A 44,051-nucleotide genomic window follows, 5' to 3' on the forward strand; every position below is an offset into this window, starting at 1 on the left:
TCTCCAAGGACCACAAGACCAACGACGACAACATCCGCGACCGCCTCGCGCGCCAGCGCAAGGGCGACCACGACGACGTCAAGGACGGCTCCGGCTCCGGTGCGGGGGGCAAGAACCCGGGCGGTGGAGGCGGCGGAACGCCCCCGGGCGGTGGAGGCGGCCACAACAACGGGGCCGGCGGGAACAATCCCGGCGGCAAACCGATCAGCCCCCAGCCGCCCTGGCACGGCCAGACCGGACAGGGCATGAAGAACCACCGCAGGGACGCGCTGGACGTCAGTCACCTCAGCGAGGACGAACAGCGCAGGGCACTCGTCGACGAGGCCGGGAAGCTCGCCGACGACGCCAAGAACCAGCCGCCCAGCAATCCGTACCCGGAGGGCAAGCACCGGCTGAAGACGGCGTGTGCCGGGACCCTGCTGCACGACGGCACCCTGACCGCGCATTCGAGCAGCTCCACCACCGGCGACTCCACGATGTCCACCCATCCGGCTCTCAAACAGATCCTGGACCGGGTGGAGGCGGACATGAAGGCGGCCGACCAGAATCCGGGCAACGGTCACGGAAAATGCGCGGAAGTCGCTCTCATATCCGACCGATTGCACCACATGGATCCGAACGGGACCGGCATCGTCACACCGGAGGACGTACGGAAAGCCATGGAAGGGTCCCGCGTCCATTCGGTTCAGATCGGCAACATGCGCCCCGGGGACGATCAGTTGCTGCACGGGGAGTACAAACCGCCCTGCCGGTCCTGTGAGAGAATGCTGCCCCTCGCCGGCGTCATTGCGCACCACTGAGAGAGAGCCTTCGAATGCCGAGAATGACAACGGAGGAAGTCGAGGCCGTCCTGACCGAGGCGGGCTGGACGCGGGGGCGTGACATCGGTGCGCAGCTGCCCGAGCTCCTGAGCTTCGTGACCGACCGTTTCGCCGAGGAAGGCCATCCGGTCGAACCGTTCCGGGCTGCCCAGGACTTCGTCCGGGAATTCGGTGGACTGCGCCTGGTGATTCCGGGAACGCCGCCGGACGCCGTCGGATTCACGCCGCACTGGATCTACGAGGAGAGCGGCGAGGACGTCGCCGAACTCGCCCGGAACGTGGGGAAGAAGCTTTTCCCCGTGGGCTACGAGACGTTCGACGGAGCGATGGTCCTCATCGACGAGACCGGACGCTTCTTCCTCATGCACCACACCGGTCCCTATTTCCTGGGAGCGAACACGTACGAGGCCATCAGCTGTCTGCTGCGCGGCCCCCAGCAGGAAGCGCGGGACTACTTTGTCTGACACCGTGCCGGGAACGGCCTCCTCCCTTCTCGTCCAGGGCACGATCACCAGCCAGACCAACCTGACCGGCGACGGCGAGCCCCAGCTCCACCCCGCCGTCCAGGAGTTCTTCGACGGGCTCGCACCGAGCCTGCGCGAGCCGTTCCTCGGATACTGCGCCGAATCCGCCCTCGTCTCGGACCGGTTGTACGCGGTCGACGCCCAGCGCGCGGACAGGGGGACCACGAGCCTCGCCGAGGCACCGTCGCACTTCGCGGGCGCGGCCCTCGTCTCCCGCAAGGTGCGCCCCCACGGAGACCCCGAGCACGGTACGCCCGCCGCCCTCTGCCGGTCCTGCGCGGCCCTGGCCGACGCGCTCGGCATCACCGTCCTCCAGGATTCCTGACGCGGGGGCCACGATGACGACCGAGCCCGCGACGACCGACCCCGTACGCGGGGGCGAGGACGGCACGTCCCTGACCCTGGCCGGCTGGCACCCCGGACGGGACGCCGGTGACGCCGCCATGATCGCCGTCCTCAGGACGGCGGGCCTGGGGCCCTGGTCCCTGTTTCCCGCCGCCGAGCGCGCCGTCCGGGAGTTCCACGGCCTCCGCCCGGCGCCGGCGGCCCACGGCGGCCGCGAGGTGGCGGCGACCGGCTGCGTCGTCGACCCGCAGGAGGCCCGGTACTCCGGCCCGCCCCTGCACCGGCTCGCCGAGACGCTCGGCACCCGGCTCTTCCCCCTCGGCCGCACCGACGCGGACGCGCCGATGGCCGTGGACGAGGAGGGACGACTGTTCTCCCTCGGCGCCGGAGGCGCCTGGCTCCACGGGCAGACCGTGAGGGACGGGCTCCTCGCGCTGACCGAAGGGCTGCGGCCCGTACGCCTCCGGGGACGGGAATGGCGGTGGCCGCTGCGGGCGGCGGCGGCCGACCTGGCCGCCGGCGTCAGGGCGGCGCTCGTCGCCGTCTACGTCCTGCATACCCACGGGGTGTTCGACGCCCGCGCCCTCCGCCTGCGGGCCACCACGCTCCGAGGGATCGGCGTGACCGTCCTGGACCGGGAGTTCCCCCTGCGCCCCGGGTCCCTGGAGGACAACGCACCGGCCCTGGTCGAGGCGATGGAGGCGGAACTGTCCGCCCTGGCGCAGACGGCCTCCTCCTGCGAGCTGTTCCTGTCCGTACCGGCTCCGCCCCCCACACCGGCGCCGCTGGCGGGCCTCGACTGCGGTGTCGTGCTCGGTGGTCCGGCCGGCTTCACCCTCACCCTGGCAGCGGGCCCGGGCGCCTCGATCGGCCGACCGTCGACCCTCGTGAACGCCTCCGTCGCCGCCTTCGACGCCTGGGCCGCCACTTCCTGAGAGGGACGGAGCCGCACGCTCCGGCCACCAGAGGGTGTCCGGAAAACAGCGCAGCCCGCCCGGACGCCGCGAGCCGGGCGGGCCTTTCCGGACACGCCCCAGGGCAGCGCCCCCGCCCGCCGGGCCCAGGGGAGCGCCCTCGCCCGCCGGGCCCAGGGGAGCGCCCTCGTCCTTCGGGCCCAGGGCAGCGCCCTCGTCCTTCGGGTCTAGGGCAGCGCGCCCGCCCGCCGGGCCGCCACCACCGCCTCCAGGCGGGTGTGCGCGCCCAGCTTGCGCATCGCCGAGCGCAGGTAGCCCTTCACCGTCTCCGGGCGCAGGCCCAGGCGCTCCGCCGCCGTCGCGTTCGTCGCGCCGGAGGCGACCGCCGCGAGGACGTCCGTCTCGCGGGGCGTGAGCGCCACACCCGGCACCGGCGCGGGGGAGGCGGCGGCCGTCTCCAGACGGCCGCACACCGCGAGGAGGCGCGCCCGCAGCTCCGGGTCCAGGACCTTCGGGGCGAGCTCGCGCAGCTCCCCGTACGCCTGGCGGACCTCCTCCCAGGACGGTCCGGGCGCCGGGGGCGCGAGCAGCTGCCGCACCTTGTCCCGTACCGCGAGGGCCTGCTCGACGTCACGGGCCGCCGCCATCGCCGTGTCGAAGACCCGCTCGCCGATCGGGAAGGACTCGCGCAGCGCCCCGTACAGCACGCCGCGCACCTTGCGCCGCACGACGACGGGGACGGCGATCACCGCGCGCAGCCCCTCCGCCGAGACCGGGACGTCGTACTCGTGCGTGATGTGTCGCGACGCCGGGTAGTCCGTGACCGCGCACGGGCGCGACAGCGCCAGGCACTTCCCGCCGAGCCCGGAGCCGGCCGAGATCGCCAGGCCGTGCAGCGCGGGCGTGACGGCTCCGCTCAGCTCGGCGATCCGCATCGTGCGGCCCTCCTGGAGCAGTCCGCCGAAGACGACGGGCAGCCCGCTGGCGCGCCTCAGCCGCAGCAGCGCCGTACGCAACTCCACCGCTTCCACCATCTCGGGCACGGAACCACTCCTTCACCCCCGAACGGGGGTAGTGAGACCTGGGTCACTGATTACACGATGTCCGGGACCGGTCCCGCAACGAGGAGGACACATGACGGCAGCGAGCGCGACCAGTGCGACGGAGGGGTTCCGGGCGGCCCGGGACTTCCTGCTCCGGCATCGCGACGACTACGAGACGGCCTACGAGGGCTTCGCCTGGCCCCGGCCCGACCGTTTCAACTGGGCGCTCGAGTGGTTCGACGTCATCGCCGAGGGGAACGACCGGACCGCCCTGCACATCGTCGAGGAGGACGGCTCCGAGACGAAGGTGTCCTTCGCGGAGATGTCCGCCCGCTCGAACCGGGTCGCGAACTGGCTGCGCGCCCAGGGCGTGCGCGCCGGCGACCGGATCATCGTGATGCTCGGCAACCAGGCCGAGCTGTGGGAGACCGTGCTCGCCGCGATGAAGCTGCGGGCCGTCCTCATCCCCGCCACCCCGCTCCTCGGCGCCGCCGACCTGCGCGACCGCGTCGACCGGGGCCGCGCCCGGCACGTGATCGTGCGGGCCGAGGACACGGCCAAGTTCGACGACGTGCCCGGCGACTACACCCGGATCGCGGTCGGCGGCGACGGCGTGAGCTGGCTCGGGTACGAGCACGCGGCCCACGAGTCCGCCGACTTCGAGCCGGACGGCGTCACCCTCGCGGACGACACGCTGATGCTGTACTTCACCTCCGGCACCACCGCCCGCCCCAAGCTCGTCGAGCACACCCACACCTCGTACCCGGTCGGGCACCTCTCGACCATGTACTGGATCGGCCTCAAGCCCGGCGACGTGCACCTCAACATCTCCTCGCCGGGCTGGGCCAAGCACGCCTGGTCCAACCTCTTCGCCCCGTGGAACGCCGAGGCGACGGTCTTCATCCACAACTACACGCGCTTCGACCCGGAGCGCCTGATGGGCGAGATGGAGCGCAACGGCGTCACCAGTTTCTGCGCGCCGCCGACGGTCTGGCGGATGCTCATCCAGGCCGACCTCGGGCGGCTGAAGACCCCGCCCCGCGAGGTCGTCGCCGCCGGCGAACCGCTCAACCCCGAGGTCATCGAGTCCGTCCGGCGCGCCTGGGGCGTCACCATCCGCGACGGCTTCGGCCAGACCGAGACCGCCGTCCAGGTCTCCAACAGTCCCGGCCAGCGTCTCAAGGAGGGCTCCATGGGGCGGCCGAGCCCCGGCTTCCGGGTCACCCTCGTCGATCCGGTGACCGGCCGCCCGGACGTCGAGGAGGGCGAGATCTGCCTCGACCTGTCGGCCCGCCCGGTGGGCCTGATGACCGGCTACCACGGGGACCCGGAGCGTACGGCCCAGGCGATGGCCGACGGCTACTACCGCACCGGCGACATCGGCTCCCGCGACGAGGACGGCTACGTCTTCTACGTCGGCCGGTCGGACGACGTCTTCAAGGCCTCCGACTACAAGATCAGCCCCTTCGAGCTGGAGAGCGCGCTCCTGGAGCACGAGGCCGTCGCGGAGGCCGCCGTCGTCCCCGCCCCCGACCCGGTGCGGCTCGCCGTGCCGAAGGCGTACGTCGTCCTCGCCGCCGGCTGGGAGCCGGACGAGGAGACGGCGAAGGCGCTCTTCGCCCACTCGCGCGCGGTCCTCGCCCCGTACAAGCGGGTCCGGCGCATCGAGTTCGCCGACCTGCCCAAGACCGTCTCCGGCAAGATCCGGCGCGTGGAACTGCGCCGGCTCACCGCCGAGGGCGGCGGCAAGGAGTACCTGGAAGGGGACCTCGGATGACCGGCGGGCCGCAGGGCGCCACGAGCCCCACGGAACTCTCCTACGCGCACGGCGTGTCGACCACCGCGCTCCTCGGCGACACGATCGGCGCCAACCTCGACCGGGCCGTCGCCGCCTGGCCCGACCGGGAGGCCCTCGTCGACGTGCCCACCGGACGCCGCTGGACGTACGCGCGGTTCGGCGCCGACGTCGACCGGCTGGCCGGTTCGCTGCTCGGCAGCGGGGTCCGCAAGGGCGACCGGGTCGGCATCTGGGCGGTGAACTGCGCCGAGTGGGTCCTCGTCCAGTACGCCACCGCCCGTATCGGCGCCGTCATGGTCAACATCAACCCCGCCTACCGCGCCCACGAGCTGGCGTACGTCCTGAAGCAGGCCGGGATCTCCCTCCTCTTCGCCACACTCGCCCACAAGACGAGCGACTACCGGGCCATGGTCGAGCAAGTCCGCGGCGACTGCCCGGAGTTGCGCGAGGCCGTCTACTTCGGCGACCCGAGCTGGGACACCCTGCTCGCCCGCACGCCCGGGGAGCTGCGCCCCGAACCGCTCTCCTGCGACGATCCCGTCAACATCCAGTACACCTCGGGGACGACGGGCTTCCCGAAGGGCGCCACGCTCTCCCACCACAACATCCTCAACAACGGCTACTTCGTGGGCGAGATGATCGCCTACAGCGAGCAGGACCGCGTCTGCGTCCCGGTGCCCTTCTACCACTGCTTCGGCATGGTGATGGGAAACCTCGCGGCCACCTCGCACGGCGCCTGCATCGTGATCCCCGCCGCCTCCTTCGACCCGGCCGCCACCCTGCGGGCGGTGCAGGAGGAGCGCTGCACCTCGCTGTACGGCGTGCCGACGATGTTCATCGCGGAGCTCAACCTGCCGGACTTCGCGACCTACGACCTCGCGTCGCTCCGGACCGGGATCATGGCCGGTTCGCCGTGCCCGGTGGAGGTGATGAAGCGGGTCGTCGCCGAGATGAACATGACGGAGGTGTCCATCTGTTACGGCATGACCGAGACCTCGCCCGTCTCCACGCAGACCCGCCGCGACGACGACCTGGAACGCCGTACCGGCACCGTCGGCCGGGTCATGCCCCACGTCGAGGTGAAGGTCGTCGACCCGGCCACCGGCCTGACCGTGCCGCGCGGGACGGCCGGGGAGCTGTGCACCCGCGGCTACGGCGTGATGCTCGGTTACCGGGACGAGCCCGCGAAGACCGCGGAGGCGATCGACGCCGGCCGCTGGATGCACACCGGCGACCTGGCCGTGATGCGGGACGACGGCTACGTGCAGATCGTCGGCCGCATCAAGGACATGATCATCCGGGGCGGCGAGAACGTGTACCCGCGCGAGATCGAGGAGTTCCTGTACGGGCACGCCAAGATCGCCGACGTCCAGGTCGTCGGCGTCCCCGACGAGCGCTACGGCGAGGAGATCCTGGCCTGCGTCATCCCCCGCGACCCCGCCGACCCGCCGACCCTGGAGGACGTCACGGCCTTCTGCCGGGACCGCCTCGCCCACTACAAGATCCCGCGCAGGGTCGAGATCCTCACCGAGTTCCCGATGACGGTCAGCGGCAAGGTGCGCAAGGTGGAGCTGAGGCAGCGGTACGGCTCCGCCTGAGACCGGCCGTCCGCCGTCAGCCGACCTCCCGGCGCATGCAGACCCGGGGCCAGGCGGACAGGCCGTGGGCCGCCTCGGCGCGGCTGATGGCGAGCAGGCCCTCCGTGAGCGCCGGGTCGGACTCGGCCAGCGGCCGGAAGCCGAGCCGCGCGTAGTACGGAGCGTTCCACGGGACCTCGGTGAACGTCGTCAGGGTCAGGGCCGTCAGGCCCTGCTCCCCGGCGGCCGCCGCCAGGTGCTCGATCAGCGCCCGGCCGACGCCCCGGCGGGCGGCGTCCGGGTGCACCGACACCTGCTCGATGTGGGCCGAGCCGTCGACGGTGTCGGTGAGCAGGTACGCGACCGGGCGGTCGGCGGCGTCCACCGCGACCCAGGCCCGGCCCCCGCGGCGGTACGTCTCCAGGACGTCCAGGGGCAGGGGGTCGTCGTCGGCGATCGCCGCCATGCCGAGGGAACGGAACGGCTCGCCCGCCGCCCGTTCGATGTCCTGGAGCAGCGGGAGTTCGGCCGGAGCGGCCGCTCTGATGCGCATAGGACAGTATGGCGCGGCGTCACGAAGGAGGCCCGCCCTCACCGGGATCGCGCTCCCGACGCGGCTTGTTCCCGCTTCCGCCGTCGGCCGGCTCCGGGCTCGTGCCCTGGTTCAAGGGCCGGCCCGTCGGGCCCGCGTGCGGGGTCCGGTCGGGCGGGTCCGCGCGCGGGATCCGGTCCGGGGTCCGGTCGGTCGGCCTCGCGTGCGGGGTCTGGTTCGAGGGCTCGGCGGCTTGGTTGTCGTACGGGGTCCGGTCCGGGCGCTCTTCGGCCTGGAGCGCGTAGGGGTCGGCGGCCGGGCGTTCGTCGGCGGGGTGGTCCAGGAGGCCGCCCTCGCGGGAGAAGCGGGGCAGGAACAGCGCGAGCGCCGGATCGCCGTACAGGGCGACGTACAGCTGGACGAGGCGCCCGTCGGTGACCTCGCTCCGGCGGGCCGGCAGCGGGTACCGCTCGCGCAGGCCGTCGAGCAGCCGCCCCGCCGCCCGGGTGGTGGGCGGCAGCCGCAGCAGCCCCGCCGCCGCGAGGACCGCGGGCACCCCGGCCGCGACCGCCGCCGCGATGTCGGCACCGGAGGACCCCGCCGCGACCAGCCCCGCCGCCGCGCCCGCCACCACCGTCAGCGGTACGCACCCCAGCAGCACCCGGGCCGCCCACAGCCGGGCGAGCGGCCGGAGCAGCCCCGACCCGCGGAGCTGGGCGCGCAGGGCGTCCACGCCCCGCCGCGTCTCGGGACGCGCGACGAGGGCCCGCAGGGCGAACGCCCGGTGCAGCGCCCCGTGCACGGCGAGCTGCACGGGGTCGCTGGTCCGGCCGGGGCCGCCGTTGGCCCGAATCGTATGTTTGCGGCCCGCCGCGACCGCCCCCCGCTGGTGCAGCGCCACGAGCGCGACGGTCACCGCCGCCCGCCGACCGCCCCGCAGCAGCGCGAGCGCCTGCGGCGGCGGCACCTCGTCCCCGTCCGCCGCCCCGCTTTCCCGGCTGCGGGTTCGCAACAGCGCGGCGGCGAGCAGGAGTTCCCCCCACGCGGCACCGATGAACCACCACATCCCCGTCGTCATGACACCCACCCCCAGAGGGAGTTGTGCCCGGCGGAACATGATCGTCACGCGTGAATGGCCGGTTTCGGATGCCGAGGTGTCGTGTGTGCGGCGCCGGCGCGGGTGCGCGGCGGCGCGGCTCCCGGCCTCAGGCTCCGCCCGCCGCCAGTTCGTCGGCCGCGTGGTTCACCGGTTGCGGGGTCCCGGTCAGATCGAGGACGAACAGGGGGAGACCCACCTCGGCGGCGCGCGAGCGGGCCTCCGGGGTGTAGCCGGCGAGCGAGAAGAACACGCTCACCGCCGAGGCGCTCAGCCCGTTGAGCCAGAGGCACTCGACCGCCCGCAGCCCGGTCTGCCGGGTGCTCGGGTCGACCTGGGCGACGAGCCCCGGCGCCCGCAGGTCCACCCCGGAGGCCGGGCGCTCCTCGGGCTGCACGACGTCGCGGAAGCCCAGCCACCGCAGGTACCCGGCCGCGGCGGCGACCGCGTCCCGCGCGGTCCGGATCGTCACCGGCCGGAACGCGCCCCGCACGGGGGCCGGGCGCGGTGCCGTGGGCGGCAGCGGAATGTGCGCGGGATACCGCTCGGCGAACGAGCGGTGCGCACCGACCCGGGGCGGCACCCCCGCCGCGCTCTGCGGTGGCACCCCGGCCGCGCTCTGCGTCGCCGCGCCCGGCCCGGCCGCCGCGATCCCCGTCTCCGACTCGTCCGTACCGCCGCCGCCCCGTGCGCCGGGACCTCTGCCGAACCACTCGGAGCCGGGCTCGGCCGGCCGCGACCGCGCCGAGGCGGAGGGGTCGGGGCCCGCGCCGCTGCCGTCGGCGCCGAGCCCGAACCCGCCGGGTCCCGTTCCGCCGGACCCCGTCGTCCCGCCTTCGCTCCCGCGGCCGTGCGCCGGTTCCGGCAAGGACTCGACGTGCCCGCCGCCGCTCGCGGGGGCCTCGACGCCGGGGGCTCCCGGTGCCGCGCCGCCGTCCCGCGGGGCGGTTTCCCGGGCCGTGGGGGAGGGCCCGGCGCCGTCCGCGGTGCCGGCGTGCCCTGCCCCGCGGCCCGGGGAGGCATCGGGCGCGGACGCGGTTTCCGGCGCGGAGTCGGGGGCCGGTGGCGGGGCGGGCTCGGTCACCGGGCGGACCGGGACGCGGAGGACCGTGCCGCAGGAGCAGCCGAGCTCGGGGTGGGGCCAGTCGTCCTCGCGGCCGCAGGAGCCGCAGCGGACGGTGACCCATTCGTCCGTCCAGTTCCGGTGCGTGATCGGCTCCGCCGTGGCGCCGGCCGTCACCGGCGGTGCCACGGGGCTGCCGCACGCACAGGGGAAGACCGGCGCCGCGTACGCCTGCGTGCGCAGGCACTCCGGGCAGCGCACCGGTACGGAATCGCCCACAACCCAACCCCCTGTCGTTCCGCCCCATCGTCCACCCTTCCGCCACCCGGAGGGAGGGTGTTCGGCCACTTCCGTGATCCCGCCGACCGGACTTCTCTTGACGGCCCTCCGGGGGCCCACCTACATTGCTTCCGTATAGCAGAACAGTATTTCCGCATTACGGAAACAGGCCGCGATGAGCTTCCGAGTCACACCGCGTGCCCGTCTCCGACCGGCCGAAGCAGGAGCACTCCCATGCCTCGTATGACCGCCGCCGCAGCGGCCGTTGAGATCCTCAAGCGCGAAGGCGTCACCCAGGCGTTCGGCGTCCCCGGCGCGGCGATCAACCCCTTCTACCGCGAGCTCAAGAACGTGGGCGGGGTCGGTCACACGCTCGCCCGCCACGTCGAGGGCGCGTCCCACATGGCCGAGGGCTACACCCGCGCCAAGGCCGGCAACATCGGCGTCTGCATCGGCACCTCCGGCCCCGCCGGCACCGACATGATCACCGGCCTGTACTCGGCGATCGCGGACTCCATCCCGATCCTCTGCATCACCGGCCAGGCCCCGGTCTCGAAGCTCCACAAGGAGGACTTCCAGGCCGTCGACATCGCCACGATCGCCAAGCCGGTCACCAAGGCCGCCACGACCGTCCTGGAGGCCGCGCAGGTCCCCGGCGTCTTCCAGCAGGCCTTCCACCTGATGCGCTCCGGCCGTCCCGGCCCGGTCCTCATCGACCTGCCGATCGACGTCCAGCTGACCGAGATCGAGTTCGACCCGGAGACCTACGAGCCGCTGCCGGTCTACAAGCCGCGGGCCACCCGCGCGCAGGCCGCCAAGGCGCTCAGCTTCCTCCTGGAGTCCGAGCGCCCGCTGATCGTCGCCGGCGGCGGCATCGTCAACGCCGACGCCACCGACCTGCTCGTCGAGTTCGCCGAGCTCACCGGCATCCCGGTCATCTCCACCCTGATGGGCTGGGGCACCATCCCGGACGACCACGAGCTCGCCGCCGGCATGGTCGGCGTCCAGACCGCGCACCGCTACGGCAACGCGACCTTCCTGGAGTCGGACTTCGTCCTCGGCATCGGCAACCGCTGGGCCAACCGCCACACGGGCTACAACCTGGAGGCGTACACCAAGGGCCGGAAGTTCGTCCACGTCGACATCGAGCCCACCCAGCTCGGCAAGATCTTCGCCCCCGACTACGGCATCGCCTCCGACGCCAAGGCCGCGCTGGAGCTCTTCATCGAGATCGCCAAGGAGCTGAAGGCCGAGGGCAAGCTCCCCGACTTCTCCGCCTGGGCCGCCTCCGCGCAGGAGCGCAAGGCCACCCTCCAGCGCCGCACGCACTTCGAGAACATCCCGATGAAGCCGCAGCGCGTCTACGAGGAGATGAACAGGGCGTTCGGCCCGGAGACCCGGTACGTCACCACCATCGGCCTCTCCCAGATCGCCGCCGCGCAGTTCCTGCACGTCTACAAGCCGCGCCACTGGATCAACTGCGGCCAGGCCGGCCCGCTCGGCTGGACCATCCCGGCCGCCATCGGCGCCGCCACCGCCGACCCGGAGACCCCGGTCGTCGCGCTCTCCGGCGACTACGACTTCCAGTTCATGATCGAGGAGCTGGCGGTCGCCGCCCAGCACAAGGTCCCCTACGTCCACGTCCTCGTGAACAACGCCTACCTCGGCCTGATCCGTCAGGCGCAGGGCGGCCTCGGCATCAACTTCGAGGTCAACCTCGAGTTCGAGAACATCAACACCCCCGAGATCGGCGTCTACGGCGTCGACCACGTCAAGGTCGCCGAGGGCCTGGGGGTCAAGGCCATCCGCGTCACCGACCCGGACAAGCTGGGCGAGGCGCTGGAGGAGGCCAAGAAGCTGGCCGTCGAGCACCAGGTCCCGGTCGTCGTCGAGGCCATCCTGGAGCGCATCACCAACATCGCGATGAGCAAGACGGTCGACATGAGCGACGTCACCGAGTTCGAGGAGCTCGCGACCGAGCCCGGCCACGCCCCGACCGCGATCAAGGCCCTCCAGGTCTGATCCCCGGAGCCGTGACCCGGCCCCCGCCCCGAGGAGCACCGGGGCGGGGGCCGTCCCGCGTTCAGCCTCCCGCGACCGGGCCCGGACCGGCCGCCCGGCCCGGCCCCCGAGGCCGAGCCGGGCCCCTCCTCCCGCCCGCCGCCCGTACGAGCACCGCGCCCGCCTCCGTCCACTCGTACAGCACCGACCTGCCCGCCCGTCCCCGCCGTACGAGCCCGGCCTCCCGCAGGACCTTCAGATGCCGGCCCACCGAACCGAGGCCCTGCCCGGTCAGCGCGACCAACTGACTGGTGGACTTCGGCTCCTGGAGGCGTACGAGGACCCCGGCCCGGGCCGTTCCGAGCAGCGCGCCGAGCGCTTCCGGGGCCACGGGACCCGCGCCGTCCGCGAGGACGCCCGCGCACGCGTACACGACCGCGAACCGCTCCGTGCCCTCCCAGGACACCCAGCCCGTGCTCGGGGTGACCGGCACGAAGAGCAGCCGGCCCCCGTCGACCGAACGCGGGGGATACGCCCGGGCGTTGACCTGGAGGCGCCCGTCGCCGAGCCAGCGCAGCCTCCCCGGGCTGAGTTCGTCGAGGGCCGCCGCCCAGCCGCCCCGGCCCAACCGGGCGGTCCGCGCCACCACATCGGCCTCGATGATCATCCGGCGGCGCGGCCAGTCGGGCAGGACCGTCTCCCGCCACACCCAGGTCAGGACCTCCGCCATCCGCCGCGGCAGGTCTCCCGCCGACCTCAGCGGCTCCGGTACGAGGCCGCCCACCGCGACCTCCAACTGGGGCACGGCGTCGCCCGGTTCGGCGTCGCGGACCGCCGCGACCTCCTCCTCGAAGGACCGCTCGCGCTCACCCGTGGGCGTCGGCGTCAGGAAGTCGGCGTTCCAGGTGGGCCCGAGGGCGGCCCGCACCAGGAGCGCGTCCAGGGGCTCGGCGGCGAGGCGCTCCCGGTACGCCGGCAGGTGCGCCGCCAGCCAGGCCCGCTCGCCCGGGTGGGCGCCCGCGGCCGCGTCCAGCGTCTTGAGCGCCGCCACCGCCTCGGCGAGCGGAGAGACGACGAACCTGCTCCCCGCCAGGGAATCCGTGCCTATCTGCCACCAGCCCACGCCGCCGCCCCGCCCTCCGCCTCCGCACCCACCCGACGTTTCGCCCCTCCGCGAAACGATATCGACGCGGCGGGCCCACCCCGAGACTGCCCGCATGCCCCGCTACCGCACCCTCTTCCGCACCCCCGAATTCACCCCGCTCTTCCTCGCCGGCGCGGCGCAGACGGCCGCGCAGACCGTCGCGGGACTCGGGCTCGCCACGCTCGTCTTCCGTGCGACCGGCTCGCCGTTGCTGTCCGCCCTCGCGCTCTTCGGGCCCTCGCTCGCCCAGCTCGTCGGCGCGACCACCCTGCTCTCCGCCGCCGACCGGCTGCCGCCACGCGCCGCGCTCTCCGGCGTCGCCCTGTTCTTCGCCCTGGCCACGGGCGTCCTGGCGATCCCCGGGCTGCCCGCGTGGGCGGTCTGCGCGGTCCTGCTCGCCGAGGGTCTCGCGGCGTCGCTGGGCGGAGGCGTGCGCCACGGGCTCCTGACCGAGATCCTCCCGCGCGAGGAGTACCTGCTCGGGCGGTCGGTGACGAACATGGCCGCCGGCGTCTGCCAGATCGGCGGCTTCGCCGCCGGCGGCCTCCTCGTCGCCCTGCTCTCGCCGCGCGGCGCGGTCCTCGCCGGCGCGGGGACGTACCTCGCGGCCGCCGTCGTCGCCCGCCTCGGCCTCGGGGCACGCCCGCCCCGGGCGGACGGCCGGGCCTCGGTCGCCGAGACCCGGCGGAGCAACGCGCTGCTGTGGTCCTCACCCGCCCGCCGCCGGACCTACCTCGCCCTCTGGGTGCCGAACGGGCTGGTCGTCGGCTGCGAGTCGCTGTTCGTGCCGTACGCCCCCGAGCGCGCCGGACTGCTCTTCGCGTGCGGCGCGCTCGGGATGCTGGCCGGGGACACCGCCGTCGGCCGCTTCGTACCGGCGCGGCTGCGGGCCCGGATCCGCTTCCCGCTCCAGGCGCTGCTCGCCGCCCCGTTCCTGCTCTTCGCCCTCGATCCGGGGCCGCCGCTCGCGGTCGCCGCCGTGACCGTGTCGGCGGTCGGTTACGGGGCGAGCCTGCTGCACCAGGAACGGCTGATGGAGCTGGTGCCCGAGGAGCTGAGCGGTCACGCCCTCGGGCTGCACAGCTCGGGGATGCTCGCCCTCCAGGGGGTGAGCGCCGCGCTGGCCGGCACCCTGGCCCAGTGCACGTCACCGCGCACGGCGATGGTGGTCCTCGCCGCCGCCTCGCTCGCCGTGACGTCCGGCCTGGCCCGGGCCGAGCGCGGGGCGGGGGCTACCGGGGCGCCGTCGAGCGCAGCACGACCGTCTCCTCGCAGGGGCCGTCGGCGAACAGCTTGAGCGCCTCCACCTCGTCCTTGTCGGCGGACAGGCCCCAGCGCAGTTTGGTGGCCACCCACTCGCCGACGTAACGGCAGTACCGTCCGGAGTCCGACGGCACCCACTCGGCCGGGTCGCGGCCCGCCTTGTCCCGCCGGCTGCGGGCCGTGACGGCGACGAGGGTCGCGGCCGCGCCCTGGTCGTTGGCGTACTGCTCGCGCCGCGCCGCGGTCCATCCGGACGCCCCCGACTCCCAGGCCTCCCGCAGCGGGACGAGGTGGTCGACGCGGAGCGCGGCCGGGTCGGTGACGTTCTGGCCGTCGTAGTACGAGGTCCAGCGGCCGCCGGTGAGGGCGCAGTCCGCCCCTGCCCGCGGCGCGTCGACGGCTTCCGCGAGCAGCACCTCGGAGCGGGTGTCGCAGTCGTCCGCGGGGTCCAGGCCCTCGTTCCAGTGGCGGAACGCGGACTCCTTGTACCCGTCCGGGTCCTCGGACGCCTCGCTGAGCGCGGCGAGCGCGTCGGGCAGCAGGACCACGTTCGCGGAGAGGGCGGGGGAGGGGGCGGCCAGGGGGGAAAGGATCAGCGCGAGCGGGGCGAGGCCCCGCACCAGATTCTTGATCATGCACGAGTGGATAACCCCGGCACCGGGGCGCCGCGGACCCGGCTCGCGGTGCGCTCGTCCGAGCGGGTGCGGATCTTCACCGCAGAAACGATGCGCTGCGGCGCCGCGGACGCGGCGGAGCGCGGAACCAGGGACCGTGGAACGGAGAAGAGCGCGGAACCAGGGACCGTAAAACGGAGAAGAGCGCGGAACCAGGGACCGTAAACCTGGTTCCGCGCTCTCCGCCTGGTGACCGCCCGACGGCACGAGGCTGGCGCGACAGGACGTTCGCGCCGCCGGGCGGTGGCTTGGGATGCACCTGCTGTGGGGTGCACCTGTCGTGGGGTGCGCCCGGCCCCCGAGGGGGCGGGGTGGGGCGTTGGGACCGCGGCGGTGCCGACGGGCGCGCCGGCCGGTCCCTTCTTTCAGGTCAAGAAGGGGGCCTGGCGCCCTTACCACCGCACTGGCTCGACGCCGCCGCGGTCCTCACGCTTGTCCGGTCCGCCGGCCACCCCTCATCCGGGCCGGCGATCCGGACCGCGTACGGCACTGACCTCCCGTCAGGTGCCGTACGCAGTATGGGTGTTCTTCGGGATCAGTCCTCGCGCAGGGCGCGGACGGCCTCGGCCACGCGCTTGCCGTAGTCCGCGTCGGCGGCGGCGAAGTGCGCGAGGTTCTTCTCGATGACGTCCTCGCGGGACACCTGGGACAGACCGCCGGCGATGTTGGCGACCAGACGGCCCTTCTCGTCCTCGGACATCAGGCGGTACAGCTCGCCGGCCTGGAAGAAGTCGTCGTCCTTGACGTGGGCGGGCGCCTCGTGGGTGCCGGTCCAGCCGTGGATCGCGAGCGGCGCGGAGAGCGCGGCGTCGGTCTGGGCCGGGCCCTGGTACGAGTTGGGCTCGTAGTTCTTGTCGTGGCGCGAACCGTTGCGGGTGGCCATGAAGCCGTCCCGGCCGTAGTTCTGGGCGGTGGTCGCCTTGGGGGCGTTCACCGGCAGCAGGGTGTGGTTCACGCCGAGACGGTAGCGGTGGGCGTCCGCGTAGGCGAAGAGGCGGCCCTGGAGCATCTTGTCCGGCGAGGGGCCGATGCCCGGGACGAAGTTGTTCGGGGAGAACGCGGCCTGCTCGACCTCGGCGAAGACGTTCTCCGGGTTGCGGTCGAGGACCAGGCGGCCCACCCGCTGGAGCGGGTAGTCGCCGTGCGGCCACACCTTGGTGAGGTCGAAGGGGTTGAAGCGGTACTCCGCGGCCTCGGCGGCCGGCATGACCTGGACGTACAGGGTCCACGAGGGGTTCACACCGCGCTCGATGGCCTGGAGCAGGTCGGTCTGGTGCGAGTTCGCGTCCTTGCCGACGAGCTCGGCGGCCTGGTCGGCGGAGAGGCTGCGGATGCCCTGGTTCGTCTTGAAGTGGTACTTGACGAAGAAGGCCTCGCCCGCCTCGTTGGTCCACTGGTAGGTGTGGGAGCCGTAGCCGTTCATGTGGCGGTAGGAGGCCGGGATGCCGCGGTCGCCCATGAGCCAGGTGATCTGGTGGGTCGCCTCGGGGGAGTGCGCCCAGAAGTCCCAGACGTTGTCCGGCTCCTGCTTGCCCGTGAAGGGGTCGCGCTTCTGGGAGTGGATGAAGTCGGGGAACTTGATCGGGTCCTTGATGAAGAACACCGGGGTGTTGTTGCCGACGAGGTCGTAGTTGCCCTCTTCGGTGTAGAACTTCAGCGCGAAGCCGCGGGGGTCGCGGACCGCGTCGGCGCCGCCGAGCGAGTCGGCCACGGTGGAGAAGCGGATGAACGTCTCGGTCTTCTTGCCGACCTCGGAGAGGAACGCGGCCTTCGTGAAGCCGGTGACGTCGTCGGTCACCTCGAAGAAGCCGTACGCGCCGGAGCCGCGGGCGTGCACCACGCGCTCCGGGATCCGCTCACGGTTGAAGCGCGCGAGCTTCTCCAGCAGGTGCTGGTCCTGCAGGAGGATCGGGCCACCGACGCCGGCGGTGGCGGAGTTCTGGTTGTCGGCGACGGGGGCGCCGGACTCGGTCGTAAGCACGCGCTTCGACATCGTGACCTTCCGTACGGGAGCTCTGCTGACGGTTCGAGGAGCGTAGGTTCGGCTCGAACGCAACGTCAACAGTTTGTTGAAAAGGAGGTGTGGTGTTCCGGTCGGCGGCGACGCCTTGGGCGCGACAGGACAGGTGTCAGCGCCGCCGCCGACCGGAAATCAGGGGCCCCGGTACGGGGCGGGTGGGTCAGACCTGGCTGCCGGAGAGGCGCTCGACGGCGCGCAGCAGGGCCGAGTGGTCCAGGCCGCCGTCGCCCTGCGCACGCAGGGAGGCGACGAGCTGGGCGACGACGGCGCCGACCGGGAGGGCCGCACCGACGTTGCGGGCGGCGTCGGTGACGATGCCCATGTCCTTGTGGTGCAGGTCGATCCGGAAGCCGGGCTTGAAGTCCCGGTTCAGGAAGTTGTCCTTCTTGCGGGTCAGCACGGTCGAGCCGGCCAGACCGCCGTTGAGGACGTCCAGGGCGGCCTGGAGGTTCACGCCGGACTTCTCGAGGAAGACGACGGCCTCGGCGCACGCCTGGATGTTGACCGCGACGATCAGCTGGTTGGCGGCCTTCACCGTCTGGCCGGAGCCGTGCGGGCCGCAGAGCACGATGGTCTTGCCGAGGGCCTCCAGGATCGGGAGGGCCTCGTCGAAGTCGGCCTGCTCGCCGCCGACCATGATCGAGAGCACGGCCTCGATCGCGCCGGCCTCGCCGCCGGACACCGGGGCGTCGATGACGCGGATGCCCTTCTCGGCGGCGTTCCTGGCGAGGTCCACCGAGGTCTGCGGGGTGATCGACGACATGTCGACGATCAGCGCGCCCCGCTTCGCGTTCTCCAGGATGCCCTCGGGGCCGTAGGAGATGGCCTCGACCTGCGGGGAGGCGGGCACCATCGTGATGATGACGTCGGCGTCCTTGACGGCCTCGGCGATCGACGCGGCGGAGGTGCCGCCGGCCTTGGCCAGCCGGTCCAGCTTGTCCTGCTCCAGCGTGAAGCCGGTGACCGGGTAGCCGGCCTTCAGGAGGTTCTCGGACATGGGGGAGCCCATGATGCCGAGACCGATCCACGCGATCTTGGGGAGGTTGCTCATGAGGGTGCCTCTCAAAACAAGGTGATACGGGGAGGGGGCCTGCGTCAGCGAGCCGGGCGGGCCTCGGCGGGCAGCCACTCGAAGGACGCGGCGGCGTCGGCGGCCTTGTACTCCAGGCCGACCCAGCCGTCGTAACCGGCCTTCCTCAGCTCGTCGAGGAGCTGCTCGAGCGGCAGGTCGCCGGTGCCCGGCGCGCCGCGGCCCGGGTTGTCCGCGATCTGGACGTGACCGGTCTTGGCCGCGTACTCCGCGATGACCCGGCCGACGTCCTCGCCGTTCATCGACAGGTGGTAGATGTCGAGGAGGAACTTGGCGTTGCCGAGGCCGGTGGCCGCGTTGACCTTGTCGACGACCTCGATCGCGGAGGGGGCGCTCACCAGCGGGTAGAGCGGCGACTCCGGCTTGTTGAGGGTCTCGACGAGGAGGATCGCGCCGATCCGGTCGGCCGCGCGGGCGGCCAGGACCAGGTTCTCCAGGGCGAGGGTGTCCTGGATCTGCGGGTCGACGCCCTCGACGCGGTTGCCGTAGAGCGCGTTCAGCGCCTTGCAGCCCACCGAGGCGGCGAAGTCGGCGGCCACCTCGATGTTGGCGCGGAAGCGGTCCGACTCCTCCCCGGGTACGGAGAGGGCTCCGCGGTCCGGGCCGGGGAGCTGCCCGGCGTAGAAGTTCAGGCCCACCAGCTGGGTGCCGGCGTCCTCGAGGGCTTTCTTGAGGGCGTCGAGCTCGCTCTGCTCGGGGGTGGCGGTGTCGATCCAGGGCCACCACAGCTCGACCGCGGTGAAGCCCGCCGCGGCGGCGGCCGCGGGGCGCTCCAGGAGCGGGAGTTCCGTGAAGAGGATCGACAGGTTCACATCGAAGCGCTGGTCCGTGTATCCCATGAGGGGCGGCGCTCCTTCCGTATTGCGGAAGTAAGTTTCTGTCTGACGGAATGTTGCAAGGGGGTTGCCGCACTTGTCAAGAGGTCCCCGCAGGTCCGGGGCTGCCGTCGGCCGGATCGGGGCCGTAGTTTGGGGCCATGGTGCGTTTGAGAGTGGAGTTCACGACCGAGCCGTTCGACCTCGACGAGGCGCCGGCGCATGCGGTCGTGGCCCGTGAGGTCATCCAGTCGGCCGAACTGGACGCGGTCGACGTCGGCCCCTTCGGCAACACGGCGGAAGGCGGCGCCGACGCGGTGCTCACCGCGGTCGACTCGCTGCTGCGCAAGTCGCTCGCGGCCGGTGCCACCCGCGTCTCGCTCCAGGTCAACGTGATCGGCGAGGGGGAGAAGTGAGCGAGCACCCCTTGGTGGCGGCGGTGAAGCCCCTGGTGGACGCCATGGGTGCCGAGCTGCTCGGCCCCGCGCAGGCGGAGGCCGACGACGTCGTCCTGTCCTGGGAGGGCGAGGACGTCCTCGCCGTACGGCTGCCGCAGCTGTCCGACTCCCTCGACCACATCCTCGCGGCGATGGAGCGGCGGCACGGGATGCCACTGGCCGAACTCGACCGCAAGGCCAAGCAGGAGGTCGTCCGCCTCCTGGAGGCACGAGGCGCCTTCTCCGTACGCCATGGGGTGGAGACGGTGGCCGGGGCACTGGGTGTCAGCCGGTTCACCGTGTACAACTACCTCAACAGGGAGACCGCCCTGAACAGGGAAAAGGCCGCCAAGAACGACTAGTTGATCATCTCTGGCCACAAGCCGTCGTCCGGATGTCGGGACGGCGGCTTTTGTGTGGCCGAGTTTTCAACAAAGTGTTGACGTTGTGTTGCGGAGGGCGTTAGCTATCCGCAGCCCGTCCGACGCACAGCGAAAAACAGCCACGGAGGCTTCCCGTGACTTCAGGAACGACACCGGGCCTCGCCCGGTTCAACACCTCGGCGGACAGCGAGGCCGTCGCCGCGCTCCACGAGGTGTGCTCCAGTTCGGCGTGGGGGAGCAAGCTCCTCGCCCAGCGCCCGTACGCCACCGCCGAAGCCCTCTTCCTCGCCAGCGACGCCGCCATGGCCGAGCTGACCGCCGAGGACCTGGCCGACGCGATGGCGGGCCACCCGCCGATCGGTCGTCCGAAGGAAGGGGACCCGACCTCCTCCCGCGAGCAGAGCGGGATGGCCGGCGCCTCCGCGGAGCTCAAGGCCGAGATGCTCGAACTCAACCTGGCCTACCAGGACAAGTTCGGTCATGTCTTCCTCATCTGCGCCACCGGCAGGACCGGCGAGCAGATGCGCGACGCGGTCCGCGAGCGGATCGGAAACTCGCCCGAGCGGGAGCGGGAGATCGTCCGCACCGAACTGGGCAAGATCAACCGCATCCGGCTGACCCGTCTCGTGGAGTCCCCCGAGACCCCCGAGACCCCCGAGACCTCCGAGGAAGAGAGCTCCGCATGAGCACCGACACCACCGCCTCGGTGTCCACGCACATCCTGGACACCAGCATCGGCCGCCCGGCCGAGGGCGTGGCCATCACGCTCGCGGCCCGCAGCGGCTCCGACGCGGAATGGGTCGCGCTCGGCGGCTCCGCCACCGACGCGGACGGGCGCTGCAAGGACCTGCCGGCGCTGCCGGAAGAAACCACCCACGTACGTCTCGACTTCGAGACCGAGACGTACTTCGCCAAGAAGCAAGCCGAGGCGCAGCAGGACGCCCCCCGCGTAAGGGACAGCGGTGCGTTCTTCCCGGAGGTGGCGATCACGTTCGCCGTCAAGCCGGGCGAGCACTACCACGTACCGCTGCTGCTCAACCCGTTCGGCTACTCCGTTTACCGAGGGAGCTAGCAGACATGCCCACGATTCTCGGCCAGAACCAGTACGGCAAAGCAGAGAACCGCGTCGTCAAGATCACGCGGGACGGCGCCACCCACCACATCAAGGACCTGAACGTCTCCGTCGCCCTCTCCGGCGACCTCGACGACGTCCACCTCACCGGCTCGAACGCCCACTGCCTCCCCACCGACACGACGAAGAACACCGTCTTCGCGTTCGCCAAGGAACACGGCATCGAGTCCGCCGAGCAGTTCGGCATCCACCTCGCCCGCCACTTCGTGACGAGCCAGGAGCCGATCAAGAAGGCGCGCATCCGGATCGAGGAGTACGCCTGGGAGCGCATCGCCCCCTCCGACGCCAACTCCAAGTTCATCGGCGCCGACGAGGTCAACCACTCCTTCGCCCGCAAGGGCCAGGAGACCCGCGTCACCCAGATCACCTACGACGGCGAGAAGTGGGAGGTCATCTCCGGCCTCAAGGACCTCGTCGTCATGAACTCCACCAACTCGGAGTTCTGGGGATACATCAAGGACCGGTACACCACCCTCCAGGAGGCGTACGACCGCATCCTGGCCACGCAGGTCTCGGCCCGCTGGCGGTTCAACTGGACCGACGACGACCAGCGCATGCCCAACTGGGAGCGGTCCTACGAGCAGACCAGGAAGCACATGCTCGAGGCCTTCTCGGAGACGTACTCGTACTCCCTCCAGCAGACGCTCTACCAGATGGCCACCCGCATCATCAACCACCGCTCGGAGATCGACGAGGTCCGCTTCTCGCTCCCGAACAAGCACCACTTCCTGGTCGACCTCGAGCCCTTCGGCCTCAAGAACGACAACGAGGTCTACTACGCCGCCGACCGCATGTACGGCCTCATCGAGGCCACCGTCCTCCGCGACGGAGCCACGGCGCTGATCCCGGTCGACATGACCAACCTCTAAGCGGCATCTGAGTGACGGCCCCGCCCGCCCGCAGTCGGGCGGGGCCCGCACCAGACCGGAGGGAACCTCCATGGCACAGCCTGCAATGGGGCCGGCATCCGCCGAAGGCCCGTGTTCCACCCCGCCGGACACCACCCACCAGGTCCATCCGGTGGACGAAAAGCTCCCCGTCTCGCGGCTCGTTCCCGCGGCACTCCAGCACATCGCCGCCATGTACGCGGGCGTCGTCACCCCTCCGCTGATCATCGGCCAGGCCGTCGGCCTCGACGCCGCCGGAATGACCCGGCTCATCGCGGCGAGCCTGCTCATCGCCGGCTGCGCCACCATCCTGCAGACCCTCGGCATCCGGCACCTCGCCGGCAACCGGCTCCCGTTCGTCAACGCCGCCTCCTCCGCCGGCATCGCCCCGATGCTCGCCATCGCCGAGACCAGCGCCCCGGGACACCGACTTCCCGCCATCTACGGCGCGGTGATGGTCGCCGGCGTCTTCTGCCTCGCCGTCGGACCCTTCTTCGGCAAACTCCTGCGCTTCTTCCCGCCCCTCGTCACCGGCGTCGTCATCACCCTCATCGGGGTCACCCTGATGCCCGTGCCCGTCGGCTGGGCCCAGGGCGGCGACAAGACCGCCGCCGACTTCGGCGCCATGAGGCACCTGGCCCTCGCCGGATTCACCCTCGTCGTCATCCTGCTCTTCCAGCGCTTCGGCAAGGGCTTCGTCAAGCAGATCGCCCTCCTGCTCGGCCTCCTCATCGGCACCCTCGCGGCCGTCCCCTTCGGCATGGCGGACTTCGGAGCCCTGCGCGAGGCACCCGTCGCGGCCCTGCCCGCGCCCTTCGCCTTCGGCGCCCCCGAGTTCCAGCCCGCCGCGATCCTCTCGCTCTGCATCGTGATGCTGGTCCTCATGACCGAGTCCAGTGCCGGCATGCTCGCCCTCGGCGAGATCTGCGAGCGCCGCAGCGACGGGAAGACCATCACCCGCGGCCTGCGCACCGACGGCATTGCCACCCTGCTCGGCCCCGTCTTCGGCGGCTTCCCCACCTCGGCCTTCGCCCAGAACGTCGGCGTCGTCTCGCTGACCAGGGTCCGCTCCCGGTACGTCGTCGCCGTCGCGGGCGGCGCCCTGATCGTCCTCGGCGCCTTCCCGGTCCTCGGCGCGGTCGTCTCGACGGTCCCGATGCCCGTCCTCGGCGGCGCCGGCATCGTCCTCTTCGGCTCGATCGCCGTCAGCGGCATCCGCACCCTGTCGGAAGCCGGACTCGACGACAGCTCCAACATCATCCTGGTGGCCGTCGCGCTCGGAGCGGGCATCATCCCGCTCGCCGCTCCCACCTTCTACGCCGGCTTCCCGGCCTGGGCGCAGACCGTGCTCGGCTCCGGCATCAGCGCGGGCGCGCTCGTCGCCGTCCTGCTCAACCTGTTCTTCCACCATCTCGGCACCCGGAGCCGTCACACCGCTCCGGCACTCAAATCCTCCTAGGGTCCTGCCGTGCCCGAACCATCCCCGAGGAATGAAGGAAGCACCGCCATGGCAGCACCTTCGGCAGCCCAGCGCATCGTCATCGAGAACGCGGCGATCGCGACCGTCGACGCGAACGACACCGAGTACGCCTCCGGCCACCTCGTCGTCGCCGACAACAGGATCGAGTCCATCGGCGCCGGCAAGGCGCCCGACGGCCTGGAGAACGTGGTCCGCCGGATCGACGCCACCGGCCATCTGGTGACGCCCGGTCTGGTCAACACCCACCACCACTTCTACCAGTGGATCACCCGGGGTCTGGCCACCGACCACAACCTCTTCAACTGGCTGGTCGCGCTCTACCCGACCTGGTCGCGCATCGACGAGTCGATGGTCCGCGTCGCCGCCCAGGGCTCCCTGGCGATGATGGCCCGCGGTGGTGTCACCACCGCCATGGACCACCACTACGTCTACCCCAAGAACTCCGGCGACCTGTCCGGCGCCATCATCGGCGCCGCCTCCGACATGGGCGTCCGCTTCACCCTCGCCCGCGGCTCGATGGACATGAGCGAGAAGGACGGCTTCCTGCCGCCGGACTTCGCGGTCGAGACCACCGAGGGCGCGCTCGCCGCGACCGAGGAGACGGTGAAGAAGTTCCACGACGCCTCCTTCGACGCGATGACGCAGGTCGCCGTCGCCCCCTGCTCCCCGTTCTCCATCTCGACCCAGCTGCTCAAGCAGGGTGCCGAGCTGGCCCGCCGGCTCGGGGTGCGGATGCACACCCACGGCTCGGAGACCGTGGAGGAGGAGAAGTTCTGCCACGAGCTCTTCGGCATGGGGCCGACGGACTACTTCGAGTCCACCGGCTTCCTCGGCGAGGACGTGTGGATGGCGCACTGCGTCCACATGAACGACTCCGACATCGCCGCCTTCGCCCGCACCGGCACCGGCGTGGCGCACTGTCCCTCCTCCAACGCGCGCCTCGCCGCCGGCATCGCCCGCGTACCGGACATGCTCAAGGCGGGCGTACCCGTCGGCCTCGGCGTCGACGGCACCGCCTCCAACGAGTCCGGCGAGCTCCACACCGAGCTGCGCAACGCCCTCCTCATCAACCGTCTCGGCGCCCACCGCGAGGCCGCGCTCAACGCCCGCCAGGCCCTCCGCCTCGGCACCTACGGCGGCGCGCAGGTCCTCGGCCGCGCCGACAACATCGGCTCCCTCGAAGCCGGCAAGCTCGCCGACTTCGTCCTCTGGAAGATCGACGGCCTCGGCCACTCCTCGATCGCCGACCCGGTCACCGCCGTCGTCTTCGGCGCGGCGGCCCCCGTCACCGCCTCCTTCGTCAACGGCAAGCAGATCGTCGAGAACAACCGACTGCTGTTCGCCGACGAGGAGCAGATCGCGCGCGACGCGCGCGCGGAGGCCCAGCGCCTGGCCCGCATCACGGCCCAGGGCTGACCCTCCCCACGGAGTCCGACCGGGGGGGACGGCCCTCGGTCGGTCGCCGCGGACCCGAGCGGGGTCCGCGGCAGCCTGACCGGGGGTGCCGTACGAAGAAGACGTACGGCACCCCCGGGACGGTGAAGCGTGCCCGCACCCCCACCGGGCCCCGTCCTCCCGCCGCACCCCCTCCGCGGCACACCTGCCCCACCCGCCCCACCCGCCCCACCCGCACCTCCCCGCAACGAGCCGCACCTCCTGCACCTCGCACCGCATCGCACCACCTCCCTGAACCCCGCGTCACCGCCGACGTGTAACCGACCGGAGGAACCGCCGTGGCCGCCAAGCCCCAGGTTCGCAATGCACCAGACGCAGGCTCCGCCCCCGAAGACCGTGAGAAGCATCCGGTCGACGAGACGCTGCCCCCACTCAAGATGCTCACCAGCGGCCTCCAGCACGTCGCCGCCATGTACGCGGGCGTCGTCGCCCCGCCCCTGATCGTCGGAGCGGCCGTCGGCCTCTCCGGCACCGAACTCACCTTCCTCACCGGCGCCAGCCTCTTCACCGCCGGCCTCGCCACCTTCCTCCAGACCCTCGGCGTCTGGAAGATCGGCGCCCGGCTGCCGTTCGTCAACGGCGTCACCTTCGCCGGCGTCGCACCGATGCTCGCGATCGTCGACACCACCGAGAACAAGGCCGACGCGCTCCCCGTCATCTTCGGCGCGATCATCGTCGCCGGACTCCTCGGCTTCCTCGCCGCACCGTGGTTCTCCCGGCTCGTGCGCTTCTTCCCGCCGGTCGTCACCGGCACCGTGATCACCCTGATCGGCGTCTCCCTCCTCCCCGTCGCGTTCGGCTGGGCCCAGGGGCCCAACCCGAAGGCCGAGGACTACGGTTCGACGACCTACCTCTCCCTCGCCGGCATCACGCTCGTCGTGGTCCTGCTGCTGCGCCGCTTCACCCGCGGCTTCGTCAAGCAGATCGCCGTCCTGGTCGGCCTCGTCATCGGCACCCTGATCGCCATACCCTTCGGCGTCACCGACTTCAGCCCCGTCACCGAGGCGGACATCGTCGGCTTCCCGTCCCCCTTCCACTTCGGCGCCCCGCAGTTCGCGCTCGCCGCGATCATCTCCATGTGCGTGGTCATGCTGGTCTCCATGACCGAGTCCACCGCCGACATGCTGGCCCTCGGCGAGATCGTCGACCGGCCCGCCGACGAGAAGACCATCGCGGCCGGACTGCGCGCCGACACCCTCGGCTCCGCGATCAGCCCCCTGTTCAACGGCTTCATGTGCAGCGCCTTCGCCCAGAACATCGGCCTGGTCGCCATGACCCGGATCCGCAGCCGCTTCGTCGTCGCCTGCGGCGGCGGCTTCCTCGTCCTGATGGGCCTCTCCCCGGTCGCCGCCTCGCTGATCTCGGTCGTCCCCAGGCCCGTCCTCGGCGGCGCGGGCGTCGTCCTCTTCGGCTCGGTCGCCGCCAGCGGCATCCAGACCCTGGTCAAGGCGGGCCTGGAGAAGGACAACAACGTGCTGATCGTGGCCGTCTCCCTGGCCGTCGGCATCATCCCGATCACCAAGCCGGACTTCTACCACGCCTTCCCCGAGACCGCCCAGATCATCCTGGACTCCGGCATCTCCACGGGCTGCGTCGCGGCCGTCCTGCTCAACGTGGTCTTCAACCACCTCGGCCGCCGACGTGACGACGACGACGTCACCGCCCCCATGGAGCCGGGCGAGGAGATCTCCGGCCACCACACCGTGAAGGCGGCGCACGTCCACTGAACCCGCCGCTCACCCCACCGCCCGCCCCGGTCCCCGCGCACGCCGCGGGGCCCGGGGCCGTGGTGCTCGTCAACCCCAACACCTCCACCACCACGACCGCGACGATGACCGCCATCGCCCGCCGCACCCTCGCCACCGCCCACCTCACCCCCGCCGTCCGCACGTGCCCCCACCCCTCCCCGGCCGCGCGCGCCCACCCCGGCTCCGCCCCCGCCCTGCCGGCCGGCGCCTGCCCGGGCTCCACCCCCGCCTGCCCGGGCTCCACCCCCGCCTGCCCGGGCTCCGCCCCCGCCCTGCCGGCCCGCGCCCTTTCCGTGCGCGGCGTCACCGTCTCCCGTGGTCCCGGCATGCTCACCGACCCGGCCGCGCTGCGGGCCGCGGCCCCCGAGGTCCTCGCGGAGGGACTGCGGGCCGTGGCCGAGGGCGGCTGCGCCGCGCTCCTCGTCGCCGCGTTCGGCGACCCGGGGGTCGACGAGCTCCGTGCGGCGACCGAGGTACCCGTGGTGGGTCTGGGAGAGGCGGCACTGGCCGAAGCGGCGGCGGGCGGCGCCCCGTTCGGCATCGCCACCACCACCCCGCTCCTCGCCGACGCCATCAACGCGCGGGTGGTGGCTCTCGGCCTCGCGGACCGGTACACGGGCCTCCGGCTCACCGCCGGCGCCCCCGAACGCCTCTCCGCGGACCCGGCCCTCCTCCTCGACCGGCTCGAACGGGCCGTCCGCGCCTGCGTCGAACGCGACGGCGCCCGGGCCGTCGTCATCGGCGGCGGCCCACTCGGCGAGGCCGCCGAGGAACTCCGCACCCGCTGCGCGATCCCGGTCGTCGCCCCGATCCCGGCGGCGATCCGCGCGATCACCCGCACGCTGACGGCCTGAGAACCGGGCCTCCCCCTCACCGCTCCACCGCGATGCGGCGACGGCACTCGTGGGCCAGTGCGGGGTACACGGCGGCGATCGCCTCGTACAGCCGCCGCCGGAGCAACCGCTCGGCCTCGCCGCGGCCCGTCGCGCCGTACAGGCCGTCGAGCAGGGCTTCGTACCGCGAGAGGGCGTGCCGCAGATAGCTCACCTGCCACCGCACCATGGATCCGGCGGGGGCTCCCGGCGGAGCCTCGGGCGAGGGCGAGGGCGAGGGCGAGGGCGAGGGCGAGGGCGTGGGTGAGGGCGAAGCCGGAAGCAAGGTCGAGGTCGAGGGCGAAGGCGGAAGCGAGGTCGAGGGCGTGGGTGTGGGCGAATGGCGTGCGGCCGGACTCCGGCCGGTGAGGAGGTGCCGGTGGCGGACGGCACGCCGCTCCAGTTCGGGGCCGGGGAGCCTGGGCACCTCGATCGGTTCCGTGCGGATCGCGGTGAGGACGGCGGCCCGTCGCCGCTGGGCGTGCGCGGCGGCGGCAGCGGAACGCGCGGATGACCACCCCGAGGTCTCGGTGAACTCGGGGGTCCGCTCGACGGTCTCCACCCGGGCCAGGAGGTAGAGCCGGACGGGCGTGAGGGACCAGCGGCGAGGGTCGCGCCCCTGCATGTCGGGAGTGCCGAGCAGGTCCCGCACCATCGTGTCGGTCCAGCCGCGCCGGCGTACCCCGGCGAAGGTCACATAGGTCGAACGGTCCGTCATGATTCCCCCCAGTTTTGATTACGGAGCGTTACCATCACAGTGAAGCGCACCCCACTGACAACGCCCTCCGGCGCAGGCCTTGCGGGGGTGTCGCCGATTGTGCGATATAGGTCTGGACCTTTTCGACGGACGGAGGCCGGCCCGTGCAACGCCCGCTCGCCGCAGCCCTGTTGGCAGCCCTCGGATTCGCCCTGACGCTCGCGCTCACCGCCTGCTCCGCCACCGCCGCACCCCGGGCGAAGGACACCCGGGCCCCCACCGTCCCCGTCGGCGTCACCGCGACCGCGGGCAGCGCGAGCACCGTCCACGTCATGTGGAGCGCGGCCGGTGACGACCGGGCGGTGACCGGCTACGCGGTCTACCGCGAGGGCCGCAAGGTCAGGGACCTCCCGGCGACCACCCTCATGACCGACGTCGTCGGCCTCGCCCCCGCCACCCGCCACACCTTCACCGTCCGCGCCCGCGACGCCGCCGGCAACGTCTCACCCCCGAGCGCCCCCGTCACCGCGACCACCCTCCCGGCCGCCGCCGAGGACCGCACACCCCCGAGCGCCCCCACCGCCCTCCGTGCCACCCCCGACGGCAGCCGCGCCGCCACCCTCCGCTGGGCCCCCGCCCGCGACGACACCCGGGTCACCGCGTACGACGTCTACCAGGCCGACACCCGCATCCACACCGTCCCCGGCACGGCCACCACCGCCCGTCTCACCGGCCTGCGCCCCGGCACCGCCTACGCGTTCACCGTCCGCGCCCGCGACGCCGCCGAGAACTCCTCCCCGGACAGCACCCCGGCCGACCTCACCACCGCGCCCGCCCCCGGCGCGCCCCCGAACACCGCCCCCGGGCACCTCACCGCCACGGCCGCCAAGGGCGAGATCACCGTCACCTGGACGCCGCCGGACACCGGCGCCCCCGTCACCCACCACGAACTCCACCTCGACGGCCGCTTCGCCACCACCATCGTCTGGGGCACCACACCACCTCCCGGCCGCGCCACCTACACCTTCCCCGTCCCCGACCCCCCGGGCACCCGTTACACCCTCACCCTCCGCGCCCGACTCCCCGACGGCACCTGGGGCGACTTCTCGGCACCGCGAACGGTCGTCGTGCGCTGACGAGGAACGCCGGACCCCAACTCCACTGAGTTTGGCCGAAATCGCACCCTTTCGCGCTCAACCGCCGCCCCCCACCCTGCGATCAGGAGAGGGGACTGGTTGCTGGGGGGCGCCGATGACCGAGCCGATCTACGTACCCGCGCTGCCCGCCCGGCGGAGCGCGCTCGCCGCGTACGGCGGACTGACACCCGACGTCCGCGCGGCCCTCGTACCGCTCTGGACCATCCCGCCCCGCCACGGCCCCGAACGGACCCCCGGCCGAGTACCGAGCCACCCCACAGCCGACACCGACACCGACCCCGGCACTGACAGCGAAGCCGAAGCCGAAGTCGGCGCCAAGGCCAAGGCCAAGGCCAAGGCCACCCACCCCGACGCCCTCGCCGGTCACATGCGCCGAGCCCTGGCCCGGATAGCGCAGGCCCAGCGCGGCCGCCCCGCATGGGTCGACACCTGCCACGTGGAGAGCGGGCTCCGCGCCTTCGAGGCGGGCCCGCCGCCGCTGCGGCCGGTGACCGGCGCCGAGCGCCCCGCGTGGCAGCAGGTGGCCGGCGCCGAAGCGGCGGCCGCGGGCGGCAGCGGGCTCGGCGTCCGGGTACGCGCGGTGCATACGGCGGCCGACGAGCGGTGGGCGGAAGGCGTCGGCCGCCTCCTGGACCGGATCGCGTTCGCGCGCTGCCCCCTGGACCTCCTCGTTGACCTGGGCCGGGTGGTCGACGGCGCCGACCACCCGGCCCTCCACCGGGCGCTCCGCGCCCTGGAACTCCTCGTGCCGCTCCATCCCTGGCGGTCCGTCGTCGTACTCGCCGGCTCCTTCCCCCGGACCCACCCCGAGGGGTACGGAGCCCCCCTCACCGAGACCGGACGGGCCGACCGGGACCTTCGCGATCTGCTGCGTCACGCCATCGGCGGCCGTGGCCCCCAGCCGCTGTACGGGGACTACGGAGCGCACGATCCGGCGAGCGCCGACCGGGTCTCGGACACGGGGGACGACCCCTTCCGCGGAGCGCTGCGCTACACGACCGCCCGCACCTTCCTCGTGGGCGGGATACGCGCCGACGGACCCGACCACCACCTCGCCGTCCGCGCGCACGCCCGCGAGATCGTCGGCACCACCGACTTCAGGGGAGCGGCGTACAGCCTCGGCGACCGCTGGCTCCAGGCCTGCGCCGACGGCAGGGGCCTCGCGGGCACGGGCCACCCGGACGCCTGGATCTGCGCCGGCCACCTCCAGCACCTGACCCACGTGGCCCGCGAACTCCGCCGGAACCCCTGACCGCGCCCGCCGACACACCTGGTCGAGGCGGCTTGCCGCCCGGAAGGACCGGCCCGGAACTACCCTGGGAAGCGTGGCCGAGACCGTACTCACCAACACCGGACTCGACAGGTTCCTCGAACTCCTCGACGGAACACCCGAGCGCCGGGATCCCGTTTTCACGCGCGCCGCCGAGGCGGTGCTGGGTCTTCTCTCCCTCCGGGGGGCCGACCGTGGCACGGGAGTGCCCGAGCCGACGCCCGGACTCGTGCGGCAGCTGCTGATGGAGGACCTGCCGACGTTCGTGTACGCGCCGCCGGGCGAACTCGCGGCGTATCCGGCGGTCCTGGGGGCGCTCGCGGCGCGGTTCGACGGCGGGCGCGGAGAACGGATCGCGACCGTGGTCGCCGAGACGGGGCCCGACTTCGAGCGGGCCATGAACGACCCCGGAAACCTGACCTGGCACCGCTGGTACGCCTCGCTGCTGCGCAGCTGCGGCGCCGACCTCGCGGATCCCGAGGACGTGCGGCGCAGGCTCGCCGCCCTGGACGGGGCGCCGCTGCCCGACGGGGTGCACCGGGCGGACCTCATGGGGCGGACGGCGCTGGCGGACGTCCTGCTGGCGGAGGCGCTCACCAGGGCTTACGTGCGGGACGCCGAGGCGCCGCCGCCCACGGGCCCGCTGCTCACCGACCACGACGTCGCCACGGGCATCGGGCAGGTGGCGGCCGCGCTCCAGGACCGGTGGACCGCCGCCGGGCTGGCCGAGCAGCTCGCCGGACCGTACGCGCGGTTCGCGCCGGGACCCGACGCCTTCCCCCACCTCGTGCTGGCCGACGCGCTCCTGGACGAGCACCTGGACTACTACGGAGACTCCGCCACGCCCGTCCCCCCGCCGCCCGCACTGGAGGCCGGGGCGGGCCCCGGCGCCGTCGAGGCGGACGCCGACGTGCTCATCGCCGCCGTCGAGGAGCTCGCGGAGGAGGAGTTCGAGCCCTACGGCGGCGAGGCCCCGCACCTGCTGTACGCGGTCTACCAGCGCGGCTGCTCCGCGGAGTCCGTCGCCCGCAAGGCCGCCGAGTACGAGGACTGGGCCGTCGACCCGGCGCTGGAGGACCTGCCCGTGGCGGTGCCCGCGGAGGCGCCGGCGGAGTACGCGACCCCGCCCCTGCCGGAGCTCGTACGGCTCCTCGGCACGGCGGAGCTGGACGAGGCCGACCGCGCCCGGCTCGAAGGACCCGCCGGGGAGTTGGCGGCGGCCGTGGACCGGCTGGCCGCCACGGGCCTGGTGTTCCGCAGCGGTGACGCCTTCGGCCTGACCCCGCGGGGCGCGGGCGTCGTGCGGTACCTGCTCCGGGTGCGCGGGGTCGTCGCGCCCGACGCCGCCCAGGCCGCCGCGTGGAGCGCGCCGGTCATGGTCGCCGCCGCCGCGGGCTGGCCCGCGTGCGTCGCCGCGCGCGTGCTCGCCGACTGGCTCCACGCGCGCGGGGACACCGTCGAGGCCTGGTCCGCCCTGCTCGCCGCCCTCGGCACCGTCCACGCCGGCACGGCCGAGGCGGCCGCCGTCCGGGGCCTCTTCGCCGCCCTGGACACCGCCGCGGCCCCCGCCGACGCCCTGCGCGGAGCCCTCCGCGACCCGGTCGTCGGCGCGTACGCCCTCCAGGCCCTCCGCGACCGGGACGAGCCCGCGGACCCCATCCAGGTGCGGACCTCCGCGCGCGCCCTCCACGTGCTCGACGCGCTGCCCGGCAAGAAGGGGCCCCTGGAGGTCCGCCGTACCGCCTTCGACGAGGCGGCGGCCGCCTGGCCCGGCGGCTCCGCCGCCCTCGTCCAGGCGATGACGGCGGCGGACCGCCACGAGACCCGGCGAGTCCTCGCCCCGCTGGGCATCACCGTGACCTGACCCCCGCGCGGGCGGGGTCCGCCCGCGCGGGGTGCGACCGAACGGGGTGCGACCGAACGGGGTCCGCAGGCCCACCCCGGTCGGCCTCAGCCCGTCGTGAGGTACATCCCCGAGGCTCCCGCTCCGGCGGTGTTCCGGCAGCTCCGGTTCCCCGTCGGGACGGCCTGGATGAGCGCGAGGCAGCGGCCGAGGGCCTGCTGGCCGTACGCGTTGGGGTGCATGGACTCCTGCACGAGCCCCTGGGTGCTCTGGCTGTCGATCCAGCGCGCCCACTCGCTGGTGGTGGCGGACGCGGGCACCGTGGAGGTCACCTGCTTGCTGGCCTTCGCGCAGACCTCACGCCCCTGCAGCACGTCGCGCAGATCCATGAACTGCACGCCCTTCGCGGTGGCGACGCCCTTCAGCCGGTTGGCGAGCTGGGGGACGAGGGAGTCGCGCGCCCAGTCGGAGTCGGCGTTCCAGAAGGGGCAGCCGCCGGTGTTGGTACGCGTCCAGCCGCTCTCGCCGTACCGGTTGTCGGCGGCGCGGGGGATGGGCGACGGGTACGACTGGAGGACGATCCGGTAGTCGGAGGCGGCGTACCCGGCGGCGGTCATGACCGCCCGGATCTCGTCGACGGACTTGCCGACGGCGGCCATCACTCCGTCGATCTTCGCGTCGACCTCGGCCTGCTGGTCGTCGTGGCAGTACGAGTACCAGACGATGTAGTCGGTCGCGCAGGTGGTGATGATGTCGGCGAAGCCGAGGTCGTTGCCGCCGATGGAGAGCGCGATCAGCTCCACGTCGTTCGCGGCGGCCACCGCCGCGAGCTGGTCGGCCTGCGGGGCCTCGCCCTTGTAGGCCTGGCCGCCCTGGGAGGCGCGGATGACGTTCTGCGTGGTCGCGCCGGAGCAGGCGAGGTTGATCAGGGAGCTCGCGATGGGTCCGGCGCTCCTCACCTCGGAGACGTCCGAGCGGTGGCAGCCGCCGGCGGTGGACCCGTACACCCGGGACGGGTCGTATCCGCTCCCGGTCCAGGCCCGGTCGGTGCCGTTGCGGCTGCCGGAGTTGGTGAGGCTGTTGCCGAGCCACCGGCCGGCCTCTCCGGAGATGTAGCTGTCGCCCATGGCGACGACGGCGGTGGGGCCGCTGCCGTTGGAGGCGTGGGCGGACGGGGCGGCGACGGAGGCGAGCCCGGCGGCGGTACACAGTGCCAGGAGTGCGCGCAGCGCACGGTGGGGCGACGAAGGCATGGCTGTGCTCCTGCGGTACGCAGTGACGTGGGGGACAGCCGCCGGCGCCGGTGGCATGGCGGAATCTGACACGTCCCGGCTTGTTACCGCTAGGTAGCTGCATATCTCGGTTCCGTCACGTCCCCTGTGCCCCACCAGGCCCCACGCCGAGGCCCCGCCCCCGGAGCTGTGCGTTCACCGGGGACGGGGCCTGTGCGGAGGGCAGGAGTCAGCCGGTCAGCTGCTCGTACGCGGGAAGGGTGAGGAAGTCGGCGTAGTCGGCGTCGAGGGAGACGTGGAGGAGGAGGTCGTGGGCCTGCTGCCACTTGCCGGCCGCGAAGGCCTCCTCGCCGATCTCGGCGCGGATGGCGTCGAGCTCCTGGGCGGCGACCTTGCGGGCCAGCTCCGGGGTGGCCTTCTCGCCGTTCTCGAAGACGACGCCGGCGTTGATCCACTGCCAGATCTGGGAGCGGGAGATCTCCGCGGTGGCCGCGTCCTCCATGAGGTTGAAGATGGCGACGGCGCCGAGGCCGCGGAGCCAGGCCTCGATGTAGCGGGTGCCGACCTGGACGGCGCTGACGAGGCCGTCGTAGGTGGGCTTGGCGTCGAGGGAGTCGATGGCGATGAGGTCGCCGGGGGCGACGGAGACGTCCTCGCGGAGGCGGTCCTTCTGGTTCGGCTTGTCGCCGAGGACGGCGTCGAAGGAGGCCATGGCGATCGGCACGAGGTCGGGGTGGGCGACCCAGGAGCCGTCGAAGCCGTCGCCGGCCTCGCGGTCCTTGTCGGCCTTGACCTTCTCGAAGGCGACCTTGTTGACCTCGGCGTCCTTGCGGGACGGGATGAAGGCCGCCATGCCGCCGATCGCGTGCGCGCCCCGCTTGTGGCAGGTGCGGACGAGGAGTTCGGTGTAGGCGCGCATGAACGGAGCCGTCATCGTGACCGCGTTGCGGTCCGGCAGGACGAACCTGGCGCCGCCGTCACGGAAGTTCTTGACGATGGAGAAGAGGTAGTCCCAGCGGCCCGCGTTGAGGCCGGCGGCGTGGTCGCGGAGCTCGTAGAGGATCTCCTCCATCTCGTACGCGGCCGTGATGGTCTCGATGAGGACCGTGGCGCGGACGGTGCCCTGCGGGATGCCGACGTAGTCCTGGGCGAAGACGAAGACGTCGTTCCAGAGGCGGGCCTCCAGGTGCGACTCCGTCTTCGGGAGGTAGAAGTACGGGCCCTTGCCGAGGTCGATCAGGCGCTGGGCGTTGTGGAAGAAGTAGAGGCCGAAGTCGACGAGCGCGCCGGGCACCGGGCGTCCGTCGAAGGTGAGGTGGCGCTCTTCCAGGTGCCAGCCGCGGGGGCGCATGACGACCGTGGCGAGCTGGTCGGCGGGCTTGAGGGCGTACGACTTGCCGGAGCGGGGGTCGGTGAAGTCGATGTTCCGCGTGTAGGCGTCGATCAGGTTGACCTGGCCGAGGACCACGTTCTCCCAGGTCGGCGCGGAGGCGTCCTCGAAGTCGGCGAGCCAGACCCGCGCGCCGGAGTTGAGCGCGTTGATCGTCATCTTGCGGTCGGTCGGGCCCGTGATCTCGACGCGGCGGTCGTTCAGGGCCGCGGGGGCCGGCGCGACCTTCCAGGAGTCGTCGGCGCGGATCGCCGCGGTCTCCGGCAGGAAGTCCAGGGTGGACGTGCGAGCGATCTCGGCGCGGCGCTCCGCCCGGCGGGCGAGGAGCTCGTCCCGGCGCGGGGTGAACCGCCGGTGCAGTTCGGCGACGAAGGCCAGAGCTGCTTCCGTGAGCACCTCTTCCTGGCGCGGCAGGGGCTCGGCATCGACGACGGCCAGGGGGGACGGCGCTGGTGCGGACATGAACTGTCACTTCCTTCAGCGGACTTCACGGGCGGTGCCAGGCGGCCGCCGGGCGTCGCGGGACGGCACGGAGTGCCGGAGGCGCCGAGATACGGCCGCGAGCGCCTTCTGAACGAGCAGGCGCTTCTGAACAGTGGATACTAGTTTCCTCATGGTGGAAGTTCAATGGTTTGTTGATGTCGAGATTCTCCGGATCGACAGAACGTGGCGCTCAGTGCCAGCCCCTTCACTCCAGATGGAACAGATCCGCCTCCGTGTCGATGTCATAGGGCTCGGCCACATCCGAACAGTCCACCGGGGTGATCGCATCCCGGTGCGCCGCCAGATAGTCCCGCGCCCCCCGGTCGCCCACCGCCGCCGCCGCGATGCCCGCCCAGTGCCCGGCGCCGAACAGCACCGGATGCCCCCGCTCGCCGTCGTACGAAGCCGCCGCCAGCGTGTCCCGCGAGCCGTACGCCGCCCGGACCCGGGCCACGGCCTCCACCCCGATCCCCGGCTGGTCGACGAGCAGCACCAGCGCCGCGTCCGCCCCGCGCGCGTCGGCGGCGAGCGAGGCGAGCCCGGCCCGCAGCGAGGAACCCATCCCCTCCGCCCAGTCCGGGTTGTCCACCAGTACGCACCCGGGCAGCTCCGCCCGCTCCCGTACGGCATCGGCCGACGCCCCGAGCACCACGTGCACCACCTCGCACCCGGCCCCGCGCAGCACCTCCACGGCATGCTCGACCAGCGGCCGCCCCCGGTGCGCGAGCAAGGCCTTCGGCCGCCCCCCGAGGCGCCTTCCGCCCCCCGCGGCGAGCAGGAGTCCGGCGACGACGGGGCTTCGATCCTCTGCGGAAGTCATGGGGACTGCATACCTCATGAGACGGAATCACACGGTCGCCTGAATTCCGTCCACCAAGGGTGGCGCGCCGGGGTGGCGAAGGAGTTAACTGGCCCGCGGCTCACGGCGCCCGGCCGCCGTCCGGGGGGTCGGCTCGGGGTGCCCGGAGTGTTCGTCGTACGGAGTTCTGCGCACGGTGTCGTGCGAGGGGGAGAACCATGTTGCGAAGCGTGGGGCAGAGGCGAGTGACCGGCGAGGGCGTGGACCCCAGGGTGGCCGAACTGCGGTCCGCCGTGTCCCGGCTCAGGCGCGAACTGGCCGCACACCGGGTCGAGTTCGCCGACCGGGGGATCGCCGAGGACGAACTCGCCGCGCTGGACGCCATGGCGCTCAGCGGTGACCCCGAGGTACGGCGGCTGCGCCGCTCGCTGCTGCTCGTCGCCGGCTCCGTCGGCTCCGTCAGCGCCCTCGCCGAGGGACTCGCCGGGGTCAGACGCGCGGTCGAGCTCTTCGGGCCGCCGCAGCCCGGGCAGTAGGGGTGTCCTGTCGATCGGGCCGGATCAGGGCGCAACGCCAGGCGCCAGGAGCCCGGCCCGATCGACAGGACACCCCGCCCACCCCTCCGGGTACCCCGGAGGGGTTTCCGTGGCTCCTGTGCGGTGGCCGATCCCCACAGAACACTTCCATCCTTGAGGGAAGGCCCCTCCCCGGCGGGCGGGCCGGAAGGCGGTGGTGGATGTGGAGGTCACGGATGACGAGAGTCAGCGGGACGTGCCGCTCGCCGGTGGCGCCGACCCGTTGGGAGACCCGTTCCTGAGGACCCGATTCGCCCTGCCGGGCCGGCCCGGCACGTTCCTGCGCCGCGACCGTCTGGTCCGGCACCTGGGGCAGGCCCTGACGACCCCGCTGACCCTGGTCAACGGCAGCGCGGGGGCCGGGAAGACCCTCCTGGTCGCCGACTGGGCCGCGAACCTGGGGCGACCGCCCGCGTGGCTGACGCTCGACGCCGAGGTCGAGGGGCCGGGGATGTTCTGGGCCCACCTGCTCCAGGCCCTGAACGCCGGTGGCGTACCGCTGCCGACCGCGATCGGCCTTCCCGCCGACGCCACCCGCGTCCACCACACGCTCCTCAGCCGAACCGCCTGGGAACTCGCCGCGCGCGACCGGCCGGCCGTCCTGGTGATCGACGAGTTCGACCGGATGACCGACCCCGAGACCGCGCGACAGCTCGAGTTCGTCCTGCGGCACGCGCGGCGGGGACTCCGCCTCGTCCTCGTCAGCCGCACCGAACCCCTCCTCCCGCTCCACCGCTACCGCCTCGCCGGTGAGATGACCGAGATCAGGGACGCCGAGCTGGCCTTCACCGACGAGGAGGCGGTCGAGCTCCTGGAACTGCACGGACTGCCCCTGTCCGTCCCGGTGGCCGGGGCCCTGGTGGAGCGCACCCGGGGCTGGGCGGCGGGACTCCGGCTGAGCGCCCTGGCGGCGCGGTCGAGCCCGGACCCCGAGCTCTACCTGAAGGAGTTCGAGGCGGGACGCGGGACCATCGCCGACTTCCTGCTGGCCGAGGTGCTGGAACGCCAGCCCCCCGAGACCCAGGACCTGCTCCTGCGGATCAGCGTGCTGGACCGCTTCTGCCCCGACCTGGCCGACGAACTGACCCAGCGGCGGGACGCCGCGACGATCCTGGCGGGACTGCACCGGGCGAACGCCTTCGTCGAGGACTTCGGGCACGGCTGGTACCGGCTCCATCCGCTGTTCCAGGAGATCCTCCGGGCCCATCTGCGCCGGCGCGCCCCCGGGCTCGAGACGCAACTGCACCGGAGCGCCGCGCACTGGCTACGGCGCTCCGGCATGCTGCCCGAGATGCTGACCCACGGCGCCGCCGCGCAGGAGTGGACGTACATCGCCGGGGCCCTCGTCGAGGATCTGGCGATCGGGCAGCTCTTCACCGGCCTGGGCGCCGGCGAGACGGCGGACCGGTTCGCCGGGATGGAGGGGGAGACGCCCGACCCGGCCACGAACCTCGTCCGCGCCGCGTGCGAACTGTCCCGGTCGGATCTCGACGGAGGCCTCGCGCATCTGCGCACCGCGGCCGAACAGCTGGCGGCCGACGGCCGCGGCACCCCGGCGGTCCGGATGAGCCACGCCCTCGTCGAGGCACTGGCCGGGCGGCTGGCCGGCGCGCCCCACCTCGCGGAGGAAGCCATGCGGTCGGCCCGGGAGCTGATGCCGCGGCTGCCCGCCCGACTGCTGGACGGACACCCGGAACTCGGCGCCCTGCTGCTGACCCACGCGGGCTCGTCCCGGCTGTGGGCCGGACGCTTCGACGAGGCCCGGGAGGCTCTCACCGCGGTGACCCGCGGTCCCCGCACGGCCTCCACGGTGCTCCCGCGGCTGGAGGCACTGGAACGCCTGGCGCTCCTCGACCACCTCGACGGACGGCCGGGCGCGGCGGAACGCAAGGTGCTCGCGATGACGGCCGAGGCCCAGCGGTACGGCCTCGTCCCGCCGTGGGGTTCCGGACTGGGACAGCTGGTCATGGCCGCGGTCGCCTTCGGCCGGGACGATGTCGACCTGGCCGAGGCCCTCCTCGCCCGGACGCCCGATCCGCCGTCGCTCGACCCGGTGGTGGCCGCGGCCCTACGCGTGGGGACGGCGCGCGTCCTCCTGGCGCGGGGCCGCACGAGCGCCGCTCTGGCCGCGGCGACCCGGGCCGTCCCCGCCGCCGACGCCTCGCCCTGGGCGCAGGGCCGCGCCGCACTGGTCGTCTCGGACGTCCACCTGGCCGAAGGCCGCCCGGACGCGGCCGTCGAAGCCCTCCGCGAGTTCGCCGGCGACCAGCCGCTGTGCACGGTCGGCGCGGCGCGGGCCCACCTCGCCGCCGGGGACCCCGGCACGGCCGTCCGCCTGCTCGACGGCCTCGCGGCCCACGGCCGGCGGGGGCCCGCGGTGGCCGTACCGGCCGCGCTGGTACGGGCCCAGGCGGCGGCGCTGGGGGGAGACCCCGCCACCGCCCGCAGGCTGCTCGCGCAGGCCCTCGCCGACGGCCGCCGCGAAGAGCTCAGGCGCCCCTTCCGGACCGCCGGGCCGTGGCTCGGCCCGTTCCTGGCCGAGCCCGCGCTGCGGGCACTGGCCGCCGGATGGCTCGTACCCGACGGGAAGTCGCCGGGCGGGCCGGCGAGGGGCGGACCGGGGCGGGACGGCCCCGAGCCCGCGGCGCCGGCGGAGGAGCTCAGCGGCCGGGAACGCGAGGTCCTGGAGCGGCTCGCCCAAGCCATGTCGACGGAGGACATAGCCGCCGACCTGTACGTGTCCGTGAACACCGTGAAGACCCACCTCAAGAGCGTCTACCGGAAGCTGTCGGTCCACCGGCGCAACGACGCCGTCCGCCGCGCCCGCGACCTGCGGCTCCTGTGATCGGACGTCCGGAGTCCGTACGACGGATGCCACGCGCTCTCACCCGCCGCGGGTGAGGCGGCGGGCGACCGTTTCGGATGTGATGGCGGCGAGGGTGGGCTCACCCATCCGCTGCCGCCGACCCAGGCGGCCCGGCCCGGCGAGGTGGCGACCGTGAGGAAATGGCGCGCTCTGATGGTGCTGGGGACGGCCCAGTTCCTGATGGTGCTGGACACCGCAGTCATGAACGTCTCCATCAGCCAGTTGGTGGACGACTTCGACACCGAGGTGACCGCCATCCAGGCCGTCATCACGCTGTACGCCCTGGTCATGGCCGCCTTCATGATCATCGGAGGCCGGTTCGGGGACATCCTGGGCCGGCGCCGCGTCTTCCTGATCGGCATGACGGTCTACGGCGTCGGATCGGCCCTGACCGCCGTCGCCCCCACCCTCGGGGTGCTGGCCGTCGGATGGTCGGTCATCGAGGGGCTCGGCGCCGCCCTGGTGCTCCCGTCCATGGCGGCCCTCGTCGCCGAGTCCTACCGGGGCCGCGACCGCTCCGTCGCGTACGGCGTCATCGGGGGCCTGGCCGGCGCCGGCATCGCGGTCGGTCCGCTGCTCGGCGGCTGGGTGACGACGTACCTCACCTGGCGCCTGGTCTTCGCGGGCGAGGTCGTGGTGGTGCTGGCCGTCCTGCTCCTGCGGCGGGCGATCCCCGAACCGGCCCCCGTCACCCGGCGTCCCGGCCTGGACGTCGTCGGCGCCGTGCTGTCGGCGGCGGGCCTGGGCCTCGGCGTCCTCGGCGTGCTGCAGAGCAGCACCTGGGGATGGGTGGAGCCGCGCAACCCACCCTTCACGATCTTCGGCTTCGCCCCCACGGTGTTCGTCATCGGTGCCGGGGTGGTGGTCCTGTTCCTCTTCCGGGTCTGGGAGGAACGCCGGGAGGCGAGCGGCGCCGACCCCCTGGTCCACCTGGCCCTCCTCGGCAGGCCCACCCTGCGGTCCGGGCTGATGACCCTGCTGAGCCAGAACCTGATCCTGCTGGGACTGTTCTTCACCATCCCGCTCTACCTGCAGGTGGTCCAGGGGCTCGACGCCTTCGAGACGGGACTGCGGCTGCTGCCGGTCTCCGTCACCATGCTCGCGGCCTCCCTGGGCGCGGCGAAGCTCGGGCGCAGACTGGGCCCGCGAAGGATCGTACGCATGGCCCTGCTCCTGCTCCTCGCCGCCATCGCCTGGCTCCTCGGCACCATCGACCCCGTCGTCGACGACGCCCAGTTCTTCGGGGCCATGGCGCTCCTCGGCCTCGGCATGGGGCTGCTCGCCTCGCAGCTCGGCAACGTCGTCCAGTCCAGCGCGAACGAGCGCGAGCGCAGCGAGGTCGGCGGCCTGCAGTTCACCGCCCAGAACCTGGGTTCCGCCCTGGGCACGGCCCTCATCGGATCCGTGCTGATCGGAGCCCTGGCCCAGGCGTTCACCAGCCACGTGGAGGACGACCCGAGGCTCTCGGACGAGGCGCGCCGCCAGACGAGCGTCGCCCTGGAGGCCGGGATCAGCTTCGTCTCCACCGACCAGGTCCGCTCGGCGGCGGAGAGCGCGGGGCTTCCGCCCCAGGAGGTGCAGGCCGTCACCGACTCGTACGCCTCGGCCCAGCTCGGCGGCCTCAAGGCGGCCGTCCTCGCGACCGGCGGCATCACCCTCGCCAGCCTCCTGGTGACACGAGGTCTGCCCGGCCCCGCCGGGGCCGCAGGCGCGCGCAGCGACCGGGAGACCGCCGGCCCCAACCCGCCGGAGCCCGACCCCGACGGCCCGTGACTCACCCGCGCGGGGTGAGGCCGCGGGAGGCACCGAGGCGGACCATCGGAGCAAGGACGCGACCGGAACGAGGACACGAGGACTCGGGGTCGCGACCGGAACGAGGACACGGAGGGCGCGACCCGAACGGTGGCACGAAGGGCGCGACCCGACGACGAAGGAAACGGGAGGGCACGACCGGCACGACCGGAACAGGACACGACCGGAACAGGAGACGACCGGAGCAGGGCACGACCGGCCAGGTGGGAGCCAACCCGGGAGGGCACGCCATGCAGTACGAGATCCGCGTCGACGGCCTCATGTCGGAGACGCTGATCGGATCCTTCCCCGAACTGGAGCACGTGATGATCTCCGGCCAGACGGTGCTGTACGGCCCGCTCGTGGACGAGGCTCACCTCTACGGCCTGCTGGCCCGCTTCCAGTCGCTCGGACTGCACGTGACGGAACTGCGGCAGCTGCCGGAATGACCGAGGTCATCCCGGCGGGAGAAGGACCCGGAAACGGAGCGGAGACATGGACACACCGACGTACCTCGCCTACGACTATCCACTGCTGAGCATGTTCTGGACCATGCTGTGGCTCTTCCTGTGGGTCCTGTGGTTCATCCTGCTCTTCCGGATCATCGCCGACATCTTCCGCGACGACAGCATGAGCGGCTGGGGCAAGGGCGGCTGGCTCGCCTTCGTCATCCTGCTGCCGTTCCTCGGCGTGCTCGTCTACGTGATCGCCCGCGGCAAGACCATGGGACGCCGGGAGATCGACCACGCCCGTGAGAAGCAGCAGGCCTTCGACGCCTACGTCCGCGAGACCGCCGGCGGCGCCGCTCGTCCCAGCAGGGCCGAGGAACTCGGCCGACTCGCCGACCTCCGCACCCGGGGTGACATCAGCGAGGAGGAGTTCCAGAGGGCCAAGAGCCTCGTCCTGCACGACGACCGCCCGTCCGCGCCCGCCGACGCCACCACGACCCGCGGTTGAGACGGGCCGGGGAGAAGGAGAGACCGACATGAACGCCACGCACACCCCTCCCGCGTCATCGGCGAAATACGCCTGGGCCGGAGGCCTCCGGGTCTTCGCCGCCGTCATGCTCGCCCTCGCCGGCCTGTTCGGCATCTTCCGCGGGATCATGGCCATCGCCGAGGACGAGGTCTTCGTCACCACGCCGAACTACGTCTTCAAGTTCGACCTCACCGCCTGGGGCTGGATCCATCTCTGTCTCGGCATAGTCGCCCTGCTGGTCAGCGTCGGACTCTTCCAGCCGGCCACCTGGGCGCGGTACACCGGCGTGGGCATCGCCGCGCTGGTCATCATCGCCAACTTCCTGTCGCTGCCGTACTACCCGTGGTGGTCCGCGATCATGATCCTGATGTCCGGGTTCATCATCTGGGCCCTGTGCGTCGACCCGGGCGACGACACGGGCGTCTCCGGTCGTCCCGTCGGCGGGAGGCAGCCGTGAACGACCTGAAGTTCGAGCGGAAGAGCCCCATGACCCGTACCGAGGCCGCCGACCTGCTCGACGCACTCGCCGGAGCGCTCAGATCGGGCAAGGAGGCCGAGCTCCCGCTGGGGCACGGCGTGCTGAGCCTGCGGGTCCCCGACGAACTCCGCAGCGAGGTGGAGTTCGAGGTCGACGACGGCGAGATCGAGCTGGAGATCGAGCTGAAGTGGCCGATCGGGGGCGGTTCACGCGACCGGGCCGCCCCCACGGGGAAGGCCGACAGGACGGAGGCGCCGGAGAAGAAGGCCGAGCCCGAGGGCAAGGGCAAGGGCAAGACCAGGGCAGTGGTCAAGAGCATGACCGAGGCCAAGGCCAAGGCGGAGCCGAAGAGGTCCGAACCGAAGGTCAGGCCCGAGCCGAAGACCAAGGCAGAGCCGAAGAAGACCAAGGCAGAGCCGAAGAAGCCCGAGGTCCGGACCAAGCCCGATGCCAAGACGGCCAAGCCCGATGCCAAGACGGCCAAGCCCGATGCCAAGACGGCCAAGACCGGGTCGCCCGGGTCCGCCCCGCGGGGACGTAAGTCCACGTCACCCGCCAAGTCGAGGCGCCCCGCGGCGAAGTCCGCGTGAGTCGTTTCCCGCTCGGGGGCGGGGTGTCCTGTTCACCCGCTTGGCCTGGTCGCCGTGCCGGTGCCGCCGGGCACGAGTTGGGTGGTCATCAGGACACCCCGAGAACGGAACTGCCATGTACGAGATGCACATCGCGCCCGATGACTCCAGCGGCCTTCTGGTCTGGCACGTGATCGCCAAACAGGCGGGCAGCAGCCTCTGCGGCCAGACCGTCGACCGTGACGCGGACGGGGTGCGGACGGACCGGCACTGTCTGCCGTGCATGCAGTCGTTCCAGGAGCTGATGGCGGCCCGGACCGACTCGCCGGCCTAGACGAGTAAGTCCGAAGTCTTCGGGCGCATGAAGCGAGGGCCTCGTTGGTTCGTGTGTGACGACAAACCTCGAAACCCTCGCGACTGCACTGTACGTGAAGGTCGATGACTCTCTGGCAGGAACGCGGCGGACAGGCCGTCCGCCGAGGCTGACGGATGCCGAGCTGTTGACGCTCGCGGTGATGCAGGCCGTGCTC

The 44,051-nt window shown here is 72.7% G+C and carries 40 protein-coding genes and 2 pseudogenes; 29 read left to right on the forward strand and 13 right to left on the reverse strand.

The genetic code is table 11. The features are described 5' to 3' along the window. The 4 genes from AC067A_RS35910 to AC067A_RS35925 all read left to right on the forward strand — a co-directional run. A partial coding sequence (locus AC067A_RS35910) for a YwqJ-related putative deaminase (RefSeq protein WP_479247593.1) occupies nt 1-800 on the forward strand: 800 nt, incomplete at its 5' end. Between the two features lie 23 nt (nt 801-823). Then, nucleotides 824-1,285, forward strand: a complete 462-nt coding sequence (locus AC067A_RS35915) for an SUKH-3 domain-containing protein (RefSeq protein ID WP_479247595.1) — start codon at nt 824-826, stop codon at nt 1,283-1,285. Further along, nucleotides 1,278-1,670, forward strand: coding sequence for a YwqJ-related putative deaminase (locus AC067A_RS35920; RefSeq protein WP_479247596.1), 393 nt, complete (start codon nt 1,278-1,280; stop codon nt 1,668-1,670). The genes AC067A_RS35915 and AC067A_RS35920 overlap by 8 nt, the downstream gene beginning before the upstream one ends. Before the next feature lie 13 nt (nt 1,671-1,683). Beyond that, on the forward strand, nt 1,684-2,625 hold the full coding sequence (locus AC067A_RS35925; RefSeq protein WP_479247597.1) for an SUKH-3 domain-containing protein: 942 nt from the start codon (nt 1,684-1,686) through the stop codon (nt 2,623-2,625). A 206-nt stretch (nt 2,626-2,831) separates the two neighbouring features. On the opposite strand, the gene AC067A_RS35930 is transcribed toward AC067A_RS35925, so the two are convergent. Next, the gene (locus AC067A_RS35930) at nt 2,832-3,647 is read right to left on the reverse strand and encodes a helix-turn-helix transcriptional regulator (protein ID WP_479247598.1); all 816 of its coding nucleotides are present in this window, start codon (nt 3,645-3,647) and stop codon (nt 2,832-2,834) included. Between the two features lie 91 nt (nt 3,648-3,738). Here AC067A_RS35930 and AC067A_RS35935 point away from each other — a divergent pair, with 91 nt between their 5' ends. Together AC067A_RS35935 and AC067A_RS35940 are read left to right on the forward strand one after the other, a co-directional pair. Continuing rightward, nucleotides 3,739-5,424 carry an AMP-binding protein gene (locus tag AC067A_RS35935; RefSeq protein WP_479247599.1) on the forward strand — a complete coding sequence of 562 codons (1,686 nt, stop codon included), beginning with the start codon at nt 3,739-3,741 and terminating at the stop codon, nt 5,422-5,424. After that, nucleotides 5,421-7,043, forward strand: a complete 1,623-nt coding sequence (locus tag AC067A_RS35940; protein WP_479247600.1) for an AMP-binding protein — start codon at nt 5,421-5,423, stop codon at nt 7,041-7,043. The genes AC067A_RS35935 and AC067A_RS35940 overlap by 4 nt, the downstream gene beginning before the upstream one ends. A 16-nt stretch (nt 7,044-7,059) precedes the next feature. Here the strand turns inward: AC067A_RS35940 and AC067A_RS35945 are convergent, their stop codons facing one another. The 3 genes and pseudogenes from AC067A_RS35945 to AC067A_RS35955 all read right to left on the reverse strand — a co-directional run. Further along, entirely contained in the window at nt 7,060-7,575 is a 516-nt protein-coding gene (locus AC067A_RS35945) for a GNAT family N-acetyltransferase (protein ID WP_479247601.1), read from the reverse strand. Nucleotides 7,576-7,594: 19 nt separating this feature from the next. After that, nucleotides 7,595-8,632 carry a TIGR04222 domain-containing membrane protein gene (locus tag AC067A_RS35950; RefSeq protein WP_479247604.1) on the reverse strand — a complete coding sequence of 346 codons (1,038 nt, stop codon included), beginning with the start codon at nt 8,630-8,632 and terminating at the stop codon, nt 7,595-7,597. Nucleotides 8,633-8,759: 127 nt separating this feature from the next. After that, nucleotides 8,760-9,233: pseudogene (locus AC067A_RS35955) on the reverse strand (hypothetical protein); the annotation flags it as partial. A 1,002-nt stretch (nt 9,234-10,235) separates the two neighbouring features. On the opposite strand from AC067A_RS35955, the gene gcl reads away from it, so the two are divergent. Further along, nucleotides 10,236-12,014, forward strand: coding sequence for a glyoxylate carboligase (gene gcl / locus AC067A_RS35960; protein ID WP_479247650.1), 1,779 nt, complete (start codon nt 10,236-10,238; stop codon nt 12,012-12,014). Nucleotides 12,015-12,075: 61 nt separating this feature from the next. On the opposite strand, the gene AC067A_RS35965 is transcribed toward gcl, so the two are convergent. After that, a complete protein-coding gene (locus tag AC067A_RS35965; RefSeq protein ID WP_479247605.1) occupies nt 12,076-13,116 on the reverse strand; it encodes an ArsR/SmtB family transcription factor in 1,041 nt (346 codons plus the stop codon). A 94-nt stretch (nt 13,117-13,210) separates the two neighbouring features. Between AC067A_RS35965 and AC067A_RS35970 the strand changes: the two genes are divergently transcribed. Next, complete coding sequence (locus AC067A_RS35970; protein WP_479247607.1) at nt 13,211-14,434, forward strand: MFS transporter; 1,224 nt, start codon at nt 13,211-13,213, stop codon at nt 14,432-14,434. On the opposite strand, the gene AC067A_RS35975 is transcribed toward AC067A_RS35970, so the two are convergent. The 4 genes from AC067A_RS35975 to AC067A_RS35990 form a co-directional block, all read right to left on the reverse strand. Continuing rightward, nucleotides 14,370-15,035, reverse strand: a complete 666-nt coding sequence (locus AC067A_RS35975; protein WP_479247609.1) for an HNH endonuclease — start codon at nt 15,033-15,035, stop codon at nt 14,370-14,372. The two genes, AC067A_RS35970 and AC067A_RS35975, sit on opposite strands and share 65 nt — an antisense overlap. A 574-nt stretch (nt 15,036-15,609) precedes the next feature. Then, nucleotides 15,610-17,067, reverse strand: coding sequence for a catalase (locus AC067A_RS35980; RefSeq protein WP_479247611.1), 1,458 nt, complete (start codon nt 17,065-17,067; stop codon nt 15,610-15,612). 187 nt (nt 17,068-17,254) lie between these two features. Then, nucleotides 17,255-18,145: a 2-hydroxy-3-oxopropionate reductase gene (locus AC067A_RS35985; protein WP_479247612.1), complete on the reverse strand. Its 891-nt coding sequence runs from the start codon at nt 18,143-18,145 to the stop codon at nt 17,255-17,257. 44 nt (nt 18,146-18,189) lie between these two features. Next, on the reverse strand, nt 18,190-19,023 hold the full coding sequence (locus AC067A_RS35990) for a TIM barrel protein (protein ID WP_479247613.1): 834 nt from the start codon (nt 19,021-19,023) through the stop codon (nt 18,190-18,192). A gap of 140 nt (nt 19,024-19,163) precedes the next feature. On the opposite strand from AC067A_RS35990, the gene AC067A_RS35995 reads away from it, so the two are divergent. From AC067A_RS35995 to AC067A_RS36035, 9 genes are all read left to right on the forward strand, one after another. Beyond that, nucleotides 19,164-19,415, forward strand: a complete 252-nt coding sequence (locus tag AC067A_RS35995; RefSeq protein WP_033204009.1) for a YkoF family thiamine-binding protein — start codon at nt 19,164-19,166, stop codon at nt 19,413-19,415. A gap of 44 nt (nt 19,416-19,459) precedes the next feature. Further along, nucleotides 19,460-19,798 (forward strand): helix-turn-helix domain-containing protein, encoded by a 339-nt coding sequence (locus AC067A_RS36000; RefSeq protein ID WP_479247653.1) that lies wholly within the window; start codon nt 19,460-19,462, stop codon nt 19,796-19,798. A 155-nt stretch (nt 19,799-19,953) separates the two neighbouring features. Then, the gene (gene uraD, locus AC067A_RS36005; protein WP_479247615.1) at nt 19,954-20,505 is read left to right on the forward strand and encodes a 2-oxo-4-hydroxy-4-carboxy-5-ureidoimidazoline decarboxylase; all 552 of its coding nucleotides are present in this window, start codon (nt 19,954-19,956) and stop codon (nt 20,503-20,505) included. Continuing rightward, a complete protein-coding gene (gene uraH, locus AC067A_RS36010; RefSeq protein WP_384569743.1) occupies nt 20,502-20,891 on the forward strand; it encodes a hydroxyisourate hydrolase in 390 nt (129 codons plus the stop codon). Before uraD ends, uraH begins: the two co-directional genes overlap by 4 nt. A 5-nt stretch (nt 20,892-20,896) precedes the next feature. Then, nucleotides 20,897-21,820, forward strand: a complete 924-nt coding sequence (gene pucL, locus AC067A_RS36015; protein WP_479247618.1) for a factor-independent urate hydroxylase — start codon at nt 20,897-20,899, stop codon at nt 21,818-21,820. A gap of 70 nt (nt 21,821-21,890) precedes the next feature. Next, on the forward strand, nt 21,891-23,297 hold the full coding sequence (locus AC067A_RS36020) for a nucleobase:cation symporter-2 family protein (protein ID WP_479247619.1): 1,407 nt from the start codon (nt 21,891-21,893) through the stop codon (nt 23,295-23,297). A gap of 48 nt (nt 23,298-23,345) precedes the next feature. Next, the gene (locus AC067A_RS36025; protein ID WP_479247621.1) at nt 23,346-24,734 is read left to right on the forward strand and encodes an 8-oxoguanine deaminase; all 1,389 of its coding nucleotides are present in this window, start codon (nt 23,346-23,348) and stop codon (nt 24,732-24,734) included. Between the two features lie 317 nt (nt 24,735-25,051). After that, nucleotides 25,052-26,500 carry a nucleobase:cation symporter-2 family protein gene (locus AC067A_RS36030; RefSeq protein ID WP_479247622.1) on the forward strand — a complete coding sequence of 483 codons (1,449 nt, stop codon included), beginning with the start codon at nt 25,052-25,054 and terminating at the stop codon, nt 26,498-26,500. A 59-nt stretch (nt 26,501-26,559) separates the two neighbouring features. Next, complete coding sequence (locus AC067A_RS36035) at nt 26,560-27,375, forward strand: aspartate/glutamate racemase family protein (protein ID WP_479247624.1); 816 nt, start codon at nt 26,560-26,562, stop codon at nt 27,373-27,375. 16 nt (nt 27,376-27,391) lie between these two features. Here the strand turns inward: AC067A_RS36035 and AC067A_RS36040 are convergent, their stop codons facing one another. Further along, on the reverse strand, nt 27,392-28,111 hold the full coding sequence (locus AC067A_RS36040; protein WP_479247627.1) for a hypothetical protein: 720 nt from the start codon (nt 28,109-28,111) through the stop codon (nt 27,392-27,394). A 143-nt stretch (nt 28,112-28,254) separates the two neighbouring features. On the opposite strand from AC067A_RS36040, the gene AC067A_RS36045 reads away from it, so the two are divergent. The 3 genes from AC067A_RS36045 (at nt 28,255) to AC067A_RS36055 (ending at nt 32,381) form a co-directional block, all read left to right on the forward strand. Then, nucleotides 28,255-29,226, forward strand: a complete 972-nt coding sequence (locus AC067A_RS36045; protein WP_479247629.1) for a fibronectin type III domain-containing protein — start codon at nt 28,255-28,257, stop codon at nt 29,224-29,226. A 115-nt stretch (nt 29,227-29,341) separates the two neighbouring features. Further along, a complete protein-coding gene (locus AC067A_RS36050; RefSeq protein ID WP_479247631.1) occupies nt 29,342-30,499 on the forward strand; it encodes a beta family protein in 1,158 nt (385 codons plus the stop codon). 73 nt (nt 30,500-30,572) lie between these two features. Further along, nucleotides 30,573-32,381, forward strand: a complete 1,809-nt coding sequence (locus tag AC067A_RS36055) for a hypothetical protein (RefSeq protein ID WP_479247633.1) — start codon at nt 30,573-30,575, stop codon at nt 32,379-32,381. 86 nt (nt 32,382-32,467) lie between these two features. Here AC067A_RS36055 and AC067A_RS36060 read toward each other — a convergent pair whose 3' ends face one another. The 3 genes from AC067A_RS36060 to AC067A_RS36070 all read right to left on the reverse strand — a co-directional run bounded on the left by AC067A_RS36060 (nt 32,468) and on the right by AC067A_RS36070 (nt 36,285). Then, a complete protein-coding gene (locus AC067A_RS36060) occupies nt 32,468-33,613 on the reverse strand; it encodes a GDSL-type esterase/lipase family protein (RefSeq protein WP_479247634.1) in 1,146 nt (381 codons plus the stop codon). A gap of 208 nt (nt 33,614-33,821) precedes the next feature. Next, a complete protein-coding gene (aceB, locus tag AC067A_RS36065; protein WP_479247636.1) occupies nt 33,822-35,444 on the reverse strand; it encodes a malate synthase A in 1,623 nt (540 codons plus the stop codon). Nucleotides 35,445-35,670: 226 nt separating this feature from the next. Continuing rightward, nucleotides 35,671-36,285, reverse strand: coding sequence for a nucleotidyltransferase family protein (locus AC067A_RS36070; RefSeq protein WP_479247637.1), 615 nt, complete (start codon nt 36,283-36,285; stop codon nt 35,671-35,673). A 197-nt stretch (nt 36,286-36,482) separates the two neighbouring features. On the opposite strand from AC067A_RS36070, the gene AC067A_RS36075 reads away from it, so the two are divergent. The 9 genes and pseudogenes from AC067A_RS36075 to AC067A_RS36115 form a co-directional block, all read left to right on the forward strand. Then, nucleotides 36,483-36,800 (forward strand): DUF5955 family protein, encoded by a 318-nt coding sequence (locus AC067A_RS36075; protein ID WP_479247639.1) that lies wholly within the window; start codon nt 36,483-36,485, stop codon nt 36,798-36,800. A 196-nt stretch (nt 36,801-36,996) separates the two neighbouring features. Then, nucleotides 36,997-39,684, forward strand: a complete 2,688-nt coding sequence (locus tag AC067A_RS36080; RefSeq protein ID WP_479247654.1) for a winged helix-turn-helix domain-containing protein — start codon at nt 36,997-36,999, stop codon at nt 39,682-39,684. A gap of 153 nt (nt 39,685-39,837) precedes the next feature. Then, the gene (locus tag AC067A_RS36085; RefSeq protein WP_479247641.1) at nt 39,838-41,478 is read left to right on the forward strand and encodes an MFS transporter; all 1,641 of its coding nucleotides are present in this window, start codon (nt 39,838-39,840) and stop codon (nt 41,476-41,478) included. Nucleotides 41,479-41,747: 269 nt separating this feature from the next. Then, on the forward strand, nt 41,748-41,945 hold the full coding sequence (locus AC067A_RS36090) for a hypothetical protein (protein ID WP_479247642.1): 198 nt from the start codon (nt 41,748-41,750) through the stop codon (nt 41,943-41,945). Nucleotides 41,946-41,991: 46 nt separating this feature from the next. Then, entirely contained in the window at nt 41,992-42,453 is a 462-nt protein-coding gene (locus AC067A_RS36095) for an SHOCT domain-containing protein (protein WP_479247644.1), read from the forward strand. Nucleotides 42,454-42,481: 28 nt separating this feature from the next. Further along, on the forward strand, nt 42,482-42,931 hold the full coding sequence (locus AC067A_RS36100; protein ID WP_479247645.1) for a DUF7144 family membrane protein: 450 nt from the start codon (nt 42,482-42,484) through the stop codon (nt 42,929-42,931). After that, nucleotides 42,928-43,542, forward strand: coding sequence for an amphi-Trp domain-containing protein (locus tag AC067A_RS36105; protein ID WP_479247647.1), 615 nt, complete (start codon nt 42,928-42,930; stop codon nt 43,540-43,542). The genes AC067A_RS36100 and AC067A_RS36105 overlap by 4 nt, the downstream gene beginning before the upstream one ends. A 115-nt stretch (nt 43,543-43,657) precedes the next feature. Then, nucleotides 43,658-43,855 (forward strand): hypothetical protein, encoded by a 198-nt coding sequence (locus AC067A_RS36110; protein ID WP_479247648.1) that lies wholly within the window; start codon nt 43,658-43,660, stop codon nt 43,853-43,855. Nucleotides 43,856-43,910: 55 nt separating this feature from the next. Beyond that, nucleotides 43,911-44,051: pseudogene (locus tag AC067A_RS36115) on the forward strand (IS982 family transposase); the annotation flags it as partial.

This window comes from Streptomyces sp. NPDC043176, from assembly GCF_056436715.1.

Coding starts and splice junctions, on each gene's coding strand:
- AC067A_RS35950 (WP_479247604.1), bottom strand. CDS start 8,632: ATGACGACGGGGATGTGGTGGTTCATCGGTGCCGCGTGGGGGGAACTC.
- gcl (WP_479247650.1), top strand. CDS start 10,236: ATGACCGCCGCCGCAGCGGCCGTTGAGATCCTCAAGCGCGAAGGCGTC.
- AC067A_RS36040 (WP_479247627.1), bottom strand. CDS start 28,111: ATGACGGACCGTTCGACCTATGTGACCTTCGCCGGGGTACGCCGGCGC.
- AC067A_RS36095 (WP_479247644.1), top strand. CDS start 41,992: ATGGACACACCGACGTACCTCGCCTACGACTATCCACTGCTGAGCATG.
- AC067A_RS36110 (WP_479247648.1), top strand. CDS start 43,658: ATGTACGAGATGCACATCGCGCCCGATGACTCCAGCGGCCTTCTGGTC.
- AC067A_RS35985 (WP_479247612.1), bottom strand. CDS start 18,145: ATGAGCAACCTCCCCAAGATCGCGTGGATCGGTCTCGGCATCATGGGC.
- AC067A_RS35975 (WP_479247609.1), bottom strand. CDS start 15,035: ATGATCAAGAATCTGGTGCGGGGCCTCGCCCCGCTCGCGCTGATCCTT.
- pucL (WP_479247618.1), top strand. CDS start 20,897: ATGCCCACGATTCTCGGCCAGAACCAGTACGGCAAAGCAGAGAACCGC.
- AC067A_RS36025 (WP_479247621.1), top strand. CDS start 23,346: ATGGCAGCACCTTCGGCAGCCCAGCGCATCGTCATCGAGAACGCGGCG.
- AC067A_RS36070 (WP_479247637.1), bottom strand. CDS start 36,285: ATGACTTCCGCAGAGGATCGAAGCCCCGTCGTCGCCGGACTCCTGCTC.
- AC067A_RS35940 (WP_479247600.1), top strand. CDS start 5,421: ATGACCGGCGGGCCGCAGGGCGCCACGAGCCCCACGGAACTCTCCTAC.
- AC067A_RS36060 (WP_479247634.1), bottom strand. CDS start 33,613: ATGCCTTCGTCGCCCCACCGTGCGCTGCGCGCACTCCTGGCACTGTGT.
- AC067A_RS35990 (WP_479247613.1), bottom strand. CDS start 19,023: ATGGGATACACGGACCAGCGCTTCGATGTGAACCTGTCGATCCTCTTC.
- AC067A_RS35945 (WP_479247601.1), bottom strand. CDS start 7,575: ATGCGCATCAGAGCGGCCGCTCCGGCCGAACTCCCGCTGCTCCAGGAC.
- AC067A_RS36100 (WP_479247645.1), top strand. CDS start 42,482: ATGAACGCCACGCACACCCCTCCCGCGTCATCGGCGAAATACGCCTGG.
- aceB (WP_479247636.1), bottom strand. CDS start 35,444: ATGTCCGCACCAGCGCCGTCCCCCCTGGCCGTCGTCGATGCCGAGCCC.
- AC067A_RS36050 (WP_479247631.1), top strand. CDS start 29,342: ATGACCGAGCCGATCTACGTACCCGCGCTGCCCGCCCGGCGGAGCGCG.
- uraH (WP_384569743.1), top strand. CDS start 20,502: ATGAGCACCGACACCACCGCCTCGGTGTCCACGCACATCCTGGACACC.
- AC067A_RS36075 (WP_479247639.1), top strand. CDS start 36,483: ATGTTGCGAAGCGTGGGGCAGAGGCGAGTGACCGGCGAGGGCGTGGAC.
- AC067A_RS35925 (WP_479247597.1), top strand. CDS start 1,684: ATGACGACCGAGCCCGCGACGACCGACCCCGTACGCGGGGGCGAGGAC.
- AC067A_RS35980 (WP_479247611.1), bottom strand. CDS start 17,067: ATGTCGAAGCGCGTGCTTACGACCGAGTCCGGCGCCCCCGTCGCCGAC.
- AC067A_RS35970 (WP_479247607.1), top strand. CDS start 13,211: ATGCCCCGCTACCGCACCCTCTTCCGCACCCCCGAATTCACCCCGCTC.
- AC067A_RS35915 (WP_479247595.1), top strand. CDS start 824: ATGACAACGGAGGAAGTCGAGGCCGTCCTGACCGAGGCGGGCTGGACG.
- AC067A_RS36090 (WP_479247642.1), top strand. CDS start 41,748: ATGCAGTACGAGATCCGCGTCGACGGCCTCATGTCGGAGACGCTGATC.
- AC067A_RS35935 (WP_479247599.1), top strand. CDS start 3,739: ATGACGGCAGCGAGCGCGACCAGTGCGACGGAGGGGTTCCGGGCGGCC.
- AC067A_RS36000 (WP_479247653.1), top strand. CDS start 19,460: ATGGGTGCCGAGCTGCTCGGCCCCGCGCAGGCGGAGGCCGACGACGTC.
- AC067A_RS36020 (WP_479247619.1), top strand. CDS start 21,891: ATGGCACAGCCTGCAATGGGGCCGGCATCCGCCGAAGGCCCGTGTTCC.